This is a genomic window from Kitasatospora sp. NPDC048298 (assembly GCF_043201465.1).
GTDB lineage: Bacteria > Actinomycetota > Actinomycetes > Streptomycetales > Streptomycetaceae > Kitasatospora.
The window spans coordinates 1-50,008 of sequence record NZ_JBICYZ010000071.1 but is presented as its reverse complement, the minus strand read 5'-3'; the positions used below and the strand labels follow the sequence as shown (position 1 = coordinate 50,008).

The 50,008-nt window shown below is 75.8% G+C and carries 43 protein-coding genes; 16 read left to right on the top strand and 27 right to left on the bottom strand.

The window, feature by feature from the left end; all coding sequences use genetic code 11:
• Positions 1–179: 179 nt before the first annotated feature.
• The 4 genes from ACGF0D_RS35895 to ACGF0D_RS35880 all read right to left on the bottom strand — a co-directional run bounded on the left by ACGF0D_RS35895 (position 180) and on the right by ACGF0D_RS35880 (position 4,785).
• The gene (locus ACGF0D_RS35895) at positions 180–2,045 is read right to left on the bottom strand and encodes a CocE/NonD family hydrolase (protein ID WP_392923522.1); all 1,866 of its coding nucleotides are present in this window, start codon (positions 2,043–2,045) and stop codon (positions 180–182) included.
• Positions 2,042–2,467 carry a cupin domain-containing protein gene (locus ACGF0D_RS35890; protein WP_392878103.1) on the bottom strand — a complete coding sequence of 142 codons (426 nt, stop codon included), beginning with the start codon at positions 2,465–2,467 and terminating at the stop codon, positions 2,042–2,044. The genes ACGF0D_RS35895 and ACGF0D_RS35890 overlap by 4 nt, the downstream gene beginning before the upstream one ends.
• Before the next feature lie 93 nt (positions 2,468–2,560).
• On the bottom strand, positions 2,561–3,349 hold the full coding sequence (locus ACGF0D_RS35885) for a Mut7-C RNAse domain-containing protein (protein WP_392878105.1): 789 nt from the start codon (positions 3,347–3,349) through the stop codon (positions 2,561–2,563).
• 173 nt (positions 3,350–3,522) lie between these two features.
• Entirely contained in the window at positions 3,523–4,785 is a 1,263-nt protein-coding gene (locus tag ACGF0D_RS35880; RefSeq protein WP_392923519.1) for an MFS transporter, read from the bottom strand.
• 794 nt (positions 4,786–5,579) lie between these two features.
• On the opposite strand from ACGF0D_RS35880, the gene ACGF0D_RS35875 reads away from it, so the two are divergent.
• From ACGF0D_RS35875 to ACGF0D_RS35865, 3 genes are all read left to right on the top strand, one after another.
• Positions 5,580–7,679 (top strand): molybdopterin cofactor-binding domain-containing protein, encoded by a 2,100-nt coding sequence (locus ACGF0D_RS35875; RefSeq protein WP_392878108.1) that lies wholly within the window; start codon positions 5,580–5,582, stop codon positions 7,677–7,679.
• Positions 7,680–7,720: 41 nt separating this feature from the next.
• A complete protein-coding gene (locus tag ACGF0D_RS35870) occupies positions 7,721–8,188 on the top strand; it encodes a (2Fe-2S)-binding protein (protein ID WP_392923516.1) in 468 nt (155 codons plus the stop codon).
• Positions 8,189–8,334: 146 nt separating this feature from the next.
• A complete protein-coding gene (locus tag ACGF0D_RS35865; protein WP_392923514.1) occupies positions 8,335–9,510 on the top strand; it encodes an alpha/beta hydrolase in 1,176 nt (391 codons plus the stop codon).
• Between the two features lie 150 nt (positions 9,511–9,660).
• Here ACGF0D_RS35865 and ACGF0D_RS35860 read toward each other — a convergent pair whose 3' ends face one another.
• From ACGF0D_RS35860 to ACGF0D_RS35835, 6 genes are all read right to left on the bottom strand, one after another.
• Entirely contained in the window at positions 9,661–10,266 is a 606-nt protein-coding gene (locus tag ACGF0D_RS35860) for a TIGR03086 family metal-binding protein (RefSeq protein WP_392923511.1), read from the bottom strand.
• A gap of 139 nt (positions 10,267–10,405) precedes the next feature.
• The gene (locus ACGF0D_RS35855; protein ID WP_392923509.1) at positions 10,406–11,170 is read right to left on the bottom strand and encodes an SDR family NAD(P)-dependent oxidoreductase; all 765 of its coding nucleotides are present in this window, start codon (positions 11,168–11,170) and stop codon (positions 10,406–10,408) included.
• A gap of 529 nt (positions 11,171–11,699) precedes the next feature.
• On the bottom strand, positions 11,700–12,461 hold the full coding sequence (locus ACGF0D_RS35850) for a transglycosylase family protein (RefSeq protein WP_392923507.1): 762 nt from the start codon (positions 12,459–12,461) through the stop codon (positions 11,700–11,702).
• Between the two features lie 556 nt (positions 12,462–13,017).
• Positions 13,018–13,686 carry a response regulator gene (locus tag ACGF0D_RS35845; RefSeq protein WP_392878217.1) on the bottom strand — a complete coding sequence of 223 codons (669 nt, stop codon included), beginning with the start codon at positions 13,684–13,686 and terminating at the stop codon, positions 13,018–13,020.
• A 171-nt stretch (positions 13,687–13,857) separates the two neighbouring features.
• Complete coding sequence (locus tag ACGF0D_RS35840) at positions 13,858–15,519, bottom strand: sensor histidine kinase (protein ID WP_392923504.1); 1,662 nt, start codon at positions 15,517–15,519, stop codon at positions 13,858–13,860.
• A gap of 110 nt (positions 15,520–15,629) precedes the next feature.
• Positions 15,630–18,158 carry a SpoIIE family protein phosphatase gene (locus ACGF0D_RS35835; RefSeq protein ID WP_392878119.1) on the bottom strand — a complete coding sequence of 843 codons (2,529 nt, stop codon included), beginning with the start codon at positions 18,156–18,158 and terminating at the stop codon, positions 15,630–15,632.
• Between the two features lie 94 nt (positions 18,159–18,252).
• On the opposite strand from ACGF0D_RS35835, the gene ACGF0D_RS35830 reads away from it, so the two are divergent.
• From ACGF0D_RS35830 to ACGF0D_RS35820, 3 genes are all read left to right on the top strand, one after another.
• Positions 18,253–18,585, top strand: coding sequence for a DUF4326 domain-containing protein (locus ACGF0D_RS35830; RefSeq protein WP_392923501.1), 333 nt, complete (start codon positions 18,253–18,255; stop codon positions 18,583–18,585).
• A 109-nt stretch (positions 18,586–18,694) separates the two neighbouring features.
• A complete protein-coding gene (locus tag ACGF0D_RS35825) occupies positions 18,695–20,008 on the top strand; it encodes a PQQ-binding-like beta-propeller repeat protein (RefSeq protein ID WP_392923499.1) in 1,314 nt (437 codons plus the stop codon).
• A 60-nt stretch (positions 20,009–20,068) separates the two neighbouring features.
• Positions 20,069–20,704, top strand: coding sequence for a uridine kinase (locus ACGF0D_RS35820; protein ID WP_392878125.1), 636 nt, complete (start codon positions 20,069–20,071; stop codon positions 20,702–20,704).
• Here the strand turns inward: ACGF0D_RS35820 and ACGF0D_RS35815 are convergent.
• The 5 genes from ACGF0D_RS35815 to ACGF0D_RS35795 form a co-directional block, all read right to left on the bottom strand.
• The gene (locus tag ACGF0D_RS35815) at positions 20,652–21,500 is read right to left on the bottom strand and encodes a DNA-formamidopyrimidine glycosylase family protein (RefSeq protein ID WP_392878127.1); all 849 of its coding nucleotides are present in this window, start codon (positions 21,498–21,500) and stop codon (positions 20,652–20,654) included. The two genes, ACGF0D_RS35820 and ACGF0D_RS35815, sit on opposite strands and share 53 nt — an antisense overlap.
• Before the next feature lie 52 nt (positions 21,501–21,552).
• Positions 21,553–22,014 carry a universal stress protein gene (locus ACGF0D_RS35810; protein ID WP_392923496.1) on the bottom strand — a complete coding sequence of 154 codons (462 nt, stop codon included), beginning with the start codon at positions 22,012–22,014 and terminating at the stop codon, positions 21,553–21,555.
• A gap of 261 nt (positions 22,015–22,275) precedes the next feature.
• Positions 22,276–23,310 carry a zinc metalloprotease gene (locus tag ACGF0D_RS35805; protein ID WP_392923494.1) on the bottom strand — a complete coding sequence of 345 codons (1,035 nt, stop codon included), beginning with the start codon at positions 23,308–23,310 and terminating at the stop codon, positions 22,276–22,278.
• A gap of 93 nt (positions 23,311–23,403) precedes the next feature.
• The gene (locus ACGF0D_RS35800) at positions 23,404–24,117 is read right to left on the bottom strand and encodes an AAA family ATPase (protein WP_392923493.1); all 714 of its coding nucleotides are present in this window, start codon (positions 24,115–24,117) and stop codon (positions 23,404–23,406) included.
• A gap of 129 nt (positions 24,118–24,246) precedes the next feature.
• The gene (locus tag ACGF0D_RS35795) at positions 24,247–25,173 is read right to left on the bottom strand and encodes an LLM class F420-dependent oxidoreductase (RefSeq protein ID WP_392923490.1); all 927 of its coding nucleotides are present in this window, start codon (positions 25,171–25,173) and stop codon (positions 24,247–24,249) included.
• Between the two features lie 189 nt (positions 25,174–25,362).
• Here ACGF0D_RS35795 and ACGF0D_RS35790 point away from each other — a divergent pair, with 189 nt between their 5' ends.
• On the top strand, positions 25,363–25,716 hold the full coding sequence (locus ACGF0D_RS35790; protein WP_392878136.1) for a DUF6401 family natural product biosynthesis protein: 354 nt from the start codon (positions 25,363–25,365) through the stop codon (positions 25,714–25,716).
• A gap of 30 nt (positions 25,717–25,746) precedes the next feature.
• On the opposite strand, the gene ACGF0D_RS35785 is transcribed toward ACGF0D_RS35790, so the two are convergent.
• The gene (locus ACGF0D_RS35785; RefSeq protein WP_392878138.1) at positions 25,747–26,556 is read right to left on the bottom strand and encodes a hypothetical protein; all 810 of its coding nucleotides are present in this window, start codon (positions 26,554–26,556) and stop codon (positions 25,747–25,749) included.
• Positions 26,557–26,755: 199 nt separating this feature from the next.
• On the opposite strand from ACGF0D_RS35785, the gene ACGF0D_RS35780 reads away from it, so the two are divergent.
• A complete protein-coding gene (locus ACGF0D_RS35780) occupies positions 26,756–27,520 on the top strand; it encodes an alpha/beta hydrolase (protein WP_392923487.1) in 765 nt (254 codons plus the stop codon).
• A 27-nt stretch (positions 27,521–27,547) separates the two neighbouring features.
• Here ACGF0D_RS35780 and ACGF0D_RS35775 read toward each other — a convergent pair whose 3' ends face one another.
• The gene (locus ACGF0D_RS35775; protein ID WP_392923484.1) at positions 27,548–29,923 is read right to left on the bottom strand and encodes an FtsX-like permease family protein; all 2,376 of its coding nucleotides are present in this window, start codon (positions 29,921–29,923) and stop codon (positions 27,548–27,550) included.
• Positions 29,923–30,762 (bottom strand): ABC transporter ATP-binding protein, encoded by an 840-nt coding sequence (locus ACGF0D_RS35770; protein ID WP_392923481.1) that lies wholly within the window; start codon positions 30,760–30,762, stop codon positions 29,923–29,925. The genes ACGF0D_RS35775 and ACGF0D_RS35770 overlap by 1 nt, the downstream gene beginning before the upstream one ends.
• Before the next feature lie 109 nt (positions 30,763–30,871).
• On the opposite strand from ACGF0D_RS35770, the gene ACGF0D_RS35765 reads away from it, so the two are divergent.
• Both ACGF0D_RS35765 and ACGF0D_RS35760 read left to right on the top strand, forming a co-directional pair.
• The gene (locus tag ACGF0D_RS35765) at positions 30,872–32,092 is read left to right on the top strand and encodes a sensor histidine kinase (protein ID WP_392923478.1); all 1,221 of its coding nucleotides are present in this window, start codon (positions 30,872–30,874) and stop codon (positions 32,090–32,092) included.
• Positions 32,077–32,724 (top strand): response regulator, encoded by a 648-nt coding sequence (locus ACGF0D_RS35760; protein WP_392923475.1) that lies wholly within the window; start codon positions 32,077–32,079, stop codon positions 32,722–32,724. Before ACGF0D_RS35765 ends, ACGF0D_RS35760 begins: the two co-directional genes overlap by 16 nt.
• 12 nt (positions 32,725–32,736) lie before the next feature.
• On the opposite strand, the gene ACGF0D_RS35755 is transcribed toward ACGF0D_RS35760, so the two are convergent.
• From ACGF0D_RS35755 to ACGF0D_RS35740, 4 genes are all read right to left on the bottom strand, one after another.
• Positions 32,737–33,159: a hypothetical protein gene (locus ACGF0D_RS35755; protein ID WP_392878149.1), complete on the bottom strand. Its 423-nt coding sequence runs from the start codon at positions 33,157–33,159 to the stop codon at positions 32,737–32,739.
• Positions 33,147–34,043 (bottom strand): class I SAM-dependent methyltransferase, encoded by an 897-nt coding sequence (locus tag ACGF0D_RS35750; RefSeq protein ID WP_392923472.1) that lies wholly within the window; start codon positions 34,041–34,043, stop codon positions 33,147–33,149. Before ACGF0D_RS35750 ends, ACGF0D_RS35755 begins: the two co-directional genes overlap by 13 nt.
• Positions 34,040–34,819, bottom strand: coding sequence for a DUF2071 domain-containing protein (locus ACGF0D_RS35745; RefSeq protein WP_392878152.1), 780 nt, complete (start codon positions 34,817–34,819; stop codon positions 34,040–34,042). The genes ACGF0D_RS35750 and ACGF0D_RS35745 overlap by 4 nt, the downstream gene beginning before the upstream one ends.
• 247 nt (positions 34,820–35,066) lie before the next feature.
• A complete protein-coding gene (locus tag ACGF0D_RS35740) occupies positions 35,067–36,080 on the bottom strand; it encodes an ArsR/SmtB family transcription factor (RefSeq protein WP_392923469.1) in 1,014 nt (337 codons plus the stop codon).
• Positions 36,081–36,485: 405 nt separating this feature from the next.
• Here ACGF0D_RS35740 and ACGF0D_RS35735 point away from each other — a divergent pair, with 405 nt between their 5' ends.
• The gene (locus ACGF0D_RS35735; RefSeq protein ID WP_392923466.1) at positions 36,486–37,166 is read left to right on the top strand and encodes a hypothetical protein; all 681 of its coding nucleotides are present in this window, start codon (positions 36,486–36,488) and stop codon (positions 37,164–37,166) included.
• Here ACGF0D_RS35735 and uppS read toward each other — a convergent pair.
• The 3 genes from uppS to ACGF0D_RS35720 all read right to left on the bottom strand — a co-directional run bounded on the left by uppS (position 37,111) and on the right by ACGF0D_RS35720 (position 41,333).
• Entirely contained in the window at positions 37,111–38,940 is a 1,830-nt protein-coding gene (gene uppS, locus ACGF0D_RS35730) for a polyprenyl diphosphate synthase (protein WP_392923464.1), read from the bottom strand. The genes ACGF0D_RS35735 and uppS overlap by 56 nt on opposite strands.
• A 129-nt stretch (positions 38,941–39,069) precedes the next feature.
• Entirely contained in the window at positions 39,070–40,515 is a 1,446-nt protein-coding gene (locus ACGF0D_RS35725; RefSeq protein WP_392923528.1) for a sensor histidine kinase, read from the bottom strand.
• 56 nt (positions 40,516–40,571) lie between these two features.
• Positions 40,572–41,333: a response regulator transcription factor gene (locus ACGF0D_RS35720; protein ID WP_392923462.1), complete on the bottom strand. Its 762-nt coding sequence runs from the start codon at positions 41,331–41,333 to the stop codon at positions 40,572–40,574.
• A gap of 199 nt (positions 41,334–41,532) precedes the next feature.
• Here ACGF0D_RS35720 and ACGF0D_RS35715 point away from each other — a divergent pair, with 199 nt between their 5' ends.
• The 3 genes from ACGF0D_RS35715 to ACGF0D_RS35705 are packed head-to-tail and all read left to right on the top strand — an operon-like array spanning position 41,533 to position 44,240.
• The gene (locus ACGF0D_RS35715) at positions 41,533–42,912 is read left to right on the top strand and encodes a ferric reductase-like transmembrane domain-containing protein (RefSeq protein ID WP_392923460.1); all 1,380 of its coding nucleotides are present in this window, start codon (positions 41,533–41,535) and stop codon (positions 42,910–42,912) included.
• A 40-nt stretch (positions 42,913–42,952) separates the two neighbouring features.
• Positions 42,953–43,456: an FMN-binding protein gene (locus tag ACGF0D_RS35710; RefSeq protein WP_392923458.1), complete on the top strand. Its 504-nt coding sequence runs from the start codon at positions 42,953–42,955 to the stop codon at positions 43,454–43,456.
• Between the two features lie 31 nt (positions 43,457–43,487).
• Positions 43,488–44,240: an FAD:protein FMN transferase gene (locus ACGF0D_RS35705; RefSeq protein ID WP_392923525.1), complete on the top strand. Its 753-nt coding sequence runs from the start codon at positions 43,488–43,490 to the stop codon at positions 44,238–44,240.
• A gap of 157 nt (positions 44,241–44,397) precedes the next feature.
• On the opposite strand, the gene ACGF0D_RS35700 is transcribed toward ACGF0D_RS35705, so the two are convergent.
• The gene (locus ACGF0D_RS35700) at positions 44,398–45,423 is read right to left on the bottom strand and encodes a hypothetical protein (protein WP_392923456.1); all 1,026 of its coding nucleotides are present in this window, start codon (positions 45,421–45,423) and stop codon (positions 44,398–44,400) included.
• A 153-nt stretch (positions 45,424–45,576) separates the two neighbouring features.
• Here ACGF0D_RS35700 and ACGF0D_RS35695 point away from each other — a divergent pair, with 153 nt between their 5' ends.
• Both ACGF0D_RS35695 and ACGF0D_RS35690 read left to right on the top strand, forming a co-directional pair.
• On the top strand, positions 45,577–46,935 hold the full coding sequence (locus tag ACGF0D_RS35695) for a sensor histidine kinase (RefSeq protein WP_392923453.1): 1,359 nt from the start codon (positions 45,577–45,579) through the stop codon (positions 46,933–46,935).
• A complete protein-coding gene (locus ACGF0D_RS35690; RefSeq protein ID WP_392878167.1) occupies positions 46,923–47,579 on the top strand; it encodes a response regulator in 657 nt (218 codons plus the stop codon). The genes ACGF0D_RS35695 and ACGF0D_RS35690 overlap by 13 nt, the downstream gene beginning before the upstream one ends.
• A 75-nt stretch (positions 47,580–47,654) precedes the next feature.
• On the opposite strand, the gene ACGF0D_RS35685 is transcribed toward ACGF0D_RS35690, so the two are convergent.
• Positions 47,655–49,856 (bottom strand): DEAD/DEAH box helicase, encoded by a 2,202-nt coding sequence (locus ACGF0D_RS35685; RefSeq protein ID WP_392923450.1) that lies wholly within the window; start codon positions 49,854–49,856, stop codon positions 47,655–47,657.
• Positions 49,857–50,008: the final 152 nt, after the last annotated feature.

The window sequence follows — 50,008 nt, the reverse complement described above, 5'->3', positions numbered from 1 at the left end:
CGGGGTGCGGGCGGGGGGGTGTGCTCCCGGGGGTCCCTCTGTGGGGGGGGTTGGCGGGGGGGGGTGGGGGGGGGGGGGCGCCGGGGCGCCGCCGGGGCGCCCCGCTTCGCGAACCCGACGCTTCGCGCGTCTCGACCGTTGCGCCTCAGCGCTTCGCGCGTCTCGGCACTTCGCGGACCTCAGTGCACGACCGGCAGTTCCAGCACCGACCCCCGGTCCCCGCCCCAGCCGATCCGGTAGTCCGCCCGCCCGTCGGCCGGCAGCAGCTGGAAGGAGTCCGGGTTGGCGGCGGCGACGGTGAGCCTGATCCGCTCGCCGGAGCGGAACAGCGCCGAGACGGGCTGGAGGTCGATGGTGACGCGCTGGGCGCTCCCCTGCGGGAAGTCCTCGGCGTCCTCGGCCGCGTAGCTGCGCGGCGTGCGCAGCCGGCGCCAGTCCGGGTTGTCCGAGCGGTCGGCCACCGCCCTGTCCTCCAGGGCGAGTTGGCCTTCCGTCAGGTACGTGACCCGGCCGTCCGGCGCGACGTCCTCCAGGTAGACGTGCAGGGCGCCACGTGCCGAGCCCGCCAGTCCGGTGACGTCGAGGGTGACCTTGCCGTTGCCGGTGACCCTGGTGTCGGCGGTCAGCGGCGCCGTGGTGTAGCCGAGCAGCTTGGCGTCGACGGCGGCACGGTCGGGGTAACTGACCTCGTCGCCGCTGAGGTTGGTGTTCCAGCGGTCCAGCGGGCCGGTGCCGGCGGTCGGGTCGAGGTGCAGCGGGTCAAAGCCGCGGCGGTGGTCGTCGGCCCGGCCGGCGAGCGTGCCGCCCGCGCCGAGGTGGAACCGCTGGGTGCGGGTGCCTGGCACCGGCCAGCGGGTGGTGGTGCGCCAGACGCCCTCGTTGAAGGTGTAGTAGTGCACCTGTCGGCGGCCGTCGGGGCGGGCGTCGCCGCGCACGTAGCGGTCGAAGAAGTCGAACACGCGCCGGTCGTTCTCGTCGTGTTCCCGCTCGGTGAGCGGGCGGGCGGGCTGGAACGGGTCGGCGAGCCACCCGGCGCCGTGGTTCCACGGGCCGATCCAGACGTCCTGGGTGTTGGACAGACCGGTGAACTGGGAGAGCGTCCCGTTGGCGGTGCCGGCGTCGAGCCAGCCGGCCCGGGTCAGGACGGGCACCCGGCCGTCCTCGATCGCCTCGGTCCGTTCGCCGACGCTGCCGACCGTCCAGCTCTTCGGTCCGTCCCGGTAGTCGCGGTGGACGCCGGTGTGCGCCATCTCGACGAGGTTGGCGTTGTCCGCGTGCTCGGCGCGGGCGGCGGCGAGCAGGGCCGGCCCGTCGGGGCCGTCGACCGGCCGGGGCTGGAGCCCGGTGAGGCCGACGTCGGCGCAGAGCTTCCGGGTCCGCTCGTCGGTCTCGCAGGTGGTGCCGCCGGCCTGGTCGAGGACGCGCAGCAGCAGCGCGTACTGGGCGATGCGCGGTTCGATGAGCACGCCGCCGGGGCGGACCAGGTCCTCGTACGGGTCGAAGTCGTAGGAGATCGGGGCGGCGGCGGTGATGTGGTGGTTGCCGAGGGCGGTGGCGAGCATCGCGGTGTCGCCGCCGTAGGAGATGCCGGTGGTACCGACCCGGCCGTTGGACCAGGGCTGGGAGGCGATCCAGTCGCCGAGCGGGCCGCTGTCGGCGGTCAGGTCGGCGCCGAGTTCGGAGGTGAGGGTGCCGAAGGAGGCCCCGGTGCCGCGCAGGTCGGCGGTCACGAAGGCGTAGCCGCGGGCGGTCCACCGCTGTGCCTCGCCGCTGACGCCGTCGCTCTGACCGGCGCGGACCTTCGCCCGCCAGTAGCGGTTGGTGACCAGCACGGTGGGCAGTCGGGCGCCGGCCCGGGTGCCCTCGGGGAGGTGGACGTCGACGGCGAGGCGGACCCCGTCCGGCATCGCCACGTAGAGCGACCGCCGCGGTGGCTCGGCGGGGCCGGCGGGCGTGGCGGCGGCCGCCGGGGCGACCGAGAGTCCGAGCACGGCGGCGGCCGCGAGCAGCGCCGCCGGCGGGCGGCGCGGCAGCCCCCGCCTCATCGGACGGTCGCCTTCCAGGGGCCTTCCTCCGGGCGTGCCTCGCGGTCCGTGCCGGGCCAGGGCGGCATGGTGACGGCGGTGATCCGCAGCGGCCCGTCGGAGTCCTCGTCCGCCCGGAACTGGAACGCGGTGCCCAGCGGTATCGACACCGCCGTTCCGGGCGCGAGCCGTACGGTCTCCTCGCGCCCGCCCTGGCGGCGCCACAGCTCGCCGCTGCCCGCGGTGACCTGCCACAGCTCCTGCACCGTGGCGTGCGACACCGCGTGGGTCACCTGGCCGGGGGTGAGCGTGAAGACCGCGAGGCTCCCGGATCCCTCCAGCACCAGCAGCGGGCGCACCTCGGCCCCGTCCGGGGCGGTCACCACCTCGGCGTCCCCCACGTCCGCGGTGCCGAAGGGCTGGTGCCCTGTGTGATGTCCCATGTGACGACCTGGCCTCTCATCCGAGTGAGTAGCGTGGTCTCGTCCCCCACCGTCGATGGGATCACGGGCCCCCGGCCGTCCGCCAGGGCGCGGCTACCCTGAGACGACCCCGATCCGGCCCCGGCCCTCCCCGGACTCCTGGCCTCCTCCCGTGGTCGGATCGGCTCCGAAGTCGCGCACCGCCTCGGTGACGATCGCCTCCAGGCGGGCGTGGTGGGCGCCGCGCCAGTAGGCCTGTCCGCAGTCGGCGCACTGGGCGAAGACGTCGTAGGAGCGCTCGGTGCCGTCCCGCAGTTGCTCGCGCACCGAGGTCTTGGTGGCCGGGTGCAGCGTGCCGTTGCAGGCGGTGCAGCGGCTCCAGGGGGCGAGCGGAGGCGCGAAGCGGGAGAGCACGTCGCGCAGTTGCTCGGCGGGGCGGTGGCTGTAGACGTAGGCGCCGGCCCACAGTTCGCGGCGGCGCAGCAGGCCGCGGTCGCGGGAGAGCATGATCCGCTGCTCGGCGGCCGAGCGGGCGGCCAGGGCGGCGTCGCCGATGTCGGGGTTCTCGTACGCGGCGTCCACGCCGAGCAGGCGCAGCCGGCGGGCGAGGGTGCCGAGGTGGACGTCCAGCAGGAAGCGCGCCGGGGCGGGCGAGCGCTGCGGCCTGGTGACGGCCCGGACGGAGATCTCCTCGCCGTCGGCCGGCACGTGGGTGTCGGGCACGGCCCGGCCGTCCACCAGCAGGGCGCCGACCTCGGTGAGCGGGACGCCCAGGGACTCGACGACGTGGCCGAGGGTGGAGGTGCCGTCGGTGCGCAGCGCGGTGCTGCCGGCCCGCCGGGGCGCGGAGACGAAGAGGTGCAGCTCGGGGGCGAAGTCGAGGCTGATCTGGGGTCGGTCCACGCGGCCAGCATGCCAGCGGGCGGCGGGCCGGGGCCACCGGGTTTCCGGCCCGCCGTCGGACCGGCCCTCCCGGGGCGCGCGGTGGCCGTCCGGGCCCAGGCGGCGGCCGACGCGGGCGAGGTCAGGCGGCCGGCAGCACGGGCGGGCTCAGGCGGCCGCCGACGCGCGCGGGCTCAGACGGCCGCCGCGACCACCGTCGACGGTGACACCGGGTGACCGCGGTCGCGCGCCGCCCAGCGGGCGACCGGCCCCATCGCGTACCCCGCCGCGAGGAACGCCCCGCCCAGGACCAGCCAGCCGACCAGGCCCCCGTCCAGCAGCAGTGTGGTGAGCAGCAGCGGCCCGAGGGTACGGGCGACGGCGACGCCGGTGCCGAAGAAGCCCTGGTACTGACCGATCCGCCCGGGCGGGGCGAGGTCGAAGGCGATCTGCCAGCTGCCGGCCGACTGCCGCATCTCCCCGGCCACCTGGAGGACGGAGGCCGCGACCAGCAGCGCGCCGACCGCCCAGACCGGCACGTCCAGCGCGGACAGTCCGAAGACGGCGCAGGAGGCGAGCAGCAGCAGCCCGGCGGAACGGACGGCCCGGGCGGCCGGGGCCAGTCCGGTGACGCCGCGTGCCGCCCGGACCTGGAAGGCCAGTACCGCGAGGGTGTTGAGCACGAACAGCGCCGAGCCGAGCCAGCCGATCCCGGGGGCGCGCGCGGCGATCCAGAGCGGGATGATCAGGCTGAGCAGCGGCATCCGCAGCAGCAGGACGGCGTTGACGGCCGTGACGGCGGCGTACCGGCGGTCGCGCAGTACGGCGAGGCGCGGCCCGGCGTCCGAGGACCCTGCCGCGGGCGGGGCTTCGGGCAGCCGCCGCAGGACCAGCGCGGCGAGCAGGAAGCCGAGCGCGGTGACCGCGAAGGCGGCCAGGTACGCGGCGCGGGTGCCCAGGCCGAGCGCGATGCCGCCGATCGCCGCGCCGACGGCCAGTCCGCCGTTGAGGGTGGACTGGATGTGGGCGAGCAGCGCGGTCCGCTGCGCGGGCGGCACCAGCGCGGCGACCAGTGCCTGCCGGGCGGCGGTCAGGCCGGACTGCGCGGTGGCGTAGAGGCAGACCGCGAGCAGGAACAGCGGGTAGGAGCGGATCACCAGGAAGGCGGTGACCACGGCCGCCGTGCCCAGCGCGAGCGCCACCGAGGTACGGCGCGGGCCGCGCCGGTCGGCGAGGTGCCCGAGCGGGACGCCGGCCAGGGAGCCGAGCGCCCAGGCGAGGGTAAGGCCGATTCCGAGGGCGGTCGGCGACATCCCGACGACCCTGGTGAAGTAGAGCGCGGAGCAGGTGTAGTAGGCGCCGTCGCCCACGGCGGCGGCCAACTGGGCGGCCGCGAGGGTCCGCTGGGGCCCGGCGGGCGGCAGGGCGCCCGGGCGGGCGGCTCGTTCGGTCGGCATGTCCTCTTCCTTCTCGTGTCTGCGGTCACCACCCGTCCGGGCCGGACGGGAGGGCCGGTCACCCACACGCGTCCACCTGTGTAAACGACTTCACGGACCGTCACCCCTACTCGCGACCGCCGGATGGGCGGCGCGCGGAACGGCTCTTCGCGACCGCGGCTCCGGCGCTCCCCCACCCTAGGAGAGAACCGGCCCAGTGGACCGGTCCAGTGATCAAGGAATTTCCTGGGCCAATCCGGCACGCCGCCGCACCGTCGACCGACCCCTGAACCCGCGTGCGAGGGGCTCCAGTTGGCGCCTCCGAGCCCTTCGAAGCGGTCCCGCCCCGGCCGCGCCCGCGCCGGTGAAGCGCCGTCCGTACCCGCTCCGAATCCGGCTCCGCCGAGCGCTGCAAAACCGCGATCGGACAGACCAGGGGCCAACTTTGACCGTGTTGACCCGTCAGTAGCGCCCTTTTATGCTCAACGGCGTTCGCGATCCGGCACCGGGCCGGGGCCGCCCAGCCCGCCCGTTCCGTCGCCGTCTCCGGTCCGAAGGGTGGCCTCCCCATCAGCACCTCCATCGCGCCCTCGGACTCCACCGACCGACCCGACGGCCCCGGGCACCCGCACACCCACCCCGCCGACGCTCCGGACGCCCCGGCATCGGACGGCGGCACCCGCCGACGGCGCTTCCTCACCTACCTGCTGGCCGCACCCACCCTCACCGTCGCCGCCGGCCTCGGCCTCGACACCGCCGCGCCCGCCACCGCGGATGCCGCCGCCCCGACGCCCGTCCCGCCCGCCGCCGCCGCCGTGACCGCCGTACCGGTCCGCGAGACGGCCCTCCCCCAGCAGCTGATCGGGCTGCCCGGCATCCCGGACATCGTCGACCTAGGCGACGCGATGATCATCGCCGGACTGCCGACCGCCCACCTGCTGGTCCTCGAGGTCACGGCCGACGGCCGCGCCGCACTCCACCTGCCCCGGCTGGAGGTCGGCCAGGGCCTCACCACCGCGATCGCCATGATCGTCGCCGAGGAGCTCGACGCCCGGCTCTCCGACGTCGACGTCCCGCTCTCCGACGCCCGCCCCGAACTGCTCTTCAACCAGCTGACCGGCGGCTCCAACTCGATCCGCTCGCTGTACGACCCGGTACGCGCCGCGGCCGCCGCCGCCCGGGCCCGGCTGGTGACCGCCGCCGCCAAGCGCTGGAACGTTCCCGCGGCCACCCTGCGCACCGCCGACTCCGCCGTCCTCGCCCCCGACGGCCGCCGCCTCGGCTACGGCGACCTCGCCGCCGAGGCGGCCCGCGTCGCCGTGCCCGCCGTCCCGGCCGTCCCCAAGACCGCCGACCAGCTGCGCCTGGTGGGCAGGCCGACCGGCCGGATCGACGCCCGCGACATCGTCACCGGCCGGGCCAAGTACGCCGGGGACCTCCAGGTCCCGGGCGCCGTGCCCACCGTGGTCGCCCGCCCCACCACCGTGGGCGGCACCCTCAAGTCCCTGGACGCCTCCGCCGCCCGCACCATGCCCGGCGTCCTCGGCGTGGTGCGGATCCCGACCGGTGTCGCCGTCCTCGCCGAGACCTTCGACCAGGCGCTCAAGGCCCGCGACGCGCTGGTCACCACCTGGAACCCGGGCCCGGTCGCCGGCCTGTCCGACGCCGACGTACGGTCCAAACTGCGGGCCGCCCACCTGCCGTCCCTCCCGCCGCCACTGCTCTCCCACCGGGTGGAGGGGGAGTTCGACTTCGCCTTCGTCAACCACGCCCCGATGGAGGTGCTCACCGCCGTCGCCGACGTCCGGCCGAACCGCGCCGAACTGTGGTTCGCCGCGCAGAGCCCGATCCTCGCCCAGGGCACCATCGCCAGGGAACTCGGCCTGCCGGAGAACGCCGTCACCGTCCACGTGGTGCGCGGCGGCGGCTCGTTCGGCCGCCGGCTGTTCTTCGACGCCGCCCTGGAGGCCGCCCAGGTCTCCAAGGCCGCCGGCCGCCCGGTCAAGCTGATGTGGACCCGCAACGACGACATGCGCCACGGCCGGGTGCGCCCCGCCAGCCACCACGTCATCCGGGCCACCTACGGCCTCGGCCAGGTGTTCAGCTGGGAGCACCACGTGGCCAGCGTCCGGACCGACCTCGGGCACGGCCTCGGCGACATGCTCACCGCCGCCGGCTACAACCTCCCGCTGGCCGGGCTCACCGCCTCCGAACTCTTCTTCCTGCTCACCGAGAAGATCCCGTACGACGTCGGCGTCCCCACCCAGCTGCTCGCCGAGCTGCCGCTGGAACTGCACACCGGCAGCTGGCGCTCGGTCTACTCGGGCACCGTCCGGGTCTCCGACGAGATCATGATGGACGAACTCGCCCGCGCGATGGGCCAGGACGAACTCTCCTTCCGCCGCGGCCGGATGCGCAGTGCCGCCGGACGGGCCGTGCTGGACGAGCTCGCCAGGCGCGGCAACTGGGGCCGCCCGATGCCCCCCGGCCAGGCCCAGGGCATCGGCTACCACGACGAGCACAGCGCCTGCGTCGCCTACCTGGTCGAGCTGGACGCCACCGACCGCGCCAACCCGCGGGTCACCAAGGCCGTCGTCGTCGCCGACGTCGGCCGGGTGATCAACCCCAGAGGTCTGGAGGCCCAGCTGACCGGCGCGCTGGTCGACGGCATCTCGGTGATCCTCCAGGCCGGCAACCACCTGGACAACGGGGCCTTCCGGGAGGGCAGTTACGGCGACTTCCACTACGCCCGGCAGCGGCACACCCCGCCGGTGGTCGAGATCCACCTGATGCCGCCGAGCGGACAGCCCGGCGGCGCGGGCGAACTCGGCGTCCCGGCCGCCTCCGCCGCCGTCGCCAACGCCTACGCCCGGGCGACCGGCACCAGTCCGCGCTCCTTCCCGATCAACTTCTGACCACCGGCTCCTGACCACCAGCTGAGGAATCCCGACTCCCCATGCCCACCCACACCTTCGTCCTCAACGGGAAGCCCGTCACCGTCGAGGCCCCGGACGACATGCCGCTGCTCTGGGTCCTGCGCGACAAGCTCGGCGTCACCGGCCCCAAGTACGGCTGCGGGGTGGGCGTCTGCCGCGCCTGCACCAGCCACCTGGACGGCCAGGAGTTCCAGCCCTGCACCCGGTCCGTCAAGGACTGCGAGGGCCACACCGTCACCACCATCGAGGGCCTGGCCGACGGCGAGGTGCTGCACCCCGTCCAGGAGGCCTGGCTCGCCTGCGACGTCGCCCAGTGCGGCTTCTGCCAGCCGGGCCAGATCATGACCGCCGTCGCCCTGCTGCGCCGCACCCCGAACCCGACGGACGCGGACATCGACCAGATCCAGAACATCTGCCGCTGCGGCACCTACCCGCGCATCCGCGAGGCGATCAAGCAGGCCGCCGCCCGACAGGGCGCCAAGCCCTGACACGGGCGGCACGTCCTGACGCGGGCAGCAAATCCCGAGCGGGCGGCACGTTTTGAGCGGGCGCAAGCCGCTCGGCACCCTGGCCACACCGGTCCGGACCGCCTAGGCTGGCCGGACCCAGTCGCCGAGCCGCGCGAGGTTGACGCATGATCAGGCGCCGTTCACTGCTCACCCTCGCCGGCCTGGGCGGGGCCGCCGCCCTGCTGCCCGCCGGGCCTGCCCTGGCCGCCCCGGCTGCCCCTGCCGCCCAGGCCGCCCCGGCCGCCCCAGCGCGCGCCATCGACCTGCCCGCACCCACCGTCGGCCGGCCGGTCGGCACCACCAGCCTGCACCTGGTCGACCACGGCCGCCTCGACCCGTTCGCGCCCGTCCCCGGACCGCGCGAACTGATGGTGCAGCTCTGGTACCCGGCGCGCGGCACCGCCGGCCGGCCCCGCGCGCCCTACATCACCCCGCGGGTCGCGGCCGCGATCGAGCGGATCCTGCCGCTGGACCCGGGCACCCTCGCCCTGCTTCGCCCCACCGCCCTCGCCGACGCCCCCGCCCACCCCGGCCCGCTCCCCCTGCTGCTGCTCGGCCACGGCCGCGGCGGCACACGCAGCAACTGCACCGCACTGGCCGAGGAGTTGGCCGCGCACGGCTACCTCGTCGCGGCCGTCGACCACACCTACGACGCCGCCGCCGTCGAGTTCCCGGACGGCCGGCTGGTGCTCGGGGCCCTGCCGGAGAACCCGCCGGACCGGGACGCCGCCGAACGCAAGGAGATCGCCGCGCGGGTCGGCGACCTGCGCTTCGTCACCGACGAACTGACCGGGGGCCGGCTGCCCTTCCGGGTCGACGAAGAGCGGATCGGCGTGCTCGGCCACTCCATGGGCGGAGCCGCGGCCGCCGAGGCGCTGCGCCAGGACCCGCGCCTGCGGATCGGCCTCGACCTCGACGGCGGCCTGTTCGGCTCCCCCGTCCCCGAACTCGGACTGGACCGGCCGTTCCTGCTGCTCACCTCGATCGACGACCACGACACCTGGCAGCGCTGGCGCGAACACCACCACGCCTGGGGCCGCCAGCTGCGCACCCTGGGCGCGGGCCACCTCAGCTTCACCGACCTGCCGCACGCCGCCGCCCCCGGCCACCTCGCCGACCACCTCCCCGCCGAAACCTACGCCGGCCTGCTCGGCACCCTCGCCCCGACCCGCGCCACCGCGCTCACCCGCAGCTACGTCCGGGCCTTCGCCGACCGCTTCCTGCGCGACCGCCCCACCCCGCTCCTCGACGGCCCGTCGCCGCGCCACCCGGAGATCGAGTTCCGCTGGAGCCGCGGGTAGGGGCCGTCTCGCCGATCGTTCCCGGGCCCGCGACACTCCCCCGGCCTTCGGGCCGGGAAGTACCCCACCTCAGCCCTGCGATGCACGCACCCCATGGCCGCGCCCTGGTCCGAGTCGATCGACAAGACGGGCCCTGGGCACGATCACGCCCTAACCCGACGGGTACTCCGCCGGGTCGCGACCGAAGAAGGCGGCGAGCCGGTCGTACGCCGGGGCGTCCTCGGGGGCGGCGACGGCGGGGCCGAACGCGTGGTGTTCCTCCTCGGCACCGCGGTACTCGGGCTTGAGCGCGCCGCCGGCCCAGGCGAGCGCCGCGTGTGCGACCTCGTGGTCCAGGCCCTCGGTGGACTGGCCGCTGGCGCGGGCCAAGTCCCAGCCGTGGACGGCGAATTCGGCGATCTGCTGGTCCACCGGGAAGCGGGCCGGGAGGGTGCCGACGCCGGGGACCTCCAGGGTGCCTCCGAGGTCGCCGGCCGCGCGCCAGGCCTCGACCAGTTCCTCCGCCCCGGCCTCGAAGGCGTGCAGCCAGTCCTCCTCGACCCGGTCGAAGGGCTGCGACCAGTCCGGCTGCCCGCCCTTCGCCCGTACGGTGAACTGCCGCAGGTCGTGCAGGAGGTGGCTGACCAGGTCGCCGACGTCCCACGAGCGGCAGGGCGTCGGGTGGCCGGCCAGCTCGACACCGGTGCCGTCGATCAGTCCGGCGGTCTGCGCGAGGGCCCGGGCGAGCAGCTCGATCGGGTCTTCCGCTGCGGTCATGGCACACCTCTCGGTACGGGGTCCCGGTGCGGGAGCGCGGGTCGTGCCGGGTGATCGTAAGCGCGGGCGCCGACCACCGCCCGCCACGACACCGCACCCGCCGTCACCGGGCCCCCGTCACCGGGCCCGCCGCCGGGCGTCAGGCGGCGAAGCCGCCGTCCACCGCCAGCTCCGCGCCGGTGACGTACCGGCCGTCCGCGCCGACCAGGTAGGCGACGGCGCCGGCGACCTCCGCCCCGGTACCGAAGCGGCCGAGCGCGGTGAGTCCGCTCTGGAGTTCCGCCGCCGGGCCGTCGACCGGGTTCATGTCGGTGTCGATCGGCCCGGGGTGGACCAGGTTGGCGGTGATCCCGCGCGGGCCGAGCTCCCGGGCCAGCGCCTTGGTCAGGCCGATCAGCGCGGCCTTGCTGGTGGCGTACAGCGTGGCGCCGGGGAAGGCGACGCGCTGGGCGATGCAGCTGCCGATGGTGACGATCCGCCCGCCCTCGGCTAGGTGCGCGGAGGCCGCCCTGGCGTACAGGAAGGGCGCCCGGACGTTCACCTCCAGCACCCGGTCGACGTCCTCCAGCGTGAAGTCGCCGATCGGGCCGAGGGCGCCGACGCCGGCGTTGTTCACCAGGACGTCCAGTTTCCCGAACCGCTCGACGACGGCCTCGACCACGCTCTCCACCGCCTGCGGGTCGGAGCTGTCGGCCCGTACGGCCCAGCCGGTCCGCCCCATCGCGGTGATCTTGGCGACGACCTCCTCGGCCCGCTCCGCACCGCCCTGGTAGGTCAGCACCACGTGGGCACCGTCCTCGGCCAGCCGCAGGGCGACCGCCGCCCCGATCCCCCGGCTGCCGCCGGTCACCAGCGCCACCTTGCCGTCGACCCCGTCGATTCCCGCCGCACCGTTCATCGTCATCTCTCCAGAACTCCTCGTTCCGATCTCGGACATGACTCGATCCTGGTCCGGGGCGTTTCAAACCTCCGGCGGAAATCAGACGTTGCGTTCAACGTTCAACCATTTCTGGGAGCGCCCCGCGCCCCGGCGTACGCGCCCGCCAGTGGCAGTACGAGCCGACCGCCGACTGTCCGGTGCGGTCGGGCCCGGCCGCCGGGTCGGCTCCGGCGCAGCCGAAGGGAAGCTCCGGCTCCCGCGCGCCGTCCAGGAGCAACAGGTGCCGCCGCGCGCGGCACTCGAAGCCCGCCGCGCGCAGGGCCGCCACCACCGGACCATCAGCCGACGCCGGCGGCAGGCCGGACGACCGGCACCCGCCCCCGAACGGGCACCCCCGCCCCCGAACGGCCCGCCAACGGCCCGTAACGGGCCGTTGACGGGCCGTTGACGCACCGGAACCGGCCGAGCGGCCGCCCCCGTCCAGGGGCGGCCGCTCGGCCGGTTCCGCAGGGCTCCGTCGGACGGCGGGCCTCCCGCCGGACGGTCGGCCCGGTCAGACCGTCAGCGTCTGGCCCGGGAAGATCAGGTCCGGGTCGCCACCGATGATGCGCGCGTTCTTCCGGTACAGGCTGTCCGTGTCGGTGCCGAACTTGGCCGCGATCTCGCTGAGGGTGTCACCGCTCCGGACGGTGTAGCCGCCCACGGCGGTGTTCTTCGGCGAGGCCGGCGCGGACTGCGCCGGCTTGGCCGAGGGCTGCCCCTTGGACGCCTGCTGGGTGGCGGCGGACTTGGCGGCGGACTTGGCGGCGGGCGCGGCGGGCGCGGCGGGCTTGGCCGCGGGCTTCGCCGCCTTGGTGGTCGGCTTGGCCGGCTTGGCCGCCGTGCCGCCCGAGGTGTCGACGGCGGCCGGAGCGCCGCCCTTGCCCAGACCCGCCTTCTGCGAGCAGACGGGCCAGGCGCCCGGGCCCTGCGAGGCGAGGACCTTCTCCGCGACGGCGATCTGCTGGTCCTTGCTCGCCTTGTTGGCCTGGGAGGCGTACGCGGTCCCGCCGTACGCGGCCCAGGTGGACGGGGCGAACTGCAGCCCCCCGTGGAAGCCGTTGCCGGTGCTGATGCTCCAGTTCCCGCCGCTCTCGCACTGGGCGACGGCGTCCCAGGTCGAGCCGGTAGCGGCGGAGGCCGAGGTGGCCGTGACGAGGCCGGCCACCGGCAGGGCCGCGACGGCGGCGCCCGCGATGACCGCCATCCGAACGCGGTGGCGCTTGACGGTGGCGGTGGTGTCGGTGGCAGCGGCGGTCTCGTGACGGGGATTCATACAGGTCCTCTCGACAAGTCCCGGGCGGGCATGCGGAACCAGGCCCGGGACATGGGCCGGCGGTCTTTTGCTCACCTCACTCGACGGGCGGCCGGACACGTGTCGGACGTGCCGTGCCGCCCCGGTCACCTCCGCACGCCGACGGCCTGTTCGAGCCGGCCTCGTCGGCGGGCACCGCCCTCGCGCCGCGGGTCAGTCGGCGGGCAGTGCGTCGGGGTGAACCCGGGTGGCGCTCGTTGCGCCGCCAATGAAGCTAGGGGGCATCACCCGGACGCAGCAAGCAATTCTTGGACCTCGCAGGTCAGTTGACTGTTACCGGCGGTATCGATCAAGAAATTGCGCCCGATTTGAAAGCTTTTGACCGTATTTTCTAGATCAAACGGTCAATTTTCGTGCCCTCGCTCACACCTATCCCTCCGAGAAAGCTGACACACCATCCACGCAGAGGAATCGCTGACTGACGCACCGTCACCACCGAAGCCGGAGTTCCCTGTTCCGCATGGCCGCCGAGTGGCATCCGTCACGCTCGACACGGAGGGCGAGTGAAAAATGACCCTCAGTTACGGCCGTCGAGCTCCGCATCCCGCGCCAGCAGCGCCGCCTGGACCCGGTTCTCGCAGCCCAGCTTGGCCAGGATCCGGCTGACGTAGGTCTTCACCGTCGCCTCGCTCATGTGGATCCGCGCCCCCGCGTCGGCGTTGGACAGACCCTCTCCGAGCAGCGCCAACACCTCCAACTCACGCGGGGTGAGCACCTCCAGCCGGCGCCGCGCCGCCACCGCGCGGGCGGCCAGCGAGGCGCTGCGCCCGGAGGCCAGCGAGTCGACGATGTGCCGGGTGGCGGCCGGGGAGAGGAAGGCGTTCCCGCCCGCCGCCGCCCGGACGGCCTGGATCAGCTCGTTCGGCGCGGTGTCCTTGAGCAGGAAGCCGGCACCGCCCTCGGACACGGCGCGCAGGACGTTCTCGCGCTCCCCGAAGGTGGTGAGGATCAGCGCCCGCGCGCCGGGGGCGACCTTCGCCAGTTCCCCGAGCGCCGTCAGCCCGTCCATCACCGGCATCTGAATGTCCAGCAGCACCACGTCCACCCGGTGCGCCCGCGCGAGCTCCAGCGCCTCGCGCCCGTCCGCGGCCTCCGCGACCACCTCGATGTCGTCGGCGGATCCGAGGATCATCCTGATTCCGGCCCGGATCAGCGGCTCGTCGTCGGCGACGAGGACTCGGATCACGCTGGTCATTCCCCTCGAACGGTGCTCTTCGGCTGCGGCACCATCCTCACATCCCGGAGAGACCGCTCCGAACCACCCCGATCCGGACCGGCCCGCTCCGAAACCGGCCCGGCCCGACTCACCGGAGCAACCGCCCGCGCCACGGGAGCACCCGACCGCGCACGGGGGCACTCAGCCCCGGGCGACGTACTCCTGTTTCTCCACCAACGCCCCGTCCCGGAAGCAGAATCGCGCCACGTGCTCCTCGTTCCAGCCGGCGCCGGGCGCACCGTTCAGGACGTACCAGCGGCAGTGCGCGCCCGCCGGCACCTCGGGCCCCGTCCCCTTATAGGTGTCGGTGAAGAAGTCGTTGCCGCGCGGCAGCGTCTGCAGCACCTCGGCCTCGGTGGTGCCGACCCTGATCTGGTCGTACATCGGTTTCTGCACGGTCGCGTCGTTGGTGCCCCGGACGATGGCGACCACGCCCCAGACCAGCAGGCCGAGCACGATCGCCACGACCGCGACCACCCCGAGGGCGCAGCCGATCGCCGGGCTGCGCCGCCCGCGCTCCGACTCCTCGACGGGCGGCAGCCCGTCCACCATCCAGTCCTCGGCCGCGTCCGCCGCCGCGTCCTGCTCCGCCCCCTCGTACGGCAGCACCCCCGCCAGCCGGAAGCCCTGCTCCGGCGTGGGCCCGGCGTGCACCATGCCGCCGACCAGCCGGGCGCGCTCCCGCAGGCCGGCCAGCCCCTGACCGCCGCTCACCGCCGCGCCCGCGCCGACACGTGACCCCACGAGCTCCGGCGCGCGGGCGTTGGTCACCTCCACCACCAGCGCGTCCGGCTCGTACCGCAGCGCGACGCCGATCGGCGCACCGGGCGCGTGCTTGTGGGCGTTGGTGAGCGCCTCCTGCACGATCCGGTACGCCGCGTGGTCGACGGCGGCCGACAGCGGACGCCGCTCGCCCTCCAGGGTGAAGTCGATCCGCGCCCCGGCCGACCGGGAGGACTCCACCAGCCCCTCGACCCCGTCCACCCCGCCGCGGGCCGGCGCCCCGGCGGCGGTCGTCCCGGCGGTGGGCGGCAGCGCCGTCGACTCGTCGTGCAACACCCCGACCACCTCGCGCAGCTCGCGCATCGCCGCGACCGCCGCCTGGCGCAGCACCCCGACGGCCTCGCGCTGCCGGTCGGTGAGCGTGCGGTCCACCTCCAGCGCGCCCGAGTGCACCGAGATCAGCGCCAGCTGGTGGCCCAGGCTGTCGTGCATGTCCTGGGCGATCCGGTGCCGCTCGCGTAGCCGCGCCTGGTGCACCACCATGACCCGCTCGCGCAGCAGCTGCTCGTTGCGCTCGCGCAGCGCGTCCAGCAGGGCGCGGCGCTGCGCCCGGTAGCGGCCGTAGAGCGCCGGCAGCACGGCGGACACCAGGAAGAAGCCGAGCGACAGCGACAGGACGAACTTCGGCGAGAGCGAGGCGACGTCCTTCACCACGCCCGTCACCGTGAACAGCACCCAGCCGACGACGAAGGCGGCGACCAGCGACCAGACCCGGCGGATCCGCGCGCCGGCCGTCCAGCCCGCGCACACCAGCATCGGCATCGGCCCGACCGCCCAGCCGGCCAGCGCCGCGGTGGTGAGCAGTACGGTGGCCGGCAGGCCCTTGCGCAGGACGAACAGCACCGCGACGGCGAGACCGAAGGGCACCGCCAGGCCGCTGTTGGAGAGCAGCTCCAGCAGTGCGGCGAAACCGCCCATCAGCAGGGCGAGCACCGCCTCGCCCACCACCCGCCGGGGCCGCCAGGGCCCCGGCAGAGCCGTCCGTACCGCCGTGTTCCAGGCCCGCGCGATCGCTTCCACCCGTCGAGGCTATCGGTCCGGCCGCGGCGCCCGCCGTCCTCCTTCGTCTCCGCCCCGCGACGACGAAAGTCGCCTGGTCACGGTCGGCGGCCGCCCGGCCGTGGGCCGCATCAGCGGAAGGCCGTGAGCAGCAGCGCCACGTCGTCCACCCGGCGGGTCGAGCCGACCTCGCGCAGCAGCCGCTCGGCCGCCTGCTCCAGTCCCTCCCCCGCCGCGGCCCGGGCCAGCGCGGCCCGCAGCCGGTCCACGCCCTGGTCGATCGCCACCGCCGGGTCCTCCACCAGCCCGTCGGTGTAGAGGGCGAGCACGGCGCCGCTGCCCAGCCGCAGGTCGCTGACCGGGTAGTCGGCCCGCTCGACCACCCCGAGCAGCGGCCCGCCCGGGACGTACAGCGCCTCGGCCCGCCCGCCGGGGTGGCGCAGCACCGGCGGGAGGTGCCCGGCCCGGGCGATCCTGGCGAGGCCGGCGGCCGGGGTGAGCCGGACGAGGCAGCAGCTGGCGAGCAGCCCGGGGTCGAGGTCGAGCAGCAGCCGGTTGGTACGGGCGAGCACCTCGTCGGGCGGGTCGCCGCCGGTGGCGAAGGCGCGCACGGCGCTGCGCAGCTGCCCCATGGTGGCGGCCGCGCCGACGCTGTGGCCCTCGACGTCGCCGATCACCAGGGTGACGTCCGGGCCGGTGACGATCGCGTCGTACCAGTCGCCGCCGATCTCCATGCCCTGGGTGCCGGGCAGGTAGCGGGCGGTGATCCGGATGCCGGGTACCTCGGGCAGCCGGTGCGGCAGCAGCGCCTGCTGCAGGCCGCGGGCCAGGGCGAACTCGGCGTCGTACAGCCGGGCGCGTTCCAGGGCCTGGGCGATGAAACCGCCGAGCGCGGTGAGCAGGCCGCGCTCCTCGACGGTGAAGGGGCGCGGGCGCTCGAAGCCGATGATGCAGCTGCCGATCGGACGGCCGGAGGCGATGAGCGGCAGGAAGGCCCAGGCGCCCATCTCGTCCAGGGCGAGGCCGGGGTAGGTGGCGGCGAGTTCGCGCACCGACTCGAAGAAGATCGGGGTGCCGGTGCTGAGCGTCTCCGAGCCGGGCACCCGGGCGTCGATCGACAGGCCCTCGAAGGCGTCCAGGAAGCCGGCCGGGTAGCCGGTCTGCAGGAGCAGGTTCAGGCACTGCTCGCGCACCGCGTAGATGGCGAGCTCCTGGCCGCCGCAGGCCGGCAGGATCTCCTCGGCCACCGCCCGGCACACGTCCCGGACGGTGACCGCCTCGGTGAGCGCGCTGGCCAGCTGCAGCAGGTGGTGGGTGCCGCTCACGCTGTCGCCCACCCCGGTGCGGGTGGCGGGCGGCGGGGTGACGATCGGCTCGTCGGCGCCCGGCGGCGCCTCGGCCGCGACCACCCGGCCGGTGACGCCGTGCGCGTCCGGGTAGAGCGAGAAGGCGAGCCAGCCGTCCGGCGGGCGGTCGGCCAGGAAGGCGGTGGGCTGCTGGGAGAACAGCGCGGCGCGGTAGCGGTTCTCATAGAAGGGGTCGGCGAGCCAGGGCAGCACGTCCCAGGGGCTGTGGCCGAGCAGGTCCTCGCGGCGGGCCCCGAGCAGCGGCTCGACGGCGCGGTTGGCGTAGCCGATCCGGCCGTCCGGGTCGAGCGAGAACACGCCCTCGTGCAGCCGCTCGACGGCGGCCGCGGCGGCGGTCAGGGACCGCACGTCCAGCACCGCGCCGACCAGGTGGGTCCGGCCGTCGGAGATCGCCACGGGCACCCGGGCCCACAGTTCCACCGGGTACGGCAGGCCGTCCCGCCCGAGCACCCGGACGCGGGCGGCCAGCACCTCGCCGTGCTCCAGCGCGACGCGGGCGGCGGCCCGGAACTCCGGCAGGTCGCCGGGCGCGATCCGGTGGTTCAGCGCGGCCACCGTGCCGTCGAACTCGCCCGGCCCGAAGCCGAAGATCTCCCGGAAGCGGTCGTCGGCGGCGAGCGCCCCGGTGGCCACGTTCCAGTCGAACAGCCCGACCCGGGTGGTCGGCACCGTCGACGACGGCGCCTCCACCACGGCCACCTCGCCGCCCGGCTCCACGGACTGTCCAGGTTCCGCCAACTCGGCCAGCTCCCGGCCGAGTTGGTCCGCCACCTCGGCGAGCTGCCGCGCGGCGGGCTCCGGCGGCCCCTCGTCCGAGGCGGGCCACAGCCCGCTCAGCACCCCGAACCGCTCCTCGCCGCACCCCACCGGCACACAGGCGGAGGCGAAGTCGTACGGCAGGCCGACCGCGAGCTGCGGGAAGCGCCGCATGGTGTCCTCGGTGTCGGTCAGGGTGATCACGTGCCCGGTCCGGAAGCAAACCGCGACCGGCATCGGCCCCGCGGCGGCCACCCGCCGGAACGGGCTCATCACCGTCGGCGGCACGCCCGCGATCGTGCGCAGCACCAGCGACCGGCGGTCCCGCGAGCGCAGGTACACCAGCGCCCCGTACGCCTCGGTGGTGCCGAGCACCCGGCGCACCGCCCCGGCGAACAGCTCGTCCCGCCGCTGCTCCGCCTGCCGGGCCGGGTCCCGGACGGACCGGCCCGGCTCCGCGCCGGCCCCGGGCCCCGGCGGCCGGTCGGGACCGGTCCGCGCACCAGGGGCCCCACCGGTCGCGTGCGGATGGCACATGCTCTTTTGCTACGCCCGGCCCGGAACGGTGTCAAGGCGAGTGCGCACCGGCCCCGAGCTGCCCCGGGGCCCGGCCTGCCCCAGCATGGACGGCATGCCGAGCGAATCCCGCCGCACCACCGTGGTCAACCTCAAGGGCCACCGCGACGACCCCGGGTACGAGGACGTCGTCTACGTCGGCCGAGCCATGCACCGCGGCGGCCGGCACCTGGCCGAGTCCCCGCTGCACTGCCCGTACCGCCCCGGGCCCGACCTCACCCGCGAGGAGATGGTCGTCAGGAACCGCGACCACCTGCTCGCCCGCCCCGAGCTGCTCGCCCTCGTCCCGCCCCTGCGCGGCCACCGCCTCGGCTGCTGGTGCGCCCCGCTCCCCTGCCACGCCGACGTCCTCGCCGACCTGGCGGACCACCCGCGGAAGAGGCACTGACACCGGGGGACGGGGCCGGGTCCGGTCGGCGGCCCGTCGACCGATTCCCGTTCGATATTCTCCGGGCGGGTGGCGGCGCGAGGCCGCCGGGTGGGGAAGTGGGAACCGCATGCAGTCGCCGTCGTCCGAGAAGTCCGCACACGGAACGTCGTGGCAGTGGGACGGGGAAACGGCGGGCGGCGAGGCCTCCGCGGACGTGGTCGCGGGCGGCGGGGAGCGTCTGCGGCCCAGCCGGCGCGGGCTGCTGGTCGGGGCCGGGGTGCTCGCGGCGGGCGGGGCCGCCTGGGCGCTCGGCCGTTCGGGTGGCGTCGGGGTGCTCCCGTCGCCGGGGCCGAGCAGGCCGCAGCCGACCGCGCTGTCCGGGCCGACGCCCCTCTGGACCTACCGCGGCCCGGAGGCGATGACCCCCGAGCGGCTCACCGACCCGCCGCGCCGGCCCGTCTACCTCTCCAGGAGCGGCCTGCAGGTCCTCGACCAGGACCGGGGCACCGCCGACCGGCTGCTGGTCTTCGATCCGCCGACCGCCCGCAACTGGCCCAGCGACAGCGACATGCTCGGCAAGGTGGTGTTCGGGCCGGAACACCTCTTCACCACCTACCAGGGCCACGCCGAGGCCCGGCACTTCACCGACCCCGCCGCCGACTGGAGCCTGCCGCTGCCCGACGAGCTCCAGGGCCAGACCCGGCTCGCCGGCCACGACCGCGGCATCCTCTACGGCTACTCGTGGGGCCGCCCGCGGGCCGACGGCACCCCGCCGCAGAACCACCTCTTCGCGCTGCGGGTCGCCGACCGCTCCGTGCTCTGGTCCGTCCGCACCGAACAGACGGAACAGCCCGTCACCCCCACGACCGACCCCAAGCACCCCCTCCTGGTCTGCGTCCGCTTCCTGGGCGGCCGCGCCGAGCTGGCGGCCCGCGACGCCCTCACCGGCCGCGAGCTGTGGACCGCCCCCGGTGAGGAGGACCTCCGCTGGTGCGTCACCGGCGCCGAGCGGATCTACGTCCCCGACGGCGGCGGCGGCGTGCGCATGCTGCTCCCCACCGGCGAGACGGGCTGGACCCACTCCCCCGCCCGGGGTGAGTCCTGGCGGGCCCTGCCGCCCGTGGAGCACGGCCCGCAGGTGATCATCCCGCGCGACCAGGGCACCGTCACCGCCCACGACACGTGGTCCGGCGGGCAGAACTGGACCTGCCGGCTGCCGTTCCCGCTGGACCGCCGCAACCGCCCACTGGTCGCCGAGAACACGCTGTTCGTCCCGGGCACCGCGGCCGGCGGGGTCAGCGCGGTCGACACCACGGCCGGCGAGCTGGAGTGGACCTTCCACGACTCGGGCCCTGGCAAGGACGTCTGGACCGTCGCCGCCGACAAGGACCGCCTCTACGCCGGCCACGACGACATCCTGCACGCCCTCCCGCTGCGCTGAGCGCCGAGCACCCCGACGAGAACCACGCGCCAGGAGCTCACGACACGGCAGGATGGCCCGATGCAGGTACGCCCGATCTCCCCCGACAACCTGGCCGAGCTGCTCGCCGACCGCATCGCCGCCCTGCCCGACGCCCGCGGCCGGCGCCTGCGGGTGGCCGTGGACGGTGCGGCGGCCGCCCGCCCCGAGGCGCTCGCGGACGCCCTGGTGGAGCCGCTGCGGCTGCGCGGCCATCCGACGCTGCGGGTCTCGGCCGCCGGTTTCCTGCGCCCGGCCTCGATCCGGCTGGAGTACGGCCACCACGACGCGGACGCCTTCCACGACCTCTGGCTGGACGACGGCGCCCTGGCGCGCGAGGTGCTCGACCCGCTGGAGCCGGGCGGCAGCGGCCGCGTGCTGCCCTCGCTGCGCGATCCGGTCACCGACCGCTCGACCCGCGCCCCGTACACCGAACTCCCGCCCGGCGGCGTGCTGTTGCTGGACGGTGCCCTGCTGCTAGGCCGCTGGCTGCCGCTGGAGCTGACCGTCCACCTGTCCCTCGGCCCGGCCGCGCTGGCCCGCCGCACCCCGGCCGACCAGCAGTGGACACTGCCCGCCTTCGCCCGCTACGAGGCGGAGACCGGGCCCGCCACGGCGGCCGACCTCACCGTCCGGGTGGACGACCCGCGCCACCCCGCGCTGGTCGAGCTGTCGTGATCTCCGGGGCCGGGCCGCGCTGGCAGTACGGGCACCAGAACACCGCCCGGTCACGCGGCGGCGAGCCCTGGCGCCCGGCGGCCACCGGGGTGACGCAGCGCGGGCAGGGCCGGCCGGCCCGGCCGTAGACCCAGTGCTGGTAGCCGGGCCTGGTGTCGCCGGTGGTGATGTGGCCGGGGCGCAGCTTGTTGGCCTCCAGCATCTGCCGGGCGCGCTCCACCAGCCGGTCGGGGTGCGGGAGTTCACCGACCTCGGTCCACGGTGTCACGCCCGCGACGAAGCACAGCTCGTTCGCGTAGACGTTGCCGATCCCGGCGAGGTTGCGCTGGTCGAGCAGGGCCTCGACGACCGGGCGGCCGGGGCGGGCGAGGAGTCGGCGGACGGCCTCGACCGGGTCCCAGTCGGGGCCGAGCAGGTCGGGGCCGAGGTGGCCGACGATCCGCCGCTCGTCGGTGGTGCGCAGCAGTTCGACGACGGGCAGCCGGTAGCCGACGGCGGTGCCCCGGTCGGTGCCGAGGACGGCGCGGATCTCCCGGTCGGGGCCGCCGCTCCACCGCTCGCCGGGGCGGTAGAGCACCCAGCGGCCGTCCATCCTCAGGTGGGTGTGCAGGGTGAGGCCGCCCTCGAGGCGGGCGAGCAGGTGCTTGCCGCGCGGGGCGACCTCCAGCACCCGGCGGCCGGTGAGGTCGGCGGTGGCGTGCGCGGGCACCCGCAGGTCGGCGCTGGTCAGCGGCTGCCCGGCGAGGACCTCGTGCAAGTGGGCCGCCACGCGGTAGACGGAGTCACCTTCTGGCATGTCTCCATTCTGGTCCGTGTGGCGGCCCGGCGGGTCACCGCCCCCCGCCCGCCTACTCCGACTGCTCCGCGTCGCCGTGGGCCTCGCGCACGACGACCACCGGGCAGGGCGCGTGCTCGGTGAGGTGGCGGCTGACCGAGCCGAGCAGCACGCCGGAGAAGCCGCCCAGGCCACGGCTGCCGACGACGAGCAGCGCGGCGCCCTTGGCGGCTTCCAGCAGCACCCGGGCGGCGCTGCCGGGCGTCACGCTCTCGGTGATCCGCACGCCCGCGTCGTCACCGGCCACCTTGGTGATGGTGTCGCTGAGGGTCTTGCCGGCGATCTCCTCGGGGTTGAAGGTCTCGACGGTCGGTACGCCCTGTCCGGCCCAGCCGTAGAAGGCCGGGTACTCCCAGGCGGCGATGGCGTGGATCGTCCCGCCGACGGCCCGCGCGTAGTCGATCGCCCAGCTCAGCGCCTGCTCCGAGGCGGGCGAGCCGTCCACGCCGACGACGATCCGGGGATTGGCACTCATGCCCTTGCTCCTTCGGTTGCTCCTGCTCGGTCCCGACCCTCCGAACATAGATCAAATCGGACAAACGGTCGGTATCTGCCACGCCGCGAGCAGCCCGCCGCATTCAATTCGAGTGTGGGCGCCCGCCGGCGCCTGGGAGGGTGCCGGGAGATCGCCCGGCCGTCCGATTGAGGGCCTCCGCCGCCCCGGAGCACCGGGCGTACGGGTTCCGCGCCTCCGGCGGCCGGACACCGCGCTACCCCGTCGTCTTCTGCTGAGACCTCAACGACGGTAGGCGGCCCAGGAGTTGGCCATCCGCCGGACCTGCCCCGGGGTGAACAGGGTCATGCAGGAGTCGTAGCTGTAGTCCATGAAGTTGTGGATCGGGTCCAGCCCCGGGCCGGAGCAGGTGTCGCGGCCCTCGGGGCAGCCGGAGGCGGCGGTGCGCTCGGGCGGGGTGTCGTCCACGTAGTCGCCGGGGGCCCGGCAGCCGTTCTGGAAGGTGTGGAAGAGGCCGAGCCAGTGGCCGATCTCGTGGGTCGCGGTGTCGCCCTCGTCGTAGTGGGTGGCGGCGCCGCCGGGCAGGGAGGCGTCGAGGACCACCACGCCGTCGTCGGTCGGGTTCGTCCGGTACGCGTTCGGGAAGGTCGACCAGCCGAGCAGGGAGTCGCCGAGCCGGGCGCTGTAGAGGTTGAGGGTGCCCTGGTCGCCCTTGCGCAGGGCGGTCTTCATCGCCTTCTCGGCCGGCGAGCCCGGGGTCATGCCGGTGTACCAGGAGGCGTTGTCGGTCCAGTCGATGGTGACCAGCTGGAAGTGGAACGGGCTCGCGGTGTTGCCCTCGCCCTGGCCGCCGTAGCTCTCGTTGAGGTGGTCGATCTGGCCGGTGACGGCGGCCTGGCTCAACCGCCCGGCGTCGCCGTCGTGGATCACGTGGAAGTGGACCGGAACGGTGGTCGGGGTGCCGACCCGGAGCCGGCCGGTGCCCAACTCGGCGAGCCGCCGGTCGAGGTCGGCCTGCATCGCCCGGGCCTTCCCGGCGCTCACCTCGTTCGGGTCCCGGACCGCCCGGCTGCCGGCCGGCCGACGGTCGGCGACACCGGTCGCACCGTCGCCGGTCACGCCGTCGCCGATCGCACCGTCGCCGGTCGCATCGGCGCCGTCGTCCGCGCACTCGACGGCCGGAGCGGCGGACTCCCCGGCCGCGGCGCGGTGCGCGACCGGTGCGGCGAACTGGCTCAGACCGGCCGCCACGACCAGGGCGGCGGCGCAGGGGAACAGGCGGGGGGCACGCGGGCGCACCCGGGAGGTACGGCGCATCAGCGCTCCTGACGGGGGGAGTTGACGGAGTCCCGGCCGCGCCCGGGGCCTGCTCCGGCCGGCCCGCCGGTGCCCGGCGCGGACTCGCCGAGACTACGACGCGGTGAAGTCGATCTCCCGCAGGGCGCGCGCGGCGGCCCGGTCGAGTACCACGGCCGACGCACAGCCGGCCGGCAGCCGTCCCGCCCCCAGGATCAGGTGGCGCAGCCGGGCGATGGCGGCCCGGTTCCGGGCGAAGGCGTAGCGCGAGACGCCGCGGGCACGTCGTCGCTGCCCGTCCAGCGCCTCGGCCGGGTCGGCGTCGAGCAGCAGCAGGTGCACCCGGCGGCCCTGCCGGGCGGCGGCGCGGACCAGCCAGGCCCGCACCCACGGCTGGGTGCCGCAGTCGTGCACCGCGAGCGGCCCGCCGTCCAGCACGGCCCGGCGCAGCCGCCGGTAGTGGGCGAGCCGGGCCAGCGGGCGGTAGAGCGCGTACGGCAGGCAGGCGGGCAGCCGGGCCGCGTACTCCTCGCGGACCAGCTGGGAGTCGATCAGCGGGGCACGCACGCAGCGGCGCATCAGGGTGCTCTTGCCGCTGCCGGGCAGACCGGTGACGACCAGCAGGTCCCCGGCGGGGTAGCGCAGGGCCGCCGGTCCCGGCCCGCGCAGCTCGTGCCGGACGGGCGGCTCGTGCGGGCCGTGCGACGGGGGCAGGACCACCCGCTCGTCGGTGCTGCGCGGCGGCGGCACCCTCGGCACCGCCGCCGTCCGCACCGTTCTCGTCCCGCTCACCCGGTCTCCCCCCGCCGTTCCCCTTCCAAGGAGCATGGCGCATTCCCAAGAACGAGTAAAGGGCGGAGGTCGGCGCGGGTACGGCCCGCCCGGGGCGGTCCGAGCCGGGGGTCCGAGCCGGGCGGTGTCCGGGCCGGGCGGTGTCCGGGCCGGGCGGTGGGGGGGTCAGCCCAGCTGCGGGGCGATCCGGGCGGCGATCAGCTCCAGGTGGTCGAGGTCGTCCAGGTCGAGGATCTGGAGGTAGACCCGCTCGCAGCCGATGGCCGCGTACCGGCCGAGCTTCTCGACCACCTCGTCCGGAGTGCCGGCCAGGCCGTTCTCCCTGAGCTCGTCGGCCTCGCGGCCGATCGCCGCGGCCCGGCGGGCGACCTCGGCGTCGTCGCGGCCGACGCAGGCCACCAGGGCGGCGGAGTAGACGAGGTCATCGGCCGGGCGCCCGGCCTCCTCGGCCGCGGCCCGGACCCGGGCGAACTGGGCGGCGGTGTCCTCCACCGAGGCGAACGGCAGGTTGAACTCGTCGGCGAAGCGGGCGGCCAGGGCCGGGGTCCGCTTGGGCCCGTGGCCGCCGACCAGCACCGGAACGTGCTCCTGGGCGGGCTTGGGCAGCGCCGGCGAGTCGGTCAGCGTGTAGTACTCGCCGGCGAAGTCGAAGGTGTCGCCGAGCTTGGTGCGCCACAGCCCGGTGATGATCGCCAGCTGCTCCTCCAGGCGCCCGAACTTCTCCTTCGGGAAGGGGATGCCGTACGCGGTGTGCTCGGCCTCGTACCAGCCGGCGCCGAGGCCGAACTCGACCCGGCCGCCGCTCATCGCGTCCACCTGGGCGACCTGGATCGCGGTGACGCCCGGCAACCGGAAGGTGGCGGCGGTCATCAGGGTGCCCAGGCGGATGGTGCTGGTGTCGCGGGCGAGCCCGGCCAGGGTGATCCAGGCGTCGGTGGGCCCGGGCAGGCCGTCGACGTCGCCCATCTTCAGGTAGTGGTCGGAGCGGAAGAAGGCGCTGAAGGCACCGAGCTCCTCGGCGGTGCGGGCGACCTTGAGGAGGGTGTCGTAGCTCGCACCCTGCTGGGGTTCGGTGAAGACGCGGAGATCCATGCCGGCCATTCTGGTACGGAGCCCCCGGTGATCGGCAGAGCGGATCCGGCGGGACACGGAACGTATCCGACCCGTCCCGACGGGCGCGGGCGGGGAGCAGGGGCGGGCTGCGCCCGGGGTGGCCAAGGTCTCAGCACGGAACCGTCACGACCGTCCGTTCCCGCTCCGGGGCTCGCCTACCGTGGACGGATGTTCGCCACCTCCGACGATTCCTTCCGGCGCTCCCCCGACGAGCCGGCCGGCTGTCCGCTGCCCGGCATCGTGACGGCCTTCACGCCCCGGCTGGCCGAGTTCGCCTTCGAGCCCGGCTTCGTCGCGGCGGTCGACCAGCACGTGGCGATGCTGCGGGAGCTGCTGTACGCGCAGGGGCCGGAGCTCGCGCCCCTGCCCCTGGACCGTGAGGAGTTGTCGGACTACGCACTGGGCTTCGTGGACGCGCTCGCCGAGATCGGCTGGCGGGAGCCGGTCGGCCACGACTACGCCGTGCTCCGGCTCACCGCGATCTGCTGGCTGGTGCGGGAGCAGGGCCTGTTGGAGGTCTGAACCCCGGCAGGCCCCGCCCGAGAGCCCGTACTACCCGGGGTTCTGGTCGCCCTCGATGCCCGGCGCGGGCGGGGTGCCCGGGCCGGTCTGGGTGGTCGGGCGGATCGGCTGGTTGGACAGCGCGTCGGAGCGGCCGGCCTGGTAGGCGCTGCCGCGCAGCCGGGCGGTCTCCCGCTCGGCGCCGTCCAGCCACCGCTCCCAGCGCTGGCGCATCGGCAGGATCAGGCCGCCGCCGAGGCCGACCACCAGGATGCCGGCGATGGTGGCGAGCACGGCGATCAGCACCGGGGTGGTGATCGCCGTGGCGATCCCGACCTGGCCCAGCGCGGCGATCACACCGAGGCCGACGATGAACGCCCAGACCGTGGTGGCGACCGCCTTGCCGTACGAGGCACCGGACAGCGAGCTGCCCACGATGTCGCGCACGCCGTTGGCGATGGCCATCGCGACCACCAGGATCACGACGGCGACGATGGCCCTGGGCAGCCAGGCGACGATGCTGTGGATCATCACGCTGATCGGGTTCGGGCCGAAGACCCCGAACGCCAGCTGCAGGGCCATCAGCAGGACGATGTAGTAGACGACCTTGCAGACGATGCCGGTCATGTCGTACTTGGAGCGGGACAGGTGGGCGGCCATCCCCGACCGCTCGGCGACCCGTTCCGAGCCGAGCCTGCGCATCACCCGGTCGAGGAGCTTGGCGATCGCCTTGGCCACGATCCAGCCGATGGCGAGGATCGCCAGGAAGGCGATGAACTGCGGGATGAACTTGGCGATCTTGGACCAGGCCTCGGTGAAGCCCGACCCGAAGTCGACGGACAGAGCGAGCTGCTGAGCCACGGAGTCCTCCACTCGGTGACACGGCGCCACGAGCGGGCGCTGCCGGCCCCCCACCTTCGTGGATAGCAGGCGCCCGCTCCGGCCGCTCGCGCCCGGTGTCCGGGATGCTTCCCTCGGGTGAACCGTCCAGCCGTCCGCCCGCGTACAGTGGCGGTCCGGGGGACGGGCCACGGGGCGGGACGGACGGGACGGTGCGGCAGTGAGCGGTACGGCGACGGAGCGCGCGGCGGGCCACCGGGCGCTGCACTGGCGGGTCCGGCCGGAGACGGCCCGGGCGGCCGTCCTGGTGCTGCACGGCGGCGAGGAGCACAACTTCGCCCCGCCCGGGCGCCTCAACCTCCCGCTGGTGCGGATGCACGGCTTCCTGCGCGGGCTCACCCGGGCGACCGCCGACGCCGGCGTCGCCGTCGGGACCGTCCGCTACCGCCACCGCGGCTGGAACGGCGAACGGGCCGACGCCGCGCGGGACGCCACCGCCGCGCTCGACGAACTGGCCGCGGTGCTCGGGCCGGTGCCGACGGTGCTGGTCGGCCACTCGATGGGCGGGCGCGCCGCGCTCCAGGCCGGCGGGCACCCGTCCGTCACCGGCCTGATCGCCCTCGCCCCCTGGTGCCCGGCCGAGGACCCGTGCGACCAGCTCGCCGGCCGGGACGTGCTGATGCTGCACGGCGACCGCGACACCGTCACCGCGCCCGCCGACACCCACGCCTTCGCCGCCCGCAGCCGCGCCGCGGGCGCCCGGGTCTGCGGCTACACCGTCACCGGCAGCGGCCACGCCATGCTCCAGCGCATCCCCGACTGGCACCGCGCCACCACCCGCCTCACCACCGCCCTCCTCGGCCTCCGCCCCCTCCCCGCCGAGACCGCCTCCGCCCTCGCCCTCCCGCCCGCCTCCCGCGAGGCCCTCACCCTCCCCCTTCCGCCCCAGCCCCGCCGCACCCCGGCCCACCCGGCGAGCCCCTGACGGGGCGACCGCCCCCGTACCGTGCCCTCAGGTCCGGCGCAGCGACCACCACGTCACCACCGCACCGGTCGTACTCGCCAGCAGCAGGCAGGCGCAGGTCACCGCGGCCAGGGCCCCCGGGTCCAGGTGGAGGGTGACAGGGGCGCCGGTGCTCTGGGAGAGGCCGGAGGCGAGGCCGGCCAGCGGCGGGAGGGTGGCCAGCAGGCCCAGCAGCGTGGCGACAACGGTCACCAGGGCCGCTTCCGCCGCGGCGAGCAGGACCAGTTGGCGGACGGTGCCCCCGGTCGAGCGCAGGACGGCGAGGTCGCGGCGGCGGCCGTGCGCGGACAGCGCGGTGCTGTTCGCGGTGGCGATGGCGCTGTAGCCGACAGCCACGGCGATCAGCATCGCGGCGAGGCTGTCGGTCAGCCGGGCGTCGGTGTCGTAGTCGTCCAGCGCGTAGCGGACGGCGTCGTGGACGGCCGTACCCGGGACGACCGCCACCGGGCCCGTCTCCGCCGGGACGAACAGGTCGTCGCCCAGCGCGGCCGGGTCGTGGCCGCGGACCAGGCTCCGGGCGAGGACGAAGTCGCCGCGCGCCGGGTCGTCCGGCAGGATCCGGGCGATGCGCAGCGGGACGGTGGCGCCGTCGGCGAAGCGGACCGGGTACTGCCGGCCCTCCGTCACGCCCAGCCACCTCGCCGTGGACGCTCCCAGCACCGCCTCGCCGGGCCGGCTCCAGGCCGGGTCGCGGGAGCCGAGGACGTCGATCACGACGGTCCTCCCGTCGGCACGCCGGACGAAGGCACGGGTCGGCAGAGCGGCCTTGCCGACCGGGTGGGCGGCGGCCGCCTCGTCGGTGAGGCCGGGGGTGCCGTCGTTGGTGACGATCGCCTGGCCGGAGAGCCGCAGGGCCTGGCCGGCCGGGTAGGCCGCCCGCATCGTCTCCACCGCGCCGCTGAGCAGCACCGCGAAGCCGACCGCCGCGATCACCGGTGCCGCCGTGGCGGCGGCGCGGCCCGCGCCCGCCGTCAGTCCGGCCCGCAGCAGCAGCGGGCCTGCCGTGCCGAGCCGCCGCAGCGGCGCGGTCACCACCCGGGCCACCGGGCCGACCAGGACGGGGGCGAGCAGGGCCGCCGCGGTGATCAGCACCATGGTGGCGGTGATCGCCAGGTTGACCCGCCGGTCCGCGGCCACGGTGGCGGTGAGCGCCGCGCAGCCGGTGCCGAGGCCGAGCACCGCCAGCCCCCCGACCAGCCGGCCCCGGCCCGGCCCCCGCTCCCCCGTGCGGTTCTCGTGCAGCGCCTCCAGCGGTGCGACGCGGGCGGCCGGGCGGCTCGCGACCCAGGCGCCGAGCACGCTGACGCCGATGCCGGTCGCGGCGGCGGTGAGCAGCGGCCAGGCCGTCACCCTGAGGGTGAGCCCCGGCGGGGCGACATCGAGGCGCAGCAGGGCGTCCCGCAGCAGCGGGGCTGCCGCGAGGCCGGCGAGGCACCCGGCCGCCGAGCCCAGCAGGCCGACCAGCGCGGCCTCGCCGAGGACCATCCGGCGCAGCCGGCCCGGGGTGGCGCCGAGGGCGCGCAGCAGGCCGAGTTCGCGCCGCCGCAGGCCGGTGGCGAGGACGAGCACCGAGGCGACCACGAAGCCGGTGGTGAACAGACCGAGGGTGGCCAGTGCGGCGATCAGCTGGGTGCCGAGGAAGCGCCGGTGCTCGACGTGTCGGGGCTGGAGCGCGGCGCGGCCGTCACCGGTGACCACGCTCGCCCGGTCGCCGACGGCCGTGCGGGCGGCCTCGGCCAGGCGGGCGGGCGGGGTGTCGGGGGCGGGGAGCAGGGCGATCGTCCGCACGCCCGGGTCGCGCTGCGCGGCGGCGGCGTCGCTGAGGTAGTAGCCGGGGCCGTCCTCGGTGCCGACGACGGTGAACTCGGTGCGTCCGGCGGTGAGGTTGACGGTCAACCGGGCTCCGGCCGGGACGCCGAGGGACTCGTCGACCACCACCTCGTCGGCGGTATCCGGGGCGCGACCGGTGCGCAGCCCGTACGGGGCCAGCCGGGTCGAGGACCAGCCGTGGCCCGCCTCGGCCGCGCCCTCGTCGGGGACCGGCCTGCCGTCCCGGATGGCCTGGGCGTAGAAGGCGCGGTCCACCACGACGGCCGCCACGCCGGGCACCGCGCGCAACCGGTCGGTCAGGGCCGCCGCCTCGGCGGCGCTCCACGGGATGCGGTCCTTGGGGCTGCCGTCGCGGTCTGTGGCCTGCGGCGGGAGCACCAGCGCGGTGGCGGCGGCCAGGCGGGGCTGGACGACGGGCCGGGCGGACTCGTACACGGTCAGGGTGGCGGCGATCAGCCCGACGCCGACCAGCACGGCGAGCCAGCAGGCGAGGTAACCCGACCAGCGCTCGCGGACGTTGGCGAGGACCAGCATCACGCCTCCAGCCGGGCCATGCGGGCCGCGACGGCGGTGGCGGCGCGGGCGGTGTCCCCGTCGAGGTCCAACCGGTCGGCGATCCGGCCGTCCTGGAGGAAGACCACGGTGTCGGCGATGGCCGCGGCCGTCGGGTCGTGGGTGACCATGACCGTGGTCTGCGCCCGCTCGTCCACCAACCGCCGCAGCAGGCTGAGGACTTCGCCCGAGGTGCGAGTGTCGAGCGCACCGGTGGGCTCGTCGGCGAAGAGCACGTCGGGGCGGGTGACCAGGGCGCGGGCAAGGGCGACGCGCTGCTGCTGGCCGCCGGAGAGTCGGCTCGGCCGGTGCCCGGCGCGCTCGGCCAGGCCGACGGCGCGCAGCGCGGCGGCCACCTCCTCGCGGCCGACGGTCCTGCTCTTCCCGCTCTTCCTGCGGCCCGCGAAGCGGGAGGGCAGTTCGACGTTCTGGGCGGCGGTCAGCGACTCGACCAGGTTGTACGCCTGGAACACGAAGCCGATCCGTTCGCGCCGCAGTTCGGTGCGGCGGCGCTCGCTCTGGGCGCCGAGGTCGAGGCCGGCCAGCAGCACCCGGCCGCCGGTGGGCCGGTCCAGGCCGGCGGCGCAGTGGAGCAGCGTGGACTTCCCGGAGCCGGACGGCCCCATGATCGCGGTCAGGGTGCCGCGCGGAAAGCCGAGCGTCACCCCGTCGAGTGCGGTCACGGCCCCTTCGCCGGTGCCGTGCACCTTGCGGACGTCGTGCAGTTCCACCACGCCGTGTTGCTCCGCGGTGCCGTGCGGCTCCGCGGCGGCGTGCGGCTCGGCGGGGCCGTCCGCCGTGGGTTCCCGATGGTTCGTCATGCCGAGCATTCCAGCGAACCCGCAGGCCGGGGGCACTGGTTCAGACGCTACCGGCACGGTAGTGCCTGCACTACCCCGCCCGGCACGCCCCCGCACTATCGTTCTCCGCATGCGTCCGAGAACGGCATGGCAGGCGATGGCCCAGCGGCCGTTGAGCTTCCTCACCTCCGCGTGGCCGTGGCGCTCACTGGCGTACCTGGCGAGCGGGGTGCTGGTGGGGGCCGCGGCGCTGGCGGTACTGGCCGCCGGGCTCGTGGCGGGGGTCGTGCTGCTGGTGGTGCTGGTGGGGGTGGCGCCGCTGGTCGGGGTGGTGCTGTCGGCCGTGGCGGTCGCGGCCGTCGAGCGGCGTCGGCTGCGGCTGGTGGACCTGGACCGGGCCGAGGACCCGCACCGGGCGCCGGACGGTCCGGGGCTGCGCGCCTGGGCGGCCACCCGGCTGACCGAGCCGGTGACCTGGCGGGAGCTGGGCTTCACCCTGGTCTCGGCGGCCGCGCTGTGGTGGCTGGACCTGCTGGTGCTGTTCTTCTCCTTCGGGGTGCCGGCGCTCTGCTTCTCCTCGCTCGACGGCTCCACCTGGCCGTGGTCGGTGTTCGGGGCCTTCGTGCTGCTCGCCTCCCCGTACACGGTGACCTCCTGGGCGGGTGCCCGCGCGGCCCTCGCCCGTACCCTGCTCGCCCCGCGCGACGCGGAGTTGGGAGCGCAGCTGCGGGAGGTGAAGGCCTCCCGGGCGCGGCTGGTGAACGCCTTCGACGCCGAGCGGGAGCGGATCGAGCGGGACCTGCACGACGGCGCGCAGCAGCGGCTGGTCTCCCTGGGGATGACGCTCGGGCTGATGCAGCTGGATGTCCCGCCGGGCTCGCCGCTGGGCCCGCAGCTGGCCCTGGCGCAGGAGCAACTCGGCTCCGCTCACGAGGAGTTGCGCCGGATCGTGCGCGGCCTCAACCCGCCGGTGCTGGCCGACCACGGGCTGGCCGCCGCCGTCCGGGAGCAGGCCGGCCGGTTCCCGATCCCGGTCACGGTCGACCTGGACCTGCCCGGCCGGCTGCCCCGGCAGCTGGAGACCGGCGTCTACTACCTGATCAGCGAGGCGATGACCAACATCGCCCGCCACAGCGGCGCCGCCCATGCCCGGGTCTCCGGGCGCCAGCACGCGGACCTGCTCGTGCTGGAGATCGCCGACGACGGCCGCGGTGGCGCGGACCCGGCGCGCGGCAGCGGGCTGACCGGGCTCGCCGACCGTCTCACCGCCGTCGACGGCCGGATGCGGGTGTCCAGCCCGGCCGGCGGTCCGACCCTGCTCCACGTGGAGATACCGTGCCGCTTCGGGTGATCGTCGCCGAGGACGCCGTCCTGCTCCGCGAGGGGCTGATCGGCCTGCTGCACCGTTTCGGGCACCGCACCCTCGCCGCCGTCGGCGACGCGGACGCCCTGGTCGCCGCCGTGCGCGCGGAGCGACCGGACCTCGTGGTCACGGACGTCCGGATGCCCCCGGGCAACCGTGACGACGGGCTGCGCGCGGCCGTCGGGCTGCGCCGGGAGCACCCGGGACTGCCGGTGGTGGTGCTCAGCCAGTACGTCGAACAGTCCTACGCGATGCGACTGTTGGACTCCGACGGCGGGCGGGCGGTCGGCTACCTGCTGAAGGAGCGGGTGGGCGCGGTCGCCGACTTCGTGGCCGGACTGGAACGGGTGGCCGGCGGCGGGACGGTGGTGGACCCGGAGGTGGTCCAGCAGTTGGTCCGGCTGCGGCACGACCCGCTGGAGCGGCTCAGCGCCCGCGAACGGGAGGTGCTGGCGCTGATGGCCCAGGGCCGTTCCAACACCATGCTCGCGGCGGAGCTGTTCATCAGCGACGCGGCGGTGAACAAGCACATCGGCAACATCTTCACCAAGCTGGACCTGCCGGTGGACGTGGACGGCCACCGGCGGGTGCTGGCGGTGCTGCGCTACCTCGGGGCGTGACGGGCGGGTTTCCTAGAGGGCGTGCCAGAGGGCGGCGGCGAAGACGGCCGTGACCCAGGTCCAGAGGACGGACAGGGCGAGGTGGGCGGCGGTGCGCAGGCGGTCGCCGCGCCACAACCGGGGGGAGAAGTAGGCGAACTCGAAGAGCCAGCGGGTGCCCCAGAAGAGGGTCTGGCCGGCCAGCAGGGCGGCCCCGAGCCGGCCGCCGGCGAGCAGGTCGGGGGCCAGGCAGAGCGGGAGCAGGCCGAGCAGGGCGCAGGCGAGGCCGATGAAGAAGACGTGGGCGTAGGAGACCTGGCGGGTCAGCAGGGTGGTGCCGGACAGGTCGGCGGGCCAGTCGATGGCGCGGGGCAGCACCGCGTGGACCAGGCCGACGGTCACGAGGGCGGCGCCGACCAGGCGCAACTGGGCTTCCAGGGTGATCAGTTCGGGCACGGTGTGGGCTTCCGGAAAGTGAAGGCGGTGACCAGGCCGGCGATCCGGCGTTCGGCGGCCGGGCGCAGGCCCGCCTCGGCGGCGTGGCGGAGCCAGGTGGCGCGGGGCAGGAAGTGCCAGGCGCCGGGGCCGTAGACGGCGGTGTTGGCCGCGTCCCGCAGGTGCTCGACCAGCAGCAGGGTGCCGCCGGGGCGCAGAGCGCGGGCGGCCTCGGTGAACAGGGCGGTGCGGTCGGCGGGCCGGCGCAGTTCGTGGGCGGCGAAGACGGCGAACACGGTGTCCAGTTCGCCGGTTCCGGCGGGCAGGGCGCCCGGGCGGGCCGGGATGCTGCCGGGGGCGGGCGGGGCGTGACGGCGGGCGCGGCGGATCGAGCCGCTCGACGTCAGCGCCGGGTCGTACAGGTCCGCGACCCGCCTGCGGGCGGTGGGGTGGCGCTCGGCGATCGGCCGGCTGGCCTCGTCCAGGCCGGTGCTGACCACCAGGTGGTCACCGGGGCCGTCGGGCAGCAGGGCGGGCAGCCAGTCGTAGCGGTGGAGTTCGGAGCGGTCGTAGACGCACCAGGTGGCGAGGGTGCTGACGGCGAGGTACCCGGCGGCGGTGGCGGCGGCCGTCCGGGCGAGGGCGGCGGCGGGGCCGGGCAGCCGGCGGGCCAGCGCGCCGGCTGCGACGACGGTGAGCGCTCCGGCCGCGTACATCGGCCAGTTGTAGCGCACGACTTCACGCACGCCGGACGGGCGCGGGCCGACGAGCCCGGCGGTGGACGGGCAGAGGGCGGCCTGGCAGGCGGCGAACCGGCCGGGGCCGTACGGCCGTTGGCTGCTGGGGCGTCGACTGTTCGGGCGTCGGTCGTCCGGGCGGGAGCCGGCCGGGGCGGGGGCGGTCATCGGGCGGCTCCGGTGAGGGTGCGGCGCTCTCCGGCGTGCCAGCCGTAGTCGAGGCCGGCGACGTGGAAGGCGTTGGCGAGCACCGGCCGGCTGCCGGCCAGCGGGCCGTGGTCGAAGAAGGTGAGCCGGGGCACCTCGACCGCCACCGGGGCCGGGTCCCAGTGGGCGCGGGTGGCCTTGACCACGATCATCGAGCGGGTCTGCGGCTCGTACTCGAAGGTGTAGGGCAGCGGTCCGGCGAAGCGGCGCGCGGCGCGGGCGTCCGCGAAGGGGCTGCCCGGCGGGAGGGCGGCGGGGGCGCTGCCGAGGTCGGCGCGCACGTGCAGGTCGGCGCGGCCGTCGCCGCTGAGCACCTTGAACTCCAGGGTGCCGTCGACCACCCGGGTGCCGATCCGGGCGTGCCGGTAGTGGTAGCGGGAGAAGGCGTTGCCGCCGAGCGTCATCATCCGGCTGTCGGTGTCGGAGCGCAGGATGCGCAGACCGCGCATGGTGCGGCCGCCGGGGGTCGGGAAGCGGGTGAAGACCCGGTAGCCGGTCAGGATGAAGTCCCGGCCGAGGCGGGCGGGCAGCGCGGCGGGGCGCAGCGCCCGGGTGTCCACGACGGCGGCGGCGACGAAGCCGTGCTCGGTGCCGTCGGGGTCGGTGTAGGTGTCGAGGGCGAGGCCGGGCGGCACCAGCGGGGCGAGCAGGTGGGGCGGCAGGGCGTAGGTGAGGACGAGCGAGTGCGCGAAGTGGGTGCGCATCGCGAAGGGGTGGCGTTGCAGCAGGTGTCGCACGGTCGACTCCGTGGTCTGGTACGGGGATTCGGAGCGTGACTTGGCAGCACGGGACCGCCCTTCGCCGCAGGCCGCGGCGGGGGTGTTCTCGCGCTCCCTCATCATGGCGCACGACTTTGAACGCGTTCAAGTCGGGGTGGGAGGGATGGGCGGGGGGTCGGAACGCGGCCCGGGCCCCGAGCGCCCCGGTGAACGCCCCGGGGCCCGCGCTGCGCGAGCGCGGGCCCCGGGCGTGGCGGAGGCGGAGTCAGGCCGGGTCGTCCCCCGGGGCCGGGCCGTCCTCCGGGTCGGGGGCGGGGATCCGGCGGGCCAGCAGGGCGTGGCCGAGGGCGGTGGGCCGGTGGGTGACGGAGCGGCCGGTGCGGTCCTTGGTGGTCAGCCCGGAGTCGGCCAGGACGGTGGCGTGCTCGCTCGCGGAAGCGGTGGAGATGTCCAGGTGGCCCGCCAGCTCCTTGGTGGAGCAGGGCCCGTGGGTCGCGATGGCCTCCAGGGCGGCGGCCCTGGTCTGGCCGAGCAGCGCGGTCAGGGTGCGGCTGGGTGTCGGCTGGGGCTCGGCGCGCAGCGGACCACCGATCCGGGCGGGGTAGAGGAGCACCGGCTGCTGCGCCGGGTCCTCGAAGCGGGCGATGACGGGCCGGCGGGGGCCGAACACGCAGGGCTGGAGCAGCAGTCCGCGGCCGTCCAGGCGCACGTCGTGCCGGCAGCCGCCGGCCAGCGGGAAGCTCAGCACCGGGCGGCGCCAGGACACCGCCGGGTGCAGCGAGCCGAGCACCCGGTCCGGCTCCGCGATCCGGCGCCGGCGCCCGTGCTCGGTGGTGACGATGGTCTCGATCTGCCGCCGGTACGGGTCGATCGCCCGGGTCTGGTAGTCGGCGGTGACGTTGCCCAGCAGCCTGCGGGCCCGGTGGTCGCCGGCCGCGACGCCACGGGCGAAGGCGCTCAACTGCCGCTCCCCGCCGACCGAGCGCAGGTGGTCGCGCAGCGGCGCCTCGGGCACCGACGCGGTGGCGCTCTCGGTGGCGCCCGGGTCCCGCCGCACGGCGAGGAACTCCGGGATCGCCGTGGGGGTGTAGAGATCGAAGAGCAGCGCGGTGCGCGGGTTCCAGACGGCCCGCAGCTCGTCGCGCCAGGCCTGGAAGCGCGGATCGCGCTGCCCGCTGACCAGGGCGTGCACGCTCAGGGAGAGTTCCATCGACATGTCGGGGCGCTCCGCCACCCGGAGCCGGTCCAGGTCGTCCGCGCCGAAGAAGATTCGCAGCACGGTCGTGATCGTCACCCGGAACGGCCACCGCCGCAAGACCGTTCGGCGAGGACCGAATCCCTTGCCGGACGGCGTGCCGGGCGGACAGGATCGGGCTGCCGGGCTGCGCGCCGGGCGGACAGGATCGGACTGCCGGACGGTGGGGATCGGTCTGCCGACCGGCCGCCGGACGGCCCCGACCGGGCAGTCCGACGGCTCGCGGACGGGGTGCCCGGTTGCCGGAGCGGACACCCGGCGGGCAGCGGTCCCGGGGGGCTCCCGCTACCGGGCGAACCACCCGGGACCGCTCCCCGCTCCCCCCACACGGGTGGTTTCACCCTCCGCGCCGCGCTCCGGGACGGTCGGTGGACGGATGATCCGTCCCAGGGTCCGTACCGGGCGGCCCGGGAAGGACGGATCGGGACGATGAGCACGACGCGGCGCTCGATGCTGGGCGCGGCACTGGCCGGCCCGCTACTGGGCTGGCTCACCGGGACGGCGGCCGGTGCCGTTGACGACGGCACTGACCGCGCCGGGAAACTGGGCACGCTCACCGACGGCTGGGTGGAGGTCCGCTGGACAGCCGAGGCACAGGCCCAACTGGACCGCTTCCACGCGATGGTGGACGTCGTCGCCCCGGCGCGCATGGTGCTGGACGAACGGGGCCCGGCCGTCCACCTGCCGATCCGCGCGGCCCAGGGCGACCCGTCCCTCGCGAACCCGCCCAGGGCGCGCGGCGACGGGGCGCTGGACGGCGGGGTCTCCGTCCGCACCTCCAAGGGCGACTACCGGGTGGTCAACCTGGCCGGCGCGATCCAGGACGGTCTGGGCTCCGGCCGGTGCGAGGTCGGCGGCGCGGAGATGGGGCACCGCTCGGCCTTCCGCTGCGGCCTGGCGGAGGGCAAGCTGACGGCCCAGCCGGTGCCGGCCGGGTATCCGATGCAGGTCCGGCTCAGCGGGGTCCCGCTGCGCCCCACCCAGGAGGCGGTGGACGCGTACACCGCGAACTTCGGCGCGCACCCGGTCACCGTGGACACGGTGCTGGCATACGTCACGGCGCAGGGGGTGTACACCCCTCCCCCGGCCGTGAAGGAGCAGCAGCCGTAGCGGGCCGGTCGCCGCGGGGCTCCGCGGGCTCCTGGGCTTTCCGGGGTTTCGCGGGTTTCCGGGACTGGGCGGGCACGCCGCCACCGAAGCGGCGCTCGCGGGCCGCATAGGCGCGGACGGCCTCGCGCAGCCGGGCGAGGCCGTAGTCGGGCCACGGCGTGGGGTCGAACAGCAGCTCGGCGTAGGCGAGGTGCCAGGGCAGGAAGTTGCTGATCCGCTGCTCCCCGGAGGTGCGGATCAGCAGGTCGACGTCCGGGAGGTCCGGGAGGTACAGGTGCCGGGCGAGGTCGGCCGGGCCGATCTCCTCCGGACGGATCCCGCCGGCCACCGCCTCGGCGGCCAGGCCCCGTGCCGCGGCGGCCAGTTCCTCGCGTCCGCCGTAGTCCACGCAGACCGTCAGGGTCAGCGTGCCGTTGTTGGACGTCAGGCTCTCCACCAGCGCGATCGAGGAGGCCAGCGACTCGTCCACCCGGTCCCGCCGGCCGCACCAGCGGATCCGCACGCCGAGCGCGTGCAGGCCCTCCGCGCTGCGGGCGAGGCCGTCGGCCAGCGAGTCGAACAGGGCGGTCAGCTCCTCCGGCGGGCGGTCCCAGTTCTCGGTGGAGAACGCGTACAGGCTCAGGTGGCGGACGCCCAGCCGCAGCGCCGCGTTGACCAGGCGCAGTGCGGCCCGCTGCCCGGCCTGGTGGCCGTACCGGGCGGGCAGCCGCCGGGCCTCGGCCCACCGGCGGTTGCCGTCCATGATCACGGCGACGTGGGCGGGCGCGCCCTCGGCGGGCACGGACCGGGTGCGGCGGCGGGGCGTGCTGCCGTCGGGGCTCAGCGGGGTGAGGCCGTCGGTCAGGACGCGTGAGCCCACCAGGGTCACTTCGTCGTACTGGAGCTGGGCGCCGAGCAGCACGGTGTGCAGGAACGGGCGGCAGGCGGGGGCGACGAGCCAGGTGGCGGGCAGGGCCTGCTCCAACAGGCGGTGCAGCCGGGCCTGTTGGCTCTCGACCAGCTCGTCCAGAGCGGCCCGGCGGTCATCCCGGTGGTCGTCTCTCCGGTCGTCCCGGCGGTCGCTGAGGCGGTCACCGCTGCGGTCGCTCCGGCGGTCGCTCCGGCCGAGGTCGGCGGTGGCCAGGCCGAGCCGGCGCAGGTCCTCCCGCGGCAGGTAGCAGCGGCCGGCCGCGAGGTCGAGCGGGAGGTCCTCCAGGATGTCCGCAAGCTGGCAGGCCTCCCCCAGCGCGGACAGCGCACCCGTCGCCCGCGGGCCCCGCGCCCCCAGCAGCGGGGCCCACAGCTCGGTGATCGTCCCCGCGACGCCGCGCAGGTGGCGGCGCTGGTCCTGGTGGGTCTCGAAGGCGGGCGGGCGGGCACCGTCGGCCCCGGTGGCGTCCAGGAACTCCTCGACCAGCGCCCGGTCCAGCTCCCAGTGCCGCACGGTGTCCACGAAGGCCCGGCGCAGCGGGTGCGCACTGTGGTCGGCCGCCAGCTCGGCCAGGGTGTCGGCCCGCCAGCGGGCGAACCGGCGCCGGCGCTCGGCGGCCTGGGCGGCTGCCCGGTCGGCGCGGGCGTCGCCGTGGTCAGGGTGCGACCGCGCGTCGTCGGCGATCCGGTCGGCGCGAGAGGCGAAGGCGTTGAGGGCGTGGAAGTACGGCCGCACCTCGGGCGGCAGCGCGTCGCTGATCGCCCGCAGCGAGGCCAGGTGGCCGGCCACCTCCCGCTCGCAGACCCGGTACGACTCCGCCAGCTCCGGCGACCGGTCCACCGCCGCCGACCCGCTCCCCGCCATGCCCGCTCCCCCGTCTCCGCCTCCGCCGACACCGTGCGCCGTCTGGTCAACGAGACGGGGGCGGATCGGTGGCGTCACCGCCGTCGTACACGGCGACGGCGACAGCGATGGCACCCGCGGCGGCAGCCGTCACGGCAGCCGTACGGTGAACGCCGTGTGCCCCGGCCGGCTCGCCACCTCCACCGTGCCGCCGTGCGCCCGGACCACGGCCCGGACGATCGCCAGCCCGAGCCCGGTGGAACCGGTGGCGCGGGAGCGGGCCCGGTCGCCCCGGACGAAGCGCTCGAAGACCCGCTCGGCCAGCTCAGGCGCGATCCCCGGACCGTCGTCCGTGACGCTCAACTCGACCTGCCCACCCGACCGTTCGATGCGCAGCCGGACCTCGCTGCCGGGCGGGGTGTGGGTCCGGGCGTTGGCCAGCAGGTTGGCCACCACCTGGCTCAGCCGGTGCCCGTCCCCGCACACCAGCACCGGGTCCTCGGGCAGGGCGAGCCGCCAGCGGTGGTCCGGCCCGGCGGCGCGGGCGTCGGCCGCCGCGTCGAGCGCGATCCGGGTCAGGTCCACCTCCTCCTCGGCCAGTGGGCGGCCGGCGTCCAGCCGGGCGAGCAGCAGCAGGTCCTCGACGATCGCCCCCATCCGCAGCGCCTCGGCGTCGATCCGCTCCAGCGAGTGCCGCACCTCCGCCGGCACCGGCCCGGGGTGGCGCAGGGCCAGCTCGGCGTGGCCGCGGACCGCCGCGACCGGGGTGCGCAGCTCGTGGCTGGCGTCGGCGGCGAAGCCGCGCAGCCGCTCCTCCACCGCGTGGCGGCGGGCCAGCGCGTCGCCGACGTGCCCGAGCATCCGGTTGAGGGCGGCGCCGACCCGGCCGACCTCGGTGCGCGGGTCGTCGTCGGGCACGCGTTCGGCGATCAGCACCTCGCCGCGGGCGAGCGGCAGCGCGCTGACCCGCTCGGCCATGCCGACCACCCGCCGCAGGGGGCGCAGCGAGAAGCCGACCCAGGCGGCCCCGGCCGCGCCGGCGGCGGCGACGGAGATCGCGAAGACGGTGAGTTCCAGGGTGGCCAGCCGCTCGACGGTCTCCTCGGCCGGGCGCAGTGGCAGGCCGCTGACCAGCACGTCGCCGTCCCGTCCGGCGACCGCGCGGACCCGGTAGTGGCCCAGGGCTCCGCCGAGGTCGAGGGTGCGGGCCGGGCCGTTGACGGGCAGGGCGGCCAGCGCGTGCTGCCGGTCGGGGGTGAAGGTGACCCGGTCGTCCTCGTCGCCGGGGTCGTCCACGTCGTCGGCGTCCCCGTCGACCACGCCCGCGGCGGTGACCCGCCCGTCCAGCAGCCGCACGCCGAGGGTGCCGGGGGTCTGGGCCCGGGTGTCGGGGCCGGCGCCGTGGCCGGTGTGCTCCAGGCTCGCGGCGTAGCGGCCGCCGGTCTCGGCGAGCTGCTGGTCGAGGCGGTCGACCAGGAAGTGGCGCAGCGCGGCGGTGGTGGCGAGGCCGACGGCGGCGCAGGTGGCGACGAGCAGCACCAGCAGGCCGGCGATCAGCCGGGCGCGCAGGGTGCGGGGCGCCAGCGCGGAACGCAGGGTGCGGGACGCCGGCCGTACGGCGCGGGCCGGTTCGGCACCGGCCCGTACGGTCGTCACGTCGCCGCCTTGATCAGGTACCCCGCGCCGCGCACCGTATGGATCATCGGACTGCGGCCCGCGTCCACCTTCTTGCGCAGGTAGCTGATGTACAGCTCGACGATGTGCGCCTGCCCGCCGAAGTCGTACGACCAGACGGCGTCCAGGATCTGCGCCTTGCTGAGCACCTGCCGCGGATGGCGCATCAGGTGGGCGAGCAGCGCGTACTCGGTCGGGCTGAGTTCGACCGTCTCCCCGCCCCGGGTGACCTCGCGGGCCCGGTCGTCCAGGACGAGGTCGCCGAGCACCAGCGCGTGCGGCGGCGGCTGCCCGGCCGCGGCGGGCGGGGCGGCCCGGCGCAGCAGGCCGCGCAGCCGGACCACCACCTCGGCCAGACTGAACGGCTTGGTCACGTAGTCGTCGCCGCCGGCCGCGATGCCGGCGATCCGCTCCTCGACGGCGTCCCGGGCGGTGAGGAAGAGCACCCGCACCTCGGGCTGCTCGGCGTGGATGCGGCGCAGCACCTCCAGGCCGTCGAGGTCGGGCAGCATCACGTCGAGCACCACGGCGTGCGGCCGCCAGGCGGCGGCGGCCTCGACGGCGGCCAGGCCGGTGGTCGCGCCGCGCGCCTGCCAGCCCTCGTAGCGGACGGCGCCGCTGACCACCTCCACCAGGTCCGGTTCGTCGTCGACGACCAGGACCCGCCAGTCGGGGCGGTCGACGGTCTCGTCCACGGGGCTCCTCGGGTCCACAGGGCTCCTCGGGTCGGTGCTGCGCATGGTTCATCCTGGCCGGTCCCGATGAGAAACCGGTGAGACCTCCGCATCGGTCCGGCAGCCTTCGCGCCTGCTCTGACCTGCTCAGATGCCCACGCGGGCGGGCGCCGCGGGCGGCCCGGTTCAGAGCCTACTCAGAGCTTGCGGTGCGATCGTGGTCGGCCTCGGCGGCACCCGCCGCCGGGCGCTGAGGAGGTTCCCGATGACCATTGCCGCCGCGCCGAAGCCGCGGCCCGGGCCCCGGCCGGCCCCCGACCGCCGGGGCCACCGGGCGGCGCCGCGTCCGCTGTTCGCCCTCGACCCGCGCGCCGCGCTCGGTCTGATCGCCGCGGGCGGGCTCGGCGTGCTCGCGCTGTGGTGGAAGGGCACCCCGGCGGTGGTCGGCGCGGACGGCTGGCTGACCGGCGCGGGCCGGATCACCGGGCTGCTGGCCGGCTACGCCGCGCCCGTGCTGCTCCTGCTGATGGCGCGACTGCCGCCGGTGGAGCGCGGGGTCGGTGCGGACCGGCTGGCGCGCTGGCACGCCTTCGGCGGGCGAGGGATGACGGCCCTGGTCTCGGTGCACGTGCTGACGGTCGTCTGGGGCTACGCGCTGACCGACGGGCGCGGCCTGGTCGGCGAGGGCGTGGAGCTCGTCTTCCACTACCCCGAGATGATCAAGGCGACCCTGGGCACCCTGCTGCTGCTCGGCACCGGCGCGGTCTCCGCCCGGATCGCGCGCCGCCGCCTCCCGTACGAGGCCTGGTACTACCTGCACCTGGCGACCTACCTCGCGGTGGCGCTGGCCTTCTCCCACCAACTGGCCACCGGCGCCGACCTCGCCGGCGGCCCCGGCCAGGCCGCCTGGTACGCGCTCTACTTCGGCACGGCGGCGCTGGTCGGCTGGTTCCGGCTGCTGCGGCCGTGGCTGCTCGACCGGCGGCACGGCCTGACGGTCGCCGAAGTACGGCCGGAGGGCCCCGGCGTGGTGTCGCTGTTCCTGAGCGGCCGGCGGCTGGACGAACTGCGCGCCGAGCCGGGCCAGTTCTTCCGGCTCCAGTTCCAGGCGCCCGGGCTGCGCTGGGCCGCCAACCCGTACTCGCTGTCCGCGCCGGCGCACCCGCACTTCCTGCGCTTCACGGTCAAGGACCTCGGCGGGCACAGCGCAGCGGTCGCCGCTCTGCGCCCGGGGACCAGGGTGCGCGCCGAGGGTCCGTACGGGGCGTTCACCGGGCGGCGGCTGCGGCAGCGCCGGGTGCTGCTGCTCGGCGCCGGGGTGGGGATCACCCCGCTGCGCGCCCTGTTCGAGACCCTGCCGGGCGAGCTGACGCTGGTCCAGCGGGCCCGGCGGCCGCAGGACGTGCTGTTCCGGGCGGAGCTGGCCGACGTCGCCCGGCGGCGCGGCGCGACGGTGCACGAGCTGGTCGGCCCGCGCGAGCGGGTCGGCGACCTCGGGGCCGCGCTGGCCCGGCTGGTCCCGGACCTCGCCGAGCACGAGGTCTACCTGTGCGGCCCGGACGCCCTGACCGAGGAGGCCGTCCGCGCGCTGCGGGCGGCGGGGGTGCGGCCGCGGCGCATCCACCACGAGAGCTTCTCCTTCTGAGCCCGTTCGGCTCGCCCGACACCCTAGGAGCGTTGATTCCATGCGCCGAGCCGTCGTCACCGGTGCCGCCACCGCGGCCGGGGTGGTGCTGCTGCTGTCCCTCAAACCGCACGAAGCCCCCGGGCCGGCCCCGGTGATCGGCTCGGGGTCCGCCGCCGGGTCCGGGTCCGACGTCTCGGAGCCCTCGACCGCCCCGGTACCGTCCTCACCTTCCTCGTCCGCCTCCGCACCCGCCTCGGGGTCGGGATCGGGCTCGGGATCGGGCGCCACCCGGAAGGTCAGCGGCAACACCGTCAACACCCGGTACGGCCCGGTGCAGGTCCAGGTCACCCTGGCGGGCAGCCGGATCACCGCCGTCGACGTGGTCAAGTACCCGACCACCGAACGGCGCGACCTGGAGATCAACGGCTCCGCGCTGCCGATCCTCAACCAGGAGGCGATAGCCGCCCAGAGCGCCCGGATCGACGTGGTCAGCGGCGCCACCTACACCAGCGACGGCTACGTCCGCTCGCTGCAGAGCGCCCTCGACCGGGCCAAGGGCTGAGGCGCCCGTGCTGAGCCACGCCGAGCCCGTGATGGGCACCGTCTTCTCGATCGCCGTGCGCGACCCGGGCCCCGGCACCCCGGCCGTGCTGGAGCGGATCGCCGAGCGGCTGCACCGGATCGACGCGGTGTTCTCGACGTACCGGCCGGACAGCGACATCAGCCGCCTCGACCGGGGCGAACTCACTCCGGAGGACTGCGATCCGGAGGTCCGCGCCGTCCTGGCCGCCTGCCGCGAGGTGGCCGCCGAGACCGACGGGTACTTCACCGGGCGGCCGGGAGGCCGGCTCGACCCCAGCGGCTGGGTCAAGGGCTGGGCGGTCGAGCAGGCGGCCGCCCTGCTGCGCTCCTCCGGCGCCCGGCAGTACTGCGTCAGCGGCGGCGGGGACGTGCAGACCGCCGGCGGGCCGTGGCGGATCGGCATCGCCGACCCCCGGCAGCCGGGCTTGCTGGCCGCCGTCCTGGCCGGCCACGACCTGGCCGTGGCCACCTCCGGCACCGCCGAGCGCGGCGCCCACATCCTCGACCCGCACACCGGACGCCCCGCCGAAGGCCTGCTCTCGCTCACCCTGGTCGGCGCCCCCGGCACCGGCATCGCCCGCACCGACGCCTGGGCCACCGCCGCCTTCGCCATGGGCCCGGACCGTGCCCTCGCCTGGGCCGCCCGCCGACCCGGCGTCGAGGCGCTGGCCGTGCTGCCGGACGGCACCAAGCGCTGGACCCCGGGCCTGCCCGGACACCTCCCGGCGAGTGGTCCGGCGGACTGGCGGACCGCCGTCGGCTGACCGGGGCCCGTCCGTACGGCGCGTGTCATGGCGGAACGACCGTTCCGCAGGCGGAACGGTCGTTCTCGGGAACGCCTGTTCCCCGCGTTCGGTCCACGTCCGTTCCGTGCCCACGCCCGCTCCGTGCCATCTCCCCGTGCCCACGCCCGCTCCGTGCCTACGCCCGCTCCTGCTGCGCCGCCCGCCAGGCCTCCCAGGCCACCAGCGGCGCGAGGTACGACCAGCGCCGGGAGCCGTCCGGGCAGGTGCCGCCCTCGACCAGCTCGGAGACCGTACGGCGGGTGAACGGCACCCAGACGGCCATGTCGTGCTCGAAGGTGCTGTGGCAGGCCTCGCGGCGGCGGTCGATCTCGGCCGCCTCGAGCCGGGACCGGACGGTGGCCACCAGGGTGTAGCAGGAGGCCGGCTCGCTCCAGCCCAGCCAGGTGATCACGGTCGGCCCGACGTCCTCCGGCAGCAGTCCCAGTTCCTCCTCCAGCGCCCGCCGGACCAGCCCGTAGAAGTCCTCGGCGGCGCCCGGCTCGTCGCGGTACTTCATCGTCTCGTTGATTCCGACCGTCCACTGCGCCGGGAAGGTGTTGACCGCCAGCGAGCGGCGGAGCAGCAGCAGCCGGCCCAGCCGGTCCCGTACCGCGACGCAGGCGCTGACCATCGTGGGCGGCGCGACGGCCACGAAGCTCGTCAGGCCCTCGTCCAGCGCCTCGTGCAGCAGCCGGGCCACCTCCGGCTCCTCCCGGCCCAGCCGGGTGGTGGCCATGCACTCCGCGTAGTCGCTCTCCGCGATGTCCACCTCGCAGACCCGCGCACCGCCGTGCTCGCCGTGATCGACCGTCAGCCGCGAGACGTACGCCGTCCGGCCCGCGGCTCCGGCCGCCCGCTGCCGCGCCACCTCGTCGGCCCAGCCGACCGCGTCCAGCACGTGCGGGCGCTCGACCCGCCCGCGGTGCGCCGTCACCAGCGTGCCCGGAGTCAGCGGCCGGGCCGCCGACCAGGTGATCAGCGGCGCCAGCCCATCCGCCCGCACGTCGTGCGCCCGGGCCGCGGCCGTCAGGCTCGCCCGTCGCACCCGCGGCGCCGGTACCCGGGAACCGAGCCGCGAGCCGCCGTACTTGGCGAAGTCGTACACCAGGTTGGTCAGCACCCCGAGCAGCAGGGCCCCACCGATCCCCAGCAGCCACTCCACGTCGGCCCCCTCCGTCCGTGATCGACCGCCCCATTGTGGAGGCGCCCTCGCCGCCGGGGGAAGGGCCGCGGCCGACGGCCGGTCCCGGGGCCGGTGTTAGGGTGATCGGAAAGTCGGCTCGGAGACCCGGAGACTCGGAGGCACTGAACAGTCGTGCGGGCGCCCAGGGTTGACGCGTCCACGGTCCGGTCGACCGTCCACTCCACCGCCCGGTCCGCCGTACGCCGTTTCCCCGCCGCCGCCGGCTACCTCCTGCTCTGCCTCGGCACCGGCCTGGCCGCCCTGGCCGGACTCTGCCTGCTGCTCGTCCTCCTCGCCCTCTGCCTGGTCGGCCTCGGCCTGCCGTTCCTCCCACCGGCCCTGCGACTGCTGCGCCACTGCGCCGAGTTCCACCGGCGGCTGGTCGGCCGCCGACTGGGCGGCGAACGGCCGCGCACCCCGTACGGCGACCGCGCGTCCGTACGAGATCCGGCCGTGCGCCGGGACCTGCTGTGGCTGCTCGCCCACGCCACCGCCGGGACGGTCCTGTCGGGCGCCGCCCTCACCCTGTGCAGCCATGCGTTCAACTGGCTGACGGCGCCGGTGTGGTGGCGGCTCCTGCCGGGCGAGCGGGACGCCGTCATCCTGCTGACCGTCGACTCCTGGCCGGTGGCCCTCCTGGCGGCGGTCGGCGGGGTCGGCTACGCCGCGGTCGCCGTGGCCGTGCTGCCGCCGGCCGCCGACCTGCACGCCCAAACCTCCCGCCGGCTGCTGGTCGCCCGGCCCCGCACCTCGCTGGCCCGGCGGGTCCAGGAGCTGACCACCAGCCGGTCCGAGGCGCTGGACACCCACGCCGCCGAACTGCGCCGGATCGAACGGGACTTGCACGACGGCGCCCAGGCCAACCTGGTGGCGGTCTCGCTCCGGCTCGGCATGATCCGCCGCACACTCGACCAACGCCCCGAGCAGGCGGCCGCGTTGGTGGACTCCACCCAACTCGTCGCCGAGCAGGCCCTGGAGTCGCTGCGCGCCCTGGTGCGCGGCATCCACCCGCCGCTGCTCGCCGACCGGGGCCTGGCCGAGGCCGTACGGTCGCTCGCCGACCGCTGCGCCGTGCCCACCCGGGTCGAGCTGGACACCGGGGAGCACCCCGGCACCCCGCCCTCGCCACCCGCCCCGTCCTCCCTGCCGTGCCCTCCTTCCCCTCCTTCCCCTTCTTCCCCGTTCTCCGCCGACCCGCCGCCGCGCGCACCGGCCGCCGCCGAGGCCGCGGCCTACTTCGTGGCCTCCGAGGCGCTCGCCAACGTCGCCCGGCACAGCGGCGCCCGCAGCGCCCTGGTCCGGCTGCGGATCACCGCCGCCACGATCGCCGTCCGGGTCGAGGACGACGGCCGGGGCGGCGCCGTCGAGGGCGCCGGCAGCGGGCTGGCGGGCCTGCGCCGCAGGGTCGCCGCGTTCGACGGCACCACCCGCCTGTCCAGCCCGCCCGGGGGCCCGACCATCCTGGAAGTGGAGATCCCGTGCGGATCCTGATCGCCGAGGACAACGCCCTGCTCCGCGAGGGCCTGGTCCTGCTGCTGCGCAGCGAGGGGCACGAGGTGTGCGCGACCGTGGAGCACGGCGACGACCTGCTGCCCGCCCTGCTCGACCACCGCCCCGACGTCTCCGTGCTCGACGTCCGGCTGCCACCGGACTTCCGCGACGAGGGCCTGCGCGCCGCCGTCGAGGCCCGCCGCCGACTGCCCGAGCTGCCCGTCCTGATCCTCTCCCAGTACGTCGAACGCGCCTACGCCGCCGAGCTGCTCGCCGAGAGCGCCACCGGAGTCGGCTACCTGCTCAAGGACCGGGTCGGCCGGGCCGAGGAGTTCCTCCAGGCACTGGGGCGCGTCGCCGAGGGCGGCACCGCGATGGACCCGCAGGTCATCTCCCAGCTGATGGCCCACCGCCCAGGACCCGACCCGCTGGCCGCGCTCACCCCGCGCGAGCGCGAGGTGCTCGCCCTGATGGCCGAGGGCCACAACAACCCGACCATCGCCCGGCTCCTCTTCCTCGCCGAGAGCTCGGTGAACAAGCACATCGGCGCCATCTTCGGCAAGCTCGGCATGCCCACCCCCGACACCGGCCACCGCCGGGTGCGCGCCGTCCTCACCTACCTGCGCGCGCTCGCGGACGGCTGACCGCCGTCCGCTCGTCCGTGGGACGCCGCCGGTCATCCGCGGGGAAACCGCCGTTCGTCCGTGGGAAACCGCCGGTCATCCGTGGGTAGCCGCCAGCCGCAGCTGCTCCTCCTCGACGATCAGCGCCGCCAGCGACAACTCCGACACGTCCACCGCCTCCGGTGTCGACTCCGCCACCTCGCTGCGCCGCGCGTAGTCGTCGAACAGCCGGCCCTTCGCCCGCAGCAGGTCCAGCATCCGCTGGTCGACGCTGTCCACGGCCAGCAACCGGTGCACCCGCACCCGGCGGACCTGCCCCATCCGGCGTGAGCGCGCCACCGCCTGGTCCTCCAGCGTCGGCTTGACCTGCGGCTCGCAGAGGATCACCACCGAGGCCGCCTGGATGTTCAGCCCCACGCCGCCGGCCTGGATCTGGCAGAGCAGCACCGCGTGCCCGGGCGCGGCGCTGAACCCGTCCACCGTCTCCTGCCGCCGCACCGCGCCCAGCGAGCCGTCGATCGGCCCGAACGTCCGCTGCCCCAGGGCGGCTCGGACGGCCGCCAGGACGTCCCGGAAGTACGAGAAGACCACCACCTTCAGCCCGCTGTCCGCCGCCTCCCGGACGATCTCCCGCAGCCGCCTCAGCTTGGCCGACTCCGCCGGGTCCGCGTACCCGGCCCGGCGCATCGCCGGGAAGTTGCCCGCCGCGACGGCCGACCGGTAGGCGGCGAGGTCGGCGGGCGAGAACTCCTCCCACTCGTCCACGTGCACCACCTCGGGCAGCTCGGTGAGCACGTCCTGCTGGTTGCGGCGCAGGTACGCCGGGGCGACCGCCCTGCGGAAGGCCGCCGGTCCGGCGGCCGCCGGACCCTGCTCGACCAGCGGCACCAGCTCCGGCCGCAGGTACCGCACCAGGGTGCGGAACTCCTCCACCCGGTTCTCCATCGGCGTCCCGGTGAGGAACAGCACCCGCTCCACCCGCTCCGCCCAGGCGGCCACCGCCCGGGAGCGCTGCGCGGCGGGGTTCTTGACGAAGTGCGCCTCGTCCACCACGACCATCCCGACGGCGACCGCCTCCGCGACCTCCGCCGCCTCCAGGCGGCGCAGCCCGTCGAAGGTCAGCACCGCGACCCCGCCGTCCCGCAGCCACTCGGCGAGCGCCGCCTCCCGCTCCGGGCCGTGCACCCGCAACGCCCGCAGGGTGCTGCGGGACTCGACCTCCCGGATCCAGTTGACCAGGACGCCGGCCGGGCAGACCACCAGGAAGTGGGTGCTCCCCCGGGCCCGCAGGTGCGCCAGGACGGCGATCGCCTGCACCGTCTTGCCGAGTCCCATCTCGTCCCCGATGATCACCCGTCGCTGGGCGAGCGCGAACCGCGCCCCGAACGCCTGGTAGCCGCGCAGCGAGACCCGGCAGTGGGCGTCGTCCAGCGGCTCGGCCCGCACCCGGTCCGACAGCTCCTCCGGCAGGAACCCCTCGGCGGCGGCGAGTTCGACCCCGGCCTCCTCGACGATCCCGCCGAGCACGCCGTAGTAGTCGGCCGAGCGGAGCTCGAAGTCCGTCCACGCCTCGATCGGGTCGAGCGGCGGTCGCAGCAGGTCGACCGAGGCCTGGGCGAGCAGCACCGGGACCTCCTGCGCCCCGTACCCGACCAGCAGCTTCTCCAGCAGGTCGACCGCCGCCCGCGCCTGCGCCCGCCGCTCCCGGCCGGCGAACAGCCCGCGCAGCACCCCCCGGGCCGGCCGCGCGGCCGCCACCAGCGGCTCCACCTCGGCCTGGACCCGCTCCGCGGTCTCCCGGGCCCGCCGCGCCTCCGGCCCGGCGGCCACCAGCCGCTGGAGCGCGACCACCAAGGCGGTGCTCAGCGGGTCCTGCCGCTCGACGTCCAGCCGCACCGCCACCGTCTGCTCGACCGCCCGGGCGAGCTGCCCGGCCGCGGCCTGCGCCTGCGCCGCCGTCTGCGCCCCGACGCCGGGGATCAGCCGGAGGGTGTAGCCGGAGGCCTCCAGCACCTGCCGCACCGTCCCCAGCCCGGCCGCCTCCAGCGCCCCGACCCGCAGCCGCCCCTCGGTCACGTCCCGCAGCCGCGCGACCGGGATGGCCCCCAACTCCTCCTCCACCAACCGGTCCCGGATCGCGACGTACGCCGGCCGCACCTGCTCCACGGCCTCCCGGTGATCCGCCACCACCGCCCTGGCCGCCGCCCGCAGGCCCTCCGCGTCGGCCAGCACCACCCCGACCCGCCGCCGCTCCCCCAACCGCCCGCTCCGTCCATTCCACGCACCCAGGAGCACCATGCTCCCACCCGCCGCCGACGGCCGTCCGGGGCCGCAACGCGCCGGGGGGGGGGGGGGGGGGGGGGGGGGGCCCCCCCCCCCCCCCGCCCCCCCCCCCCCCGCCGCGGTCCGCCGGGACGGGCGGCAGGGGTGGCGAGCGGCCGGCTCAGGCC

Excerpts from the sequence above, each read along its gene's own strand:
- ACGF0D_RS35895 (WP_392923522.1), bottom strand. The coding sequence starts at position 2,045 with ATGAGGCGGGGGCTGCCGCGCCGCCCGCCGGCGGCGCTGCTCGCGGCC.
- ACGF0D_RS35890 (WP_392878103.1), bottom strand. The coding sequence starts at position 2,467 with ATGGGACATCACACAGGGCACCAGCCCTTCGGCACCGCGGACGTGGGG.
- ACGF0D_RS35880 (WP_392923519.1), bottom strand. The coding sequence starts at position 4,785 with ATGCCGACCGAACGAGCCGCCCGCCCGGGCGCCCTGCCGCCCGCCGGG.
- ACGF0D_RS35870 (WP_392923516.1), top strand. The coding sequence starts at position 7,721 with ATGCCCACCCACACCTTCGTCCTCAACGGGAAGCCCGTCACCGTCGAG.
- ACGF0D_RS35865 (WP_392923514.1), top strand. The coding sequence starts at position 8,335 with ATGATCAGGCGCCGTTCACTGCTCACCCTCGCCGGCCTGGGCGGGGCC.
- ACGF0D_RS35860 (WP_392923511.1), bottom strand. The coding sequence starts at position 10,266 with ATGACCGCAGCGGAAGACCCGATCGAGCTGCTCGCCCGGGCCCTCGCG.
- ACGF0D_RS35855 (WP_392923509.1), bottom strand. The coding sequence starts at position 11,170 with ATGACGATGAACGGTGCGGCGGGAATCGACGGGGTCGACGGCAAGGTG.
- ACGF0D_RS35850 (WP_392923507.1), bottom strand. The coding sequence starts at position 12,461 with ATGAATCCCCGTCACGAGACCGCCGCTGCCACCGACACCACCGCCACC.
- ACGF0D_RS35835 (WP_392878119.1), bottom strand. The coding sequence starts at position 18,158 with ATGTGCCATCCGCACGCGACCGGTGGGGCCCCTGGTGCGCGGACCGGT.
- ACGF0D_RS35830 (WP_392923501.1), top strand. The coding sequence starts at position 18,253 with ATGCCGAGCGAATCCCGCCGCACCACCGTGGTCAACCTCAAGGGCCAC.
- ACGF0D_RS35825 (WP_392923499.1), top strand. The coding sequence starts at position 18,695 with ATGCAGTCGCCGTCGTCCGAGAAGTCCGCACACGGAACGTCGTGGCAG.
- ACGF0D_RS35820 (WP_392878125.1), top strand. The coding sequence starts at position 20,069 with ATGCAGGTACGCCCGATCTCCCCCGACAACCTGGCCGAGCTGCTCGCC.
- ACGF0D_RS35815 (WP_392878127.1), bottom strand. The coding sequence starts at position 21,500 with ATGCCAGAAGGTGACTCCGTCTACCGCGTGGCGGCCCACTTGCACGAG.
- ACGF0D_RS35810 (WP_392923496.1), bottom strand. The coding sequence starts at position 22,014 with ATGAGTGCCAATCCCCGGATCGTCGTCGGCGTGGACGGCTCGCCCGCC.
- ACGF0D_RS35805 (WP_392923494.1), bottom strand. The coding sequence starts at position 23,310 with ATGCGCCGTACCTCCCGGGTGCGCCCGCGTGCCCCCCGCCTGTTCCCC.
- ACGF0D_RS35800 (WP_392923493.1), bottom strand. The coding sequence starts at position 24,117 with ATGCTCCTTGGAAGGGGAACGGCGGGGGGAGACCGGGTGAGCGGGACG.
- ACGF0D_RS35795 (WP_392923490.1), bottom strand. The coding sequence starts at position 25,173 with ATGGATCTCCGCGTCTTCACCGAACCCCAGCAGGGTGCGAGCTACGAC.
- ACGF0D_RS35790 (WP_392878136.1), top strand. The coding sequence starts at position 25,363 with ATGTTCGCCACCTCCGACGATTCCTTCCGGCGCTCCCCCGACGAGCCG.
- ACGF0D_RS35775 (WP_392923484.1), bottom strand. The coding sequence starts at position 29,923 with ATGCTGGTCCTCGCCAACGTCCGCGAGCGCTGGTCGGGTTACCTCGCC.
- ACGF0D_RS35770 (WP_392923481.1), bottom strand. The coding sequence starts at position 30,762 with ATGACGAACCATCGGGAACCCACGGCGGACGGCCCCGCCGAGCCGCAC.
- ACGF0D_RS35765 (WP_392923478.1), top strand. The coding sequence starts at position 30,872 with ATGCGTCCGAGAACGGCATGGCAGGCGATGGCCCAGCGGCCGTTGAGC.
- ACGF0D_RS35750 (WP_392923472.1), bottom strand. The coding sequence starts at position 34,043 with ATGACCGCCCCCGCCCCGGCCGGCTCCCGCCCGGACGACCGACGCCCG.
- ACGF0D_RS35735 (WP_392923466.1), top strand. The coding sequence starts at position 36,486 with ATGAGCACGACGCGGCGCTCGATGCTGGGCGCGGCACTGGCCGGCCCG.
- uppS (WP_392923464.1), bottom strand. The coding sequence starts at position 38,940 with ATGGCGGGGAGCGGGTCGGCGGCGGTGGACCGGTCGCCGGAGCTGGCG.
- ACGF0D_RS35720 (WP_392923462.1), bottom strand. The coding sequence starts at position 41,333 with ATGCGCAGCACCGACCCGAGGAGCCCTGTGGACCCGAGGAGCCCCGTG.
- ACGF0D_RS35715 (WP_392923460.1), top strand. The coding sequence starts at position 41,533 with ATGACCATTGCCGCCGCGCCGAAGCCGCGGCCCGGGCCCCGGCCGGCC.
- ACGF0D_RS35710 (WP_392923458.1), top strand. The coding sequence starts at position 42,953 with ATGCGCCGAGCCGTCGTCACCGGTGCCGCCACCGCGGCCGGGGTGGTG.
- ACGF0D_RS35705 (WP_392923525.1), top strand. The coding sequence starts at position 43,488 with ATGGGCACCGTCTTCTCGATCGCCGTGCGCGACCCGGGCCCCGGCACC.
- ACGF0D_RS35685 (WP_392923450.1), bottom strand. The coding sequence starts at position 49,856 with ATGGTGCTCCTGGGTGCGTGGAATGGACGGAGCGGGCGGTTGGGGGAG.